The sequence below is a fragment of the Streptomyces sp. NPDC002888 genome, from assembly GCF_042888465.1.
Lineage (GTDB): Bacteria > Actinomycetota > Actinomycetes > Streptomycetales > Streptomycetaceae > Streptomyces.
On record NZ_JBIAPU010000002.1, the window covers coordinates 280766 to 330640 of the forward strand.

The 49875-nt window shown below is 71.3% G+C and carries 45 protein-coding genes (1 of these 45 running past the window's edge); 23 read left to right on the forward strand and 22 right to left on the reverse strand.

Annotation, left to right across the window (positions count from 1 at the left end; translation table 11 throughout):
• Positions 1-335, forward strand: partial view of a molecular chaperone DnaJ gene (gene dnaJ / locus ACFYWX_RS04255; protein WP_389422408.1) — the 3' portion only. It extends 847 nt beyond the left edge of the window; only the last 335 of its 1182 coding nucleotides appear in the window; its start codon lies beyond the left edge, outside the window; it ends in the stop codon at positions 333-335.
• 5 nt (positions 336-340) lie between these two features.
• Positions 341-790: a heat shock protein transcriptional repressor HspR gene (locus tag ACFYWX_RS04260; RefSeq protein ID WP_389422409.1), complete on the forward strand. Its 450-nt coding sequence runs from the start codon at positions 341-343 to the stop codon at positions 788-790.
• Positions 791-1060: 270 nt separating this feature from the next.
• Here ACFYWX_RS04260 and ACFYWX_RS04265 read toward each other — a convergent pair whose 3' ends face one another.
• The 13 genes from ACFYWX_RS04265 to ACFYWX_RS04325 all read right to left on the reverse strand — a co-directional run bounded on the left by ACFYWX_RS04265 (position 1061) and on the right by ACFYWX_RS04325 (position 15732).
• Complete coding sequence (locus ACFYWX_RS04265) at positions 1061-1567, reverse strand: fibronectin type III domain-containing protein (protein WP_389422410.1); 507 nt, start codon at positions 1565-1567, stop codon at positions 1061-1063.
• Positions 1568-2201: 634 nt separating this feature from the next.
• Positions 2202-2468: a hypothetical protein gene (locus ACFYWX_RS04270; RefSeq protein ID WP_389422411.1), complete on the reverse strand. Its 267-nt coding sequence runs from the start codon at positions 2466-2468 to the stop codon at positions 2202-2204.
• Between the two features lie 20 nt (positions 2469-2488).
• Entirely contained in the window at positions 2489-3970 is a 1482-nt protein-coding gene (locus ACFYWX_RS04275; protein ID WP_389422412.1) for a WhiB family transcriptional regulator, read from the reverse strand.
• A 127-nt stretch (positions 3971-4097) separates the two neighbouring features.
• Positions 4098-4745, reverse strand: coding sequence for a hypothetical protein (locus ACFYWX_RS04280; protein ID WP_389422413.1), 648 nt, complete (start codon positions 4743-4745; stop codon positions 4098-4100).
• A gap of 7 nt (positions 4746-4752) precedes the next feature.
• Positions 4753-5946 (reverse strand): hypothetical protein, encoded by a 1194-nt coding sequence (locus ACFYWX_RS04285; protein ID WP_389422414.1) that lies wholly within the window; start codon positions 5944-5946, stop codon positions 4753-4755.
• The gene (locus ACFYWX_RS04290; RefSeq protein ID WP_389422415.1) at positions 5943-6551 is read right to left on the reverse strand and encodes a hypothetical protein; all 609 of its coding nucleotides are present in this window, start codon (positions 6549-6551) and stop codon (positions 5943-5945) included. The genes ACFYWX_RS04285 and ACFYWX_RS04290 overlap by 4 nt, the downstream gene beginning before the upstream one ends.
• A 37-nt stretch (positions 6552-6588) precedes the next feature.
• On the reverse strand, positions 6589-7215 hold the full coding sequence (locus tag ACFYWX_RS04295; RefSeq protein ID WP_389422416.1) for a hypothetical protein: 627 nt from the start codon (positions 7213-7215) through the stop codon (positions 6589-6591).
• 30 nt (positions 7216-7245) lie between these two features.
• Positions 7246-9465 carry a hypothetical protein gene (locus ACFYWX_RS04300; RefSeq protein ID WP_389422417.1) on the reverse strand — a complete coding sequence of 740 codons (2220 nt, stop codon included), beginning with the start codon at positions 9463-9465 and terminating at the stop codon, positions 7246-7248.
• An 18-nt stretch (positions 9466-9483) separates the two neighbouring features.
• Positions 9484-10092 (reverse strand): hypothetical protein, encoded by a 609-nt coding sequence (locus tag ACFYWX_RS04305; RefSeq protein ID WP_389422418.1) that lies wholly within the window; start codon positions 10090-10092, stop codon positions 9484-9486.
• Between the two features lie 35 nt (positions 10093-10127).
• Positions 10128-13124 (reverse strand): ATP-binding protein, encoded by a 2997-nt coding sequence (locus ACFYWX_RS04310; RefSeq protein ID WP_389422419.1) that lies wholly within the window; start codon positions 13122-13124, stop codon positions 10128-10130.
• Between the two features lie 41 nt (positions 13125-13165).
• The gene (locus ACFYWX_RS04315; RefSeq protein ID WP_389422420.1) at positions 13166-13648 is read right to left on the reverse strand and encodes a hypothetical protein; all 483 of its coding nucleotides are present in this window, start codon (positions 13646-13648) and stop codon (positions 13166-13168) included.
• Positions 13649-13699: 51 nt separating this feature from the next.
• A complete protein-coding gene (locus ACFYWX_RS04320) occupies positions 13700-13957 on the reverse strand; it encodes a hypothetical protein (RefSeq protein WP_389422421.1) in 258 nt (85 codons plus the stop codon).
• Positions 13958-14028: 71 nt separating this feature from the next.
• The gene (locus tag ACFYWX_RS04325) at positions 14029-15732 is read right to left on the reverse strand and encodes a conjugal transfer protein (RefSeq protein ID WP_389422422.1); all 1704 of its coding nucleotides are present in this window, start codon (positions 15730-15732) and stop codon (positions 14029-14031) included.
• 312 nt (positions 15733-16044) lie between these two features.
• On the opposite strand from ACFYWX_RS04325, the gene ACFYWX_RS04330 reads away from it, so the two are divergent.
• The 6 genes from ACFYWX_RS04330 to ACFYWX_RS04355 all read left to right on the forward strand — a co-directional run bounded on the left by ACFYWX_RS04330 (position 16045) and on the right by ACFYWX_RS04355 (position 22507).
• Positions 16045-16542, forward strand: coding sequence for a hypothetical protein (locus tag ACFYWX_RS04330; protein ID WP_389422423.1), 498 nt, complete (start codon positions 16045-16047; stop codon positions 16540-16542).
• 135 nt (positions 16543-16677) lie between these two features.
• Positions 16678-17040, forward strand: a complete 363-nt coding sequence (locus ACFYWX_RS04335) for a DUF4913 domain-containing protein (protein WP_389422424.1) — start codon at positions 16678-16680, stop codon at positions 17038-17040.
• 74 nt (positions 17041-17114) lie between these two features.
• On the forward strand, positions 17115-17792 hold the full coding sequence (locus ACFYWX_RS04340; RefSeq protein WP_389422425.1) for a hypothetical protein: 678 nt from the start codon (positions 17115-17117) through the stop codon (positions 17790-17792).
• Positions 17793-17972: 180 nt separating this feature from the next.
• Entirely contained in the window at positions 17973-18641 is a 669-nt protein-coding gene (locus ACFYWX_RS04345) for a hypothetical protein (RefSeq protein ID WP_389422426.1), read from the forward strand.
• Positions 18642-18648: 7 nt separating this feature from the next.
• Complete coding sequence (locus ACFYWX_RS04350) at positions 18649-20748, forward strand: peptidoglycan DD-metalloendopeptidase family protein (RefSeq protein ID WP_389422427.1); 2100 nt, start codon at positions 18649-18651, stop codon at positions 20746-20748.
• 28 nt (positions 20749-20776) lie between these two features.
• The gene (locus ACFYWX_RS04355) at positions 20777-22507 is read left to right on the forward strand and encodes a type IV secretory system conjugative DNA transfer family protein (protein WP_389422428.1); all 1731 of its coding nucleotides are present in this window, start codon (positions 20777-20779) and stop codon (positions 22505-22507) included.
• Between the two features lie 72 nt (positions 22508-22579).
• On the opposite strand, the gene ACFYWX_RS04360 is transcribed toward ACFYWX_RS04355, so the two are convergent.
• Complete coding sequence (locus tag ACFYWX_RS04360; protein ID WP_389422429.1) at positions 22580-24607, reverse strand: PA14 domain-containing protein; 2028 nt, start codon at positions 24605-24607, stop codon at positions 22580-22582.
• Between the two features lie 248 nt (positions 24608-24855).
• On the opposite strand from ACFYWX_RS04360, the gene ACFYWX_RS04365 reads away from it, so the two are divergent.
• Both ACFYWX_RS04365 and ACFYWX_RS04370 read left to right on the forward strand, forming a co-directional pair.
• Positions 24856-25959 carry a sugar ABC transporter substrate-binding protein gene (locus tag ACFYWX_RS04365; protein ID WP_389422430.1) on the forward strand — a complete coding sequence of 368 codons (1104 nt, stop codon included), beginning with the start codon at positions 24856-24858 and terminating at the stop codon, positions 25957-25959.
• A 515-nt stretch (positions 25960-26474) separates the two neighbouring features.
• Positions 26475-27512, forward strand: a complete 1038-nt coding sequence (locus ACFYWX_RS04370) for a LuxR C-terminal-related transcriptional regulator (RefSeq protein WP_389422431.1) — start codon at positions 26475-26477, stop codon at positions 27510-27512.
• A 39-nt stretch (positions 27513-27551) separates the two neighbouring features.
• On the opposite strand, the gene ACFYWX_RS04375 is transcribed toward ACFYWX_RS04370, so the two are convergent.
• Together ACFYWX_RS04375 and ACFYWX_RS04380 are read right to left on the reverse strand one after the other, a co-directional pair.
• Entirely contained in the window at positions 27552-28535 is a 984-nt protein-coding gene (locus ACFYWX_RS04375; protein WP_389422643.1) for a LuxR C-terminal-related transcriptional regulator, read from the reverse strand.
• Positions 28536-28599: 64 nt separating this feature from the next.
• The gene (locus ACFYWX_RS04380) at positions 28600-29544 is read right to left on the reverse strand and encodes a helix-turn-helix transcriptional regulator (protein ID WP_389422644.1); all 945 of its coding nucleotides are present in this window, start codon (positions 29542-29544) and stop codon (positions 28600-28602) included.
• A 193-nt stretch (positions 29545-29737) separates the two neighbouring features.
• On the opposite strand from ACFYWX_RS04380, the gene ACFYWX_RS04385 reads away from it, so the two are divergent.
• Positions 29738-29926: a hypothetical protein gene (locus ACFYWX_RS04385; RefSeq protein WP_389422432.1), complete on the forward strand. Its 189-nt coding sequence runs from the start codon at positions 29738-29740 to the stop codon at positions 29924-29926.
• Positions 29923-30261, forward strand: a complete 339-nt coding sequence (locus ACFYWX_RS04390) for a hypothetical protein (protein ID WP_389422433.1) — start codon at positions 29923-29925, stop codon at positions 30259-30261. The genes ACFYWX_RS04385 and ACFYWX_RS04390 overlap by 4 nt, the downstream gene beginning before the upstream one ends.
• A gap of 143 nt (positions 30262-30404) precedes the next feature.
• Here the strand turns inward: ACFYWX_RS04390 and ACFYWX_RS04395 are convergent, their stop codons facing one another.
• Entirely contained in the window at positions 30405-30818 is a 414-nt protein-coding gene (locus ACFYWX_RS04395) for a pyridoxamine 5'-phosphate oxidase family protein (RefSeq protein WP_389422434.1), read from the reverse strand.
• Positions 30819-30940: 122 nt separating this feature from the next.
• Between ACFYWX_RS04395 and clpB the strand changes: the two genes are divergently transcribed.
• A complete protein-coding gene (gene clpB / locus ACFYWX_RS04400; RefSeq protein ID WP_389422435.1) occupies positions 30941-33538 on the forward strand; it encodes an ATP-dependent chaperone ClpB in 2598 nt (865 codons plus the stop codon).
• Between the two features lie 104 nt (positions 33539-33642).
• Entirely contained in the window at positions 33643-34173 is a 531-nt protein-coding gene (locus tag ACFYWX_RS04405; RefSeq protein WP_389422436.1) for a YbjN domain-containing protein, read from the forward strand.
• 33 nt (positions 34174-34206) lie between these two features.
• Here the strand turns inward: ACFYWX_RS04405 and ACFYWX_RS04410 are convergent, their stop codons facing one another.
• The 3 genes from ACFYWX_RS04410 to ACFYWX_RS04420 form a co-directional block, all read right to left on the reverse strand.
• Positions 34207-35376: a hypothetical protein gene (locus ACFYWX_RS04410; protein WP_389422437.1), complete on the reverse strand. Its 1170-nt coding sequence runs from the start codon at positions 35374-35376 to the stop codon at positions 34207-34209.
• A gap of 149 nt (positions 35377-35525) precedes the next feature.
• Positions 35526-37055 (reverse strand): polyamine aminopropyltransferase, encoded by a 1530-nt coding sequence (locus tag ACFYWX_RS04415; protein ID WP_389422438.1) that lies wholly within the window; start codon positions 37053-37055, stop codon positions 35526-35528.
• Positions 37056-37177: 122 nt separating this feature from the next.
• Positions 37178-37714, reverse strand: coding sequence for a DUF2617 family protein (locus ACFYWX_RS04420; protein WP_389422439.1), 537 nt, complete (start codon positions 37712-37714; stop codon positions 37178-37180).
• 797 nt (positions 37715-38511) lie between these two features.
• On the opposite strand from ACFYWX_RS04420, the gene ACFYWX_RS04425 reads away from it, so the two are divergent.
• From ACFYWX_RS04425 to ACFYWX_RS04450, 6 genes are all read left to right on the forward strand, one after another.
• Positions 38512-39711 (forward strand): pyridoxal phosphate-dependent aminotransferase, encoded by a 1200-nt coding sequence (locus tag ACFYWX_RS04425; RefSeq protein ID WP_389422440.1) that lies wholly within the window; start codon positions 38512-38514, stop codon positions 39709-39711.
• Between the two features lie 88 nt (positions 39712-39799).
• Positions 39800-40960, forward strand: coding sequence for an SRPBCC family protein (locus ACFYWX_RS04430; protein ID WP_389422441.1), 1161 nt, complete (start codon positions 39800-39802; stop codon positions 40958-40960).
• Between the two features lie 33 nt (positions 40961-40993).
• Positions 40994-41782, forward strand: a complete 789-nt coding sequence (locus ACFYWX_RS04435; RefSeq protein WP_389422442.1) for an aldose 1-epimerase — start codon at positions 40994-40996, stop codon at positions 41780-41782.
• 10 nt (positions 41783-41792) lie between these two features.
• Positions 41793-42341 (forward strand): orotate phosphoribosyltransferase, encoded by a 549-nt coding sequence (pyrE, locus tag ACFYWX_RS04440; RefSeq protein WP_389422443.1) that lies wholly within the window; start codon positions 41793-41795, stop codon positions 42339-42341.
• 145 nt (positions 42342-42486) lie between these two features.
• On the forward strand, positions 42487-43518 hold the full coding sequence (gene fbaA, locus ACFYWX_RS04445; protein WP_389422444.1) for a class II fructose-bisphosphate aldolase: 1032 nt from the start codon (positions 42487-42489) through the stop codon (positions 43516-43518).
• A gap of 90 nt (positions 43519-43608) precedes the next feature.
• Positions 43609-45078 (forward strand): MFS transporter, encoded by a 1470-nt coding sequence (locus ACFYWX_RS04450; protein ID WP_389422445.1) that lies wholly within the window; start codon positions 43609-43611, stop codon positions 45076-45078.
• Positions 45079-45123: 45 nt separating this feature from the next.
• Here ACFYWX_RS04450 and ACFYWX_RS04455 read toward each other — a convergent pair whose 3' ends face one another.
• The gene (locus tag ACFYWX_RS04455; protein ID WP_389422446.1) at positions 45124-45543 is read right to left on the reverse strand and encodes a DUF3151 domain-containing protein; all 420 of its coding nucleotides are present in this window, start codon (positions 45541-45543) and stop codon (positions 45124-45126) included.
• Between the two features lie 41 nt (positions 45544-45584).
• Entirely contained in the window at positions 45585-46070 is a 486-nt protein-coding gene (locus tag ACFYWX_RS04460) for an SAM-dependent methyltransferase (RefSeq protein WP_389422447.1), read from the reverse strand.
• A 237-nt stretch (positions 46071-46307) separates the two neighbouring features.
• On the opposite strand from ACFYWX_RS04460, the gene ACFYWX_RS04465 reads away from it, so the two are divergent.
• The 3 genes from ACFYWX_RS04465 (at position 46308) to ACFYWX_RS04475 (ending at position 49667) form a co-directional block, all read left to right on the forward strand.
• Entirely contained in the window at positions 46308-47153 is an 846-nt protein-coding gene (locus ACFYWX_RS04465; RefSeq protein WP_389422448.1) for a tryptophan 2,3-dioxygenase family protein, read from the forward strand.
• The gene (gene kynU, locus ACFYWX_RS04470; RefSeq protein WP_389422449.1) at positions 47146-48342 is read left to right on the forward strand and encodes a kynureninase; all 1197 of its coding nucleotides are present in this window, start codon (positions 47146-47148) and stop codon (positions 48340-48342) included. The genes ACFYWX_RS04465 and kynU overlap by 8 nt, the downstream gene beginning before the upstream one ends.
• Before the next feature lie 410 nt (positions 48343-48752).
• Positions 48753-49667, forward strand: coding sequence for an alpha/beta hydrolase (locus tag ACFYWX_RS04475; protein WP_389422450.1), 915 nt, complete (start codon positions 48753-48755; stop codon positions 49665-49667).
• Positions 49668-49875: the final 208 nt, after the last annotated feature.

Genomic DNA, 49875 nt, shown 5'->3' on the forward strand with positions numbered 1-49875 from the left:
CGGTGTTCGGCCGCAGGGAAGACAACCTGACGGTGACGGTCCCGGTGACGTTCGCGGAGGCCGCCCTCGGCGGCGAGGTCCGCGTCCCGACCCTCGGCGGCCCGCCCGTCACCCTCAAGCTGCCGCCCGGCACACCCAACGGCCGCACCATGCGCGCCCGGGGCAAGGGCGCGGTCCGCAAGGACGGCACCCGCGGCGACCTCCTGGTCACCGTCGAGGTGAGTGTCCCGAAGGACGTGGCGGGGAAGGCTCGTGACGCACTCGAGGCGTATCGCGAGGCGACAGCGGGCGAAGACCCGCGGGCGGAGCTGTTCGAGGCTGCGAAGGGAGCTTGAGCGTGATGGACGGCCGTCGGCGTAACCCGTATGAACTGACCGAGGAGACCCCGGTCTACGTCATCTCGGTGGCGGCCCAGCTCTCCGGCCTGCACCCGCAGACGCTGCGACAGTACGACCGCCTGGGCCTGGTCTCCCCCGACCGCACCGCCGGCCGGGGCCGCCGCTACTCGGCCCGCGACATCGAACTGCTGCGCACCGTCCAGCAGTTGTCGCAGGACGAGGGCATCAACCTGGCCGGCATCAAGCGGATCATCGAACTGGAGAACCAGGTCGCTGCGCTGCAGTCGCGGATGGCGGAGCTGCAAGCCGCCCTGGACGGGGCGGCGGCCGCGATGCAGCAGCGGGAGGCGGCGGTGCATGCCTCCTACCGCCGGGATCTGGTGCCGTACCAGGAGGTGCAGCAGACCAGCGCGCTGGTGGTGTGGCGGCCGAAGCGGCAGCAGGCCGACTGAGGCGTGCGCGTGCACGTGGAGGGGCCCGGAGATTCGTCTCCGGGCCCCTTTCGTGTGCGGTGAGTCCGTCAGCGCCCGACTGTGAACTCCAGCCAGGAACCGCGCTCCCCGGTGCTCCCGTAGTACCCCACCGCGAATACGCTGACCGCGCAGGGGCCGTTGTACTGCGGGGTCCACTCGATGGTGTTCGTGGTCGTGACGCGACCCAGACCGCTGTCGCCGCACGCACCGGAGATGGACCAGCTGTAGCCCTGCAGCAGCCGCCCTTCGTCACCGGCCCCGGGCTGGACGCCGATGACGATGGGAGAGCGCGTGGAGCCCGAGGAGATCAACGTCAGGCGCGGCTGGGCCGGTCCCGTGCCGGTGGCGGGGACACGCCGGTCGGCGACGGCCGCGGCGGAGGGCACCGACTCGGCGCCCGCGCTGTCGACGGCGGTGACGTAGTAGTACGCCTTGCCGAGCGATGCGGACCTGTCCTGCCAAGGCCCGGTGGACGTGTTGCCCAGCCGTGACCGGCGCGGAGACCGGCGAGAGGAGCCCGGCTCCGTCGACGGCCACCACGGTGTACCGGTACGCAGTCCCCGCCTCCGCCCGAACATCCGTGAACGACGTACCCGGCACGATCTCGGGCCCGTCCTGATCCTGCTGCCCCTCCGGCGCGCCCCACACCTCGTAGTGCTCGACGTCCTTCGAGGAGGGCTTCCACGCCAGCGAGTTGCCCGCTGTCGTGCCCGTCGCGGTGAGCCCGGTGACCTGCGCGGGCGCGGTCCGGTCCACGGTGACGGCGGACTTGTCCGCTGTACCGGCCGACTCGTTGCCCGCCTTGTCGTAGGCGCGGATCTCGGAGGGCGTAGAGCAGGTGCTGGATCAGGGCCAACGAGTCCTTCACCGAGTGTGCTTCGCGGGCCAACGACACGTCGATGGGGGCAAGGGCTTTTTCGCGATGCGGGCGAACAGGGCGTCGTATTCCGAGAGCTGGGGAAGAGGGCTTGCGCTCGTCGAGGAGATGGCGGACGGGTGGGGTGTGGCCGATCAGAGGGCGGGGCGGTATGCGAAGGGGGTGTGGTTCGAGTTGGACGGGAGAGACGGATCGCTCCGCCAACGTTCGAACGGGTGAGCTGGGGTCGCTCCCCTGGTCAGCCGCACTACCGTGTATCCGTCCAGCCCCCGCGTTCGGACGATACGCCGGGTGGAATCGGCGGCGACCTACCCGTGGCCGACGCCCCGCCCCCGTGAGCCCAGGAGGGACGATTGGAGGATTGGTGCCACGCCCAGGCCGGTCTATTGGGGATCGCGCACCCTGGTGGTGGCACAAAACCTCCAGGAAGCGGGGGTGTTTCCCCTGTGCAGGCCTACTGAAGACAGCCTGGGCATCGGTGAGGCGATCACCGGGACGAAGCGCGGCTGATGCTCAGCTCAGCTGTTCCGTCGCGCCGTTCGGGTGGATCAGGAGGCGGATGGCGCCGCCGTAGCGGTTGTCCGTGATGGTGGCGGGGGTGGGGGCGCCGAGTTGTTGGGCGCGTTGTTGGAGGATCGAGAGGATGACCTCCTGGATGTCGCCGTAGGGCGGGGCGGTGATCGGGACGCCGTCGATGAGGCCCGCGTTGGGGGAGAAGACGTGCACCTGGGCGTCGGCAGCGGCGTCGGGCGCGGCGGGGGACGGGGTCGCTTCGGTCATCGGGTTCCTTCCGGCTCGGCTCAGGCGCTCTTCGCCTCGTCCTGCTCGGGCAGGCCGTGGTCGGGGACGTCGGGGGTGCGAGCGTATGTGCCGCGGGCCAGGCGTCGCAGGCGGCCCGACTTGACGAGGGCGGACAGGACGTTGCTGATCGTCTTCGACGGGTCGCCGTACACGCCGGGCGGCAGCGCGCGCAGGATGTCGCGGGCGGAGAACGGGCCGGGGAAGGTCGCCAAGGCCGCTTCCACGGCGGCGCGGATGCTGGGCGCGGCGGCGCTGCGGCGGCCGGTGCCGGCCAGGGGCGCGGAGCCGGCGGCGGTGGTCGTCCTGCCGGGGGGCGCCGGGTGCGGCAGGTGGGAGCGGATGCCGAGCAGGGCGGTGCGGATGGCCTCCAGGTGGGCCTCGTCGCCGTCGGCGGAGGTCGCGGCCAGCATGGTCGCCACCTTCTCGATGTTGCCGAGGGAGGCGGCCAGTTCGCGCAGCAGCGGCTCCACGAAGTCGCGGCGCAGCGCGGTCACCGGGTCGGTGGTGGCGAGTTCCAGGGAGACGGATCCGGTGAGGGTGCGCGGGGAGGCGTCGGCCTCCTCCGGGGCCGCCGTGCTCTCCGGGAGCAGTGACTCGACGGCCGTGCGCACGGCGCGGACCTCGCGCACCGTGTCGGAGGTGACCTCGCCGCCGGGCACGCTCATCAGCATCGCGACGAGCTGTTCCAGGCTGGTGAGCGCGGGCAGTGCGGAGCGGATCAGCGGGCCGAGCAGCGTCTGCCGTACGGCCTGGGCGGGATCCTCGTACGAGAACGCGATCCGCTGCCCGGACTCGGCCGCTGCCATGTCCTCGTTCCCGCTTTCCGTCGGCCCGTACGTCGGGGGCTGTCTGTGGGTCGGCTGTGTGCCGGTGTGCTCGTGCAACTGCTCCGGTACGGCGGGGTGGATTTGCTGCAACGCCCTTTGTTGCTGGGCCAGTTGGTTCTGGCGCAGGTCGAACGCGTCCAGGATCCGGTCCAGTTCGGGCAGGCCGTGTTCGCTGGGGTGGCGCGGGGTCGGTTCGCCGGTGCGGTCGCCGGTGCGTGAGCGCAGGCGGGTCAGGCGGCGCGCGGTGGCGCCGAAACCTTCCGCCTGGCGGGTGGGCAGGTCGCCCTCGGCGTCGCCGATGCCGAGGGTGCGGCGCATCCAGCGGCGGTCCTCCTGCGTGGTCGCGGCCGCGTAGCCGGACGGTTCGGCGTGGGCGACGGCGTCCTGGAGGCACTCCGCCCACAGCGGGCAGGAGGCGCACAGGTCGCGGGCGGTGCGTTGCAGGACGAGGTGCTGGCGGCGCTGTTCGCGGTGTTCGGGTGAGGTGTCCGTCGGGCCTGTCGGGTCCGTCGTGGTGTCCGCGCTCTCCAGCAGCGGGTGCTGGAAGACGTCCGGTCGGCGCCGGCAGGGCAGGGCGGCGTCAGGTATGTGCGCCCCCCGTACCGGCCCGCGCGACGAGCGCGCGGACAGCGCCGTATGGCTTGCCATACGCATGTGTGATGTCCCCCGTGGTGATCCTTGATCGCGGGGGACTTTAAAGCAATTCGTCAACCCCGTGCAACGCATCTGCAAAGGGCGTGCCGTTCTGACACAGTGACGCGACCAAACATTCACATCGGCCTCAGCTGTCCACCGGTCCTGCGTTCTTGCGTCGCAGCAGGCGGCTGAACGACGGCGAAATCCGGCCGGCCGTTGCCTTCACGCCTCCGCCGCGCATCGCCAACACCCCGACCACACCCAGGAATCCGACCGGCACGCCCGCCTCCGGGACGAACATTCCGACGGCCGACGCGATGACGAGGATCACATCGGCGAGGACGACGGTGACGCCGCGGCGGCCGGGATGGTCCTTCACCATCCAGGCGCCGAGGAGGGCCATGCCGGCGAGGGCCCAGTAGCCGAAGACCGCCTGCCCGCTGACGGCGAGGCCACTCGACCAGCGGGCCGCGTCACCCGCCGCGGAGAGGTAGCCGGTGAGTGCCGTGGCGAGCGTCGTCGAGGCGAGCGCGAGCAGCAGCTGGACGCGGCGGCGCAGCAGCCGGACGAAGGCGGCGAGGACGAGCAGCACGCAGACGGCTACGAAGGAGGAGCCGCTCTGGGAGGCGAGGGCGAAGAGGGTGTAGACGGCGGCGAGGCCGAAGACGACACGGGGGAGCAGACGGACGGCCCAGGGGTCGTTCTTGTCCTGTCGGAGAAGACGGCGGAAGGGGCTGCCGGCGGGAGGCTGCGGGGCCTGCCCGGGTGAGGTGCTGCGAGGGGTGCGGCTCATGGGCGGATCACACTCCCAGACCCGAGTCGTTCGACGTCTCGGGGGTCGGAGGGGCCTGGGCGGGTGACGCCGGAGTGTTCTGAGGGCTCGGCGTCACGATGTTCTTCGCCTCGACCTTGACGCCGGGCAGGTAGACGCCGTGGGTGCTGACCGCGGCGGCGGGCTCCGCTGAGGGCTGGGGCTGCGGGGACTCCCGTCCGGCGCTGACCGCGACACCTGGGAGGAAGACGCCGTGCGTACTGACGGCGGGAACCGGGACCTCCGCCGCCCGCTGCTCCTCGACCACGGGGGTCTCCAGCGCCTGCTCGGTGCGGAGGGACAGGACCTCCTCCGTGAGCTGCTCGACGTCGGCGGTGCGTCCGTCCAGCTGGGCGACGCGGGCGCACGCTTCGAGGACTGCGGCGCGCTGCGCCTCGGGGGTGGGCAGGGACCTGAGCATCTTGAGGTCCACGTGGCCGGCCTCGGTTGTCCTGGCACGCTCCGGGTTCTCATCCTCGTACCACAGGTGGTGGACCTGCGCGCGGACGCGGTCCTCGGACAGCAGCGCCCGCGTCTGAGGCGGGAGCCCTTCCAGATCCGCCTCCGACGGCGGGTACATGAAGTGGATGTTGTCGAGGCCCGTGCCGGTGCGGAGCTCGGGCAGTTCCGTCTGGTACGCCACCGACCAGGGGGCGAGACCCCTCGCGAAGAGGACGGCTTCGCCCTGCGTGGCCTTCGCGTACTCCTGGGAGAGAGCGGACCAGGCCTGGCCGGCGAGGGCGTTGCCCTCCTTCTCATCCAGCTCCAGTGCGTCGTGCACGGCCTTGTCCCACAGGTGGAGGGCGCTCAGCTCCTTGCCGCCCCGGGTGCCCTCCAGGAAGCGCGTGCTCCCGTCCGCCACCGCGTTCTCCGCATCGGTGTACGCCCCGGCGACGTGCTGGTTGCTGAGTCGCTCGTTCTCTTCGAGGTAGGGGTGGTTCTGGAGGACGTGGGACCAGAAGGCCGACCTGATGTCGGGGTCGGGTGTCGCGACGTGCGGGCCGAGCTCCTCGTGCACGAAGCCGACGAGGTACTCCGTGAGCCCCTTCTCGGCGGCTTTGGCCTGGGCCTTGAGCTGCTGGGCGATCGCCACGCCCTCCGCGGGCGTCAGCCGACGGGCGTCGTCCTTCCGGAGCTTTCGCGCGGCGTCGATGAGCTCGTTCGGCAGTGGCTCCTGGTTCACAAGACCTCCGGCGGGTAGCAGTCGACTTTGATCAGCGCGCCTCGCTTCTCGCCCGGCAGCGGGGCGATGCCGAGGTTGACCCAGAGCACGGTCACGCGCCCCTCTGGACCGGACGCCGGCCAGATGGCCAGGCGGTAGGGGCTCTGGTTCTCCAGCCGCAGGTCACGGGGCATGAGCCAGTGGCCGTCGTGCGGCGGCTCGGGAAAGGCCGGGTCGTCCCAGGCTCCGGAGAACTCGGGCTCACCGAGCACGGAGCGCGCGGCCGCCTCGTACGCCGTCCACGCCTCGGCGGCGCGGTCCAGCACCGTCTGGTTCTCGGCCGGGTCGTCCGCCCTGAGGTGCCAGGTCGTCCAGGAGAGGCTCGCGACCGGGGCCCAGTCCCCGCCGACGACCGGGTACAGCGCCATCTGCTGGCCGGTGGCGGTCTCGACACTGAGCGTCCGCTCGCTCGGTACGGGCCGCCAGCCCAGGAGTGTGCACCAGTCGTCCAGCGCCTGACCGGAGCTGGGCGGGCCGACCCAGACCGCCGGCCAGTCCACGTGCTCCAGTTCCTTCAGCTCCTCGGTGAACTGCTGGGGAGACCGTTCCGTCTTGAGAGTCGTCATCGTGTGTCGCTTTCCTCGTCTGTCTGCTGGTCCCGGGTCATCCGAGCCAGGCCGGGCCACGGTCCTCCGGATCAAAGGGGCCGTGGCAGGCGAGGCCGATCCTCGCATCGGCCGGAGCCGGGCGGGACGGTGAGCCCAGCCCCGAGGTCATCTTCAGTTCGATGAGGGGTGCCTCCGGTGTTCGGAAGCGCCACACCGCGACGCGGTACGGGTCCCGGTGCTCGAGACGCCGTTCCCGGCTGAACCACGCTCGGCCGGGGAGCTCCGGGAAGTCCGGCGCGTCCCACATCCCGTCCCACTGAGGCGCGCCCATGAAACCGCGCAGGGCGTCGAGACAGGCCGTCCAACGGGCCTCCGCCAGGGCCAGGACCCGCTCGTTCTCGCCCGTGCCCCGGGCCTGGGCGGACCACACGGTGTGCTCGGCCCTGGTCACCGGCCGGCCTGGGGCGACCGTGGCGAGGTACAGACGTCCTCCTCCTGCGGTACGGATGTGCAGGCCGCCCTCGAACCACAGCGGGCGCCAGCCGAAGCCCGCGCACCAGTACGTGCGCTTGCCCTCGTCCTCCGGCACCCCCGCCCACACCGTGGGCCAGTCCACGCCGATGAGCCGCTCGAGTTCCGCGACCAGTTGGTCGGGGGTGCGGTCGGCGGTCAGGACAGGCATGGGCTGGCTCCTCGGAAATTGGGGGTGCGGTCAGACGCGGCCGTTGGGGTTGCGCGGGTCCCGTGGGGGCGGCGGTGTCGGGGGCGCGGGCGGGCGGGGGGTGGCAGGGGGCGCCGGGGTCGCCGGGGGCCGGGGTGCGGTGGGCTGCTCCGGGGCCGGGGGCCGGGGGCGGGGTGCCGCCGGCTGGGGTTGGGGCTGCTGTGCCGCCGGTGCCGGGCGCTGCTCGGCCGGGGCCGTGGGCTGGGGGGCCGGCCCGCCGCCGGTGCCGCTGACGCGGCGGCCCTTGCGGGGAGCGGGAGCGGTGAGCCGCTTCTCCTCCGGGGGCTTCTGCTGCTCGGGCACCGGCTGCTGCCCCCCGCGCTGCGACTGCGCCATCTGGTACGCGGCCTGCCGCTGCTCGCGCTTCGACTGCCCGAGGACGCCCGCCTTCTGCAGGGTGGCGCGGCCACGGCCCTTGTTGGCCCACTTGTCCGCGGCCCAGGCCGCGCCCTTGGCCGTACCGCTCGCGACCCGCCCGCTGGCCTTGGCCCCGCCCACGAGGGCGTCGGGCGTCTTGCCTAGCACCTTGTCGCTGCCGGCGGTCGCCGCGTCCCGGATGCCCAGGGCGTCGCCGGCGCCGCCCGCGAACTGCGGGCTGAAGTTCCCGGCGAGGAGCTTCTTCAGCATCATCACGACGGCGATGGTGACCAGCATGAGCAGGAGCAGCTGGGTACCGAGCGCGACCTTGGCCGGCAGGATCATCTGGTACAGCACGAGGAGCACGGTGAGGATCACACCGAAGCCCGCGCGCAGGACGAAGCTGTGGACGAACGTCTCCAGCCAGCCCTTGAGCAGTTTCTGCTGGGAGGGGTGGATGCCGAGGGTGGCCACGAGCGGCAGCAGGATCACCAGGATCAGGGTCACCGCGTGCCAGAGCAGGGTCAGGCCGCTGAGGACGATGACCATCAGGCCGACGATCAGGGCCGCGATGACCGAGTAGAAGGCGAGCCCCACGCGGCTGCCGGCGTTGGCCCCCGCCCAGTCGTTGAAGGCCACGGGGTAGATGTGCTTGTCGTCGACCTTGTCGCCCTGGTCGTAGCCGCCCGCGATCTCCCGGCGGATGGGGATCCAGCGGAGCATCTTCTTGTCGACGGACTCCTTCTTGAACTCGTCGAAGTTGGTCCGGGACTGTGCCACGAGCTGACGCACGCGCAGATCCTCGCAGCGTGCGCCCTTGCCGTACTCACACGCCTTGTTGGCGTCCTCGGGGACGCAGACGCCCCGCTCGATCTCGCCGCCGTCGTTCTTGAAGATGCAGTTCTTGCCGGGATCGCCGAACTGCCCCAGCGCCCACGGCCGGAAGGCGAGCGTGTCGTACATGGCGCAGCTCGACACCCTGAGCCCGCGGTTGTAGGCGTTGTCGGACAGGTCGCACGGAGACTGCATCTCTCCCGAGACACCGCCGAGCACGGTCGAGGTGAGGGCGGAGTTGGCCCGGGCGATGTAGGAGTCGGCGGTGCTGACGAGCTTGTCGTAGTTGCCGCCGGTCAGGAACGCGGTGACGGCGACGATGGTGAGCGCCGACCAGGAGATGCCCGCCCACACCTCCCGCATGTCGCCCTTGCGCCACTTGGTGAACACCCACAGGCCGACCAGCAGGATCATGACGGGTACGGCGGGCCGCAGCACGTTCTCCTTGAGCGTCGTCACGACGCTGTCCCGGCCCTCGTACAGCCCCGCCAGCGGGCTGGGGTTGGAGGCGGACTCCTTGATGGAGATGGCCGCGCGCGTGAAGATCTTCGTGCCGTCGAAGATGGAGTTCGCGATGCCGTTGTTGACGTAGCCCATGACCGAGCAGTCGTCGGCCCCGCTGCCCACCGGCCCGTTCCGCTCGGAGGCGTCGCCGCGGCCCTTGAACGTCTGGGACCAGTTCAGGCCCCGCATGCCGTTCATCTCGTAGATCGTGTACTTGTCGGGGGAGCCCGGCATCTTCACCGCGCCGGTGACCATGCCCTTGCTGTCGGTGAGCGTCGTCGACTGCTCGCTGCTCTTCTCCCACTGGTTGACCGCCGCGAACATGGACTCACCGTTGGAGCCCGGCGCGTCCTGGTGGTAGGTCTCGTCCCCGGTGAAGTCGCAGGAGAAGTCCGCGTGTGCGGCCGTCGGCATGGCCAGGGTGAGGGCCAGCAGGGTCAGCGCCACGAAGAGGACGGCGCGGACGGCTGCACCGGCCTTGCGGGCGGCTCGGTGCAGCGCGGTGCGCGAGGGCATCTGTAATCCTTCGGGAGATCAGCTGGGGAAGTAGTCGCTCAGCACACAGCCGTCCACGAGCGCCGGCTCCTTCGTGTATCCGCTCGGGGCCGAGAAGTCCGGATCGCAGGTCAGGAACCTCAGATCGGACTTGGCAAGCTCCTGAACCGCCTGGTCACCGACCGGTATGACGGCGAAGTCCTGGCCGACCGCGACTTCGGTGCCGTCCTTCTTGACGGCGGTCTGGAACTTCTTCATGTCCGGGGCGGTGAGCAGGGTGATGGGGTGACCCGACGTGTCCGTGCAGACGGCGCGTTCCTTGATGCCCCAGGCCGGGTCCGCGGCCTCTTCCACGCCCCAGGAGTCGTTGCTGCCCTCGTGGTTGGAGTCGTACCGGTCACCCGTCTCCAGGTCCAGGCAGGACGTGTACTTGTTGAGGTAGTACGCGATCGAGGCCATGTCCGCTGCCTGGGGCAGCTCGGACTCGGTGTCGTCGGACTCGGTGTCGTCGGACCGGCTGCTCGCGCCGGCCGTGCTCGCGCCGGTGCCGGCGCCGTCCTTGCCCTTGTCGTCATCACTCCCGCAGGCCGCCACCGACGTCGACATGACGAGGAGGGCGCAGGTGGCGAGTGCTCGCTTGAATCGCATGGTGTCCTTGCCTTGCTGAACGGTTTCCGGTGGGGTCATGCGGCGGCCGTCGCCGGTGCCGCCGTGCGGGCCGGGTCCTCTTCCGCCTCCTGGAGGAAGGTCCAGTCCCACACGCTGACCGGCGGGTTGATGCCCTGGCGGGCCGGGCGGGTGGTGCCGTTGGTGTCGGTGGCGGCGAGGATCTCCTGGAAGACGAGGTCGACGGCGACCGTGCCTACGCGCTTGTCGGCGTCGCGCTGGAGGCAGACACCGGTGCGCAGTTCCTGGAGGGCGGCGATGACCTTCGGGTCGTTCTCGGGGCGGCCCAGCAACGGCGCTACCAGGGACGCCTCCTGTGCGGACTTCTGCTTGAAGGCGAAGACCGTGTGGATCTGGTTGGCGCCACCGCTGCGGGCCTCGGAGTCCTCGATCTGGACCAGGTCGATGGCCTGCTGGGTGATCAGCACGGTGACGGCCAGGTAGGAGCGGCCCTGCTTCAGGGCGCGGCGCATCAGGTCGCGGCCGGACTCGGTCGCGGTGACCACGTACGCCTCGTCGACGAACAGCGCCTTCGGGCGCAGGCCGACCTCGCCCGTCACCGGGTTCTTCTCGTAGCCGACGTCGAGCATCTGGCTGCCCAGCTCCACGACCGCCATCAGGGCCGTCGCCGCCAGGCGTTCCGCCGGGTTCCAGTTGCGCGGGTCGGAGGCCGCGGGGGACTGGAAACCGCGCAGGGTGATGACCGTACGGCGCTTGCGCATGCTGGACAGCGGCTGCGGGTGCTCCGCGAAGGAGAGGCGGGCGTAGGGGAGCGTGCGCAGCTCCGTGAGGAGCATCTGGGCGAGCTTGAGGTCCTTCTGCGCCTCCCGGTCGCCGGACGCGACCGCGTGGTCGTACGCAGCCACGACCTCGTCGACCACCTGCCACAACGTGGGGCGGGGGACGGCCAGTTCGGCGTCGCGGGCGGTGTGGCCCTGCTCGACGGCCTGGCGGATCGCGGAGTTGTAGCGGCCGATGACCGTGGCCATCGCCTCGATGACGGGGAGGCGTACGCGCTGGTAGTCCTCGTCGCCGAGGAAGCCGCGCAGCATCGATTCCGCCAACAGCCGTCCGGCCGGGACGTCCCTCGCGATCACCCACGGGTCCAGGACGCCCGCCTGGCCCTTGAGGAGGTCGACGACCTCCGTCTCCGCCCAGAACTCCGGGTTCACCGGCTGGAAGTGGCTGGCCGGGGTGCCCAGGACGCCCGACTCCGCGTCGGCCGCGAACGCCGGGTCGTTCACCTGGGAGCCGAAGGCCAGGTAGTAGCACAACTGGGCGAAGTCGGTCTTGGGGTCGATGACCAGGCAGCGCACGCCCGACTCCGACTCCTCGTAGAACTTCTGCAGGGCGAGGGAGGACTTGCCACCACCCGAAGCGCCGACGATCGCCAGGCCACCGCCGTCGTTGCGGGCGGGGCCGACGTGCAGCGAGTAGTGGACCGGCATCTTGCCCGCCCAGCCCACCAGGTTGCCGACCCAGCCCAGGCGCTTGCCGGAACGCTGCTCGGGGTTGTCGCCCAACTCCGTGCCCGCGGTGGGCAGACCGGCGCCGAGCTGCTCGACCTCCTGCAGGCGCAGGTAGGGAGCGATGGGCAGCTTCGGGGCGTCGCCCGGGAGCTGGGACTGGAGCAGACGCCACTGCTGACGGGTCGGGCGCAGCAACGTGACCTTCAGGTCCTGCTTGAACTGCATCTCCAGGATGCGGCGGCGGCGCTCCAGCTCCTTCACGTCCGGCGCCGAGATCGTGAAGCGGATCTGCGCCTCCATGCCCGGCATCTTGTGCTCCTCGATGTCGTCGACGAGCTCCTGGGCACGGGTGACCTGGCTGCCCAGCTTGGTGTCGGGGGTGCGGCCCGAGTTGGCCATGTCGTTCATCTCGTCGACGAGGTTGCCGCGGATCTTGTCGGCGCGGTCCTTGAACCTCAGGTACGGGATGAGCGTGAACCGCATGTCGATCTCGACGGGGAAGTCCACGTGCTGGGCGGCATAGCGGGCCCAGGCGGTCGACTGGCGGAAGCGGGTCTCGGCGGGCCAGTTCGCGGCGACCAGGGTGGTCGTGTAGCTGGTCTGCTGCTCGCCCGTCACCTCGTCGTACTGGTGCAGCACGATGTGTGTCTTGCGGTTCTCGCCGGAGAAGTCGACGACCAGGTCGAACTGGTTGGGGCCCCAGGCGCGCGAGCCGAGCACCGGCTCCGGCGGGACCGGGAGGTCCCCGTGGAGCGGCTTGCGGATCAGCCAGACCAGCTCCTCGCGGGTGAGCGGGCTGCCCTTGAGGCCCTCCAGGCTCTCGTGGACCTCGCCGGCGACCTGCGCCCACTCCGCGATGACGTACGGGGAGAGGTGCTCGTCCGCGACGCCGGTCGCGGTGGCGGCGGCCTGGTCGGCGGTGCCGCGCACGCCCTGGAGCAGCCCGGGCTCGTCGAACGGCTCGTCGTCCTGGGAGACGACACCGCTGCCGCCCCCGCTGGTCCGCTTCAGCGAACCCAGCTTCACCAGCAGGATGTTGCGCTCCCGCTTGGCGCCGATGCGCTCCTGGTACTCCGCCTTGCGCAGGTTGTACGCCTTGTAGTTCTCGGTCGGCTCCCAGGCGACCGCGTTCAGCTCCTCCGCCCAGGTCAGGGCGGTGATCGGCTGGTAGACCTTGCGGTAGTGGCACTCGACGTTGCGGTCACCGCGCGCGAGGTTGAGCAGACCGCGGGCCGGGCCCTCGGCCATCGCCTGCAGCTCGCCGGCGTTCAGGTACTCGTCGATGGCGTTGGGCAGCACGATGCCCGTCCACACCGAGTCGCCGTGCACGAAGATCATGTCGTCGGCGTAGCGGTAGGGGAGGCGGAGGTCCTCGCGGCGGGACGCGGACGACGAGCCGGACGACGACGAGCCGGACGGCTTGGAGCGGGACGCGGACGAGCTCTTGCCGCCGCCCTGGCCCTGCTTCTTGCTCGACGAGGCGGCCATGATCATGGCGACCACGAAGAAGGCGGCCGCCCCGCCCAGAAGGATCAGCATGAACATGGAGGAGTCACCCTGAGGTAATCGAGATCGGTGTGCGGGGGTCAGCGGGAGGCGGAGAAGGCGCTGCCGCGCTCGGCGGCCGCCCGGCGCGCGGCCTCGTAACGCGCCTGCCAGCGCGGGGAACCGGGCGTGAAGAGGATGACCTGCCAGTGCAGTTCCTCCGGCTCCTGGTCGGCGGCGAGGCCCTGCAGCCGCTTGGGCTGGAACCACCAGTCGGCCCACACCACCAGCTGCTGGCTCAGCGTGAGCGCGGAGGGCAGCGGCCGGCCCCAGACGAAGTAGACGGCGAACGGCGGCCCGAAGTAGAGGACCGACGTCCACATCGACATGCCGAGGAAGGGGAGGAACGCCGACAGCGTGAACAGCGCGATCAGCCAGAGCAGTCCGAATCCGAAGGCCGCTCCCAGCGCGGGCAGCAGCAGACCCGGCAGCGGGATGTTGCCCCAGTTCCAGATCCGCTTCGGCCGGTTGACCAGGTCGGTGTGGTCGTACGCGACCAGCGGCTCCGGAGCGTCAGAACTCATGTCCGCGAACTCCCCTCGATCTCCTCGTCGTTACGGTCGGCCGGGCGGGCGTCAGCCGTTGCCGCCGCCGATCTGGCCGCCGAGGTCGATGAGCACACCGGCGAGGCCGGTGGCGCCGCCGATGATCAGGGCGGCGAGCGCGATCATGCCGAAGCCCTGGAAGGCCTCGCGCATGCCGTCGCCGCGCTTCATCGACAGCAGCATGCGGATGCCGAGGATGAGGAGGGCGATGACGGCGACCATCGTGCCGGCGTTGCGGAGGATCGTCTCGATCTCTCCGAACATGTCCTCCATGGTGGTGGCTGCCACGTACACGGTGATTCCTCTCGGGTGGTGAGTAAGAAGGGGTGAGGGGGCGCCCGGGGCGGGCGCCGGCCCGGTCAGGACCTGCCGGGCTTCTGGCCCTTGGACGACTGGGTCGTGGTGGAGGCGGAAGCGGAAGCGGAGGGGGAGGGGGAGGCGGGTGCCGAGGCGTTCGGGGCGGCCGGGTCCGTCGGGTCCGTCGACGGTGCGCCGGTGCCCGTGCCGGGCGCGGTGTCGCTGTCGGCGTCGCTGTCGGCCCGGCCGCCCTGCGAGTCGAGCACACCGCCCCGGATGTCCTTGATGAACCAGCCCTGGGCCGTGTTCACCACCGTCATCCGGTACGAGCGGCGCATGGTCTCGCCCTTCGGGTCACCCCAGTCCACGATCACGCGCACCTGGACGGACTGCTCCGCCTTGTAGGCGTACGGGTCGGTGTCCTGAAGGCTCTCCGGGACCAGCGCGACCACGTCGTTGATGGCCGGGTTCCGCAGCCGGCCCGCCAGGCCCGACGTGGCCGCCTGCGACGCGTCGGGCGTGGTGAAGCGGGACATGGCGGTCGCGTCGGAGGCACCCCACGCGGCGAAGTAGCCGGGCAGCACCTTCTCCTGCAACTGCTGCGACAGCGCCTCGTCCACGACCTCGTCGTCCTGGTCGGTCTCCGGCGCGTCCGCGCGGGCCGGCATGGGCATCTGCCCGACGTCACCGGCGACGCGCATGCCCTCGCCGGTCTTGAGGTCCTTCACGTACACGGGGACGGTGAGCGTGGTGAGCGCGCCGTCGGTCGTACGGACCTGCACACCGATGTAACGGCCGTTGGCGCCGTACTCGGGAAGCTGCTCGGCCGTGCCGTCCCAGGAGGCGGAGATGGCGGTGCTCTTGCCCTCGCCGCTCCAGCCGCACTCCGGGTCGACACCGGAGGAGGCGTACCGGGCGAGGTTCTCGCGGCGCGCGGAGGCCTTCTCGGGGGAGTACGTCATGCACAGCAGCGCGTACTGCTCCGCGAACGACGCCGCCTGCTGCGTCGGGAACTCGGTGAGCCGGTACTTGGCCGCGTCGGCCGAGTCGAGGCCGGCGGTGGAGGGGCCGGACGACTTGCCGACCATCAGCCCCATCACACCGCACGAGCCCAGCGCGAAGACGCAGGTGGTGACGAGGAGGGTGGCGCGCAGGGCGACGTGTGTCCGGCGGCCGCCGGTGGCGATGCGGCCACCGGGCTTGGGGACGTCGAAGTCGCGGGAGGGGCGGGCGGTCGGGGTGGCCGTGGTGGCCTTGGGGGCGGAGGCGGGGGAGGTTGCCGCGTGGGCGGCGGGGGAAGGCGCGGCGTGGGCGGTGGGTGCCGTGCTCGCGTGGGCGGCGGGAGTGGCATGCGTCGGGACGGGGGCCGTCGCCGTGCCGCCCTTCTTGCGCTGCGCCTTCGCCGCCATCTTCTGCTCGTACGCGGCCTTGCGGGCCGCCCGCTCCCGCTCGCGCTTCTCCTTCTTCGACTCGCCCTGCGGACGCGTCTCGCGCGGCGGCAGCGTCGGTACGGCGGCCTGCCCGGGCGCGTTGCGCACCCAGGCGGCGGCGACCTGCGCGCGGGCCGCGTCGGAGGGGAGCTGCTGGGGCTGGGGGTAGGACGGCTGCGGGGCGGTGGGCTGCTGCTGCCCCTGGGCCTGCTGTCCCCCCTGCCCCGGTGCCTGCCACGCCTGTTGCTGCGGCTGCTGCGGCTGCTGCGGCTGCTGCGGCTGCTGCGGCTGCTGGGGAGGACCGAAGGACCCGGGCTGCCCGTTGTGGTCTGTCATCGAGTCGGTTACTCCAGCGAGTCGGTTCCCCGTCCGCCTGGGCGGGTCACGGTCCGCACCGCACGACGGGCCCTGGCTCGGCCAGGTGCGCTGGCAGTGTGACAAAGACCCGTCACGGCACCGGTGTCGCTTTTCCCGGCGGGAGTCGGGAATTCCCGGCGGGGCCGTCCAGGGGAAAGCGTCCGGGAAAGTGTCGGGGACATGACGGGAGAGGTGCTCGGTGCGGGGGACTTCCCTCGGCCCACAATGCGCGGGGCACGTCTGCCCGACGTACCCGTACTTGGACCCGACGGACCCTGCGAAGGACGAGAGTTGAGCGACGAGAACGGGCACCCGCAGCAGCCCGACCCGCGCACCTGGGGCGTGCCCCAGCAGGCGCCGCCGGCGGTCCAGCAGGTGCCGCAGGCCCCCCAGGTCTTCCAGGCCGAGCACGCCTGGGTCGACGGGTACGAGCCCGGCAACCCCTGGCAGTCCCGGCTGTGCGTGCAGACGCCGTACGGGACGTACGCCTATCCCCTCACGCCGAACACCATTCCCGAACTCCTCGAGCAGATGGTGCTGGTGGCGCAGGAGCAGCAGGGGCTGCCGGTCGGCCTCGACGCCGAACCCGAGCAGGCCGGGCCCGCCGAGGACGCGCAGGACGAGGACGAGCAGGGACACCTGGCCAACCGCCTCCAGGGCGGTCGCGCGGCCCGGATGACCGGCTGGGCCGTCGTCCACGACCTGTGGGAACGCGAGGATCCGACGGCGCGGATCGTGATGGGCGCGGTGGTGGTCGGGCTGCTGCTGCTCGGTATCTTCCTGACCTGACGGCTCGAACGACCGGCCGATGGCCCGGCCCGCCGCCCCGCGCGGCCCGGCCGGCGGGCACGGTGTCCCCTCAACCCGGCCACGGCCCTCACCCTGCCGCCCCGGCCCCCAGCAGCAGCCCGCAGGAGTGGAGCGATGACCGGTACCGATGCCGCCCCCGAGGAGCCGGAGTTCTACTTCGCCGACGTGTACGTCTTCGTCTCCGACTACCTCGCCCAGATGATCCGCCGCCGCATCAACGGCACGTCGGCCACCTGGTGCCCCAAGTGGTGGGAGCACCCCGAGGCCGGCGCCCGCCTCTCCGCGCTCTGGCTGGCCTGGGAGCACCTGCGGCACGACCCGGCGCTCGGCATGTCGACGTGGTGGCTGCACCACGCCGACCCGCACCTGCGGGTCCTGATGGACGCGGACACGGGCCCGTTCGCGGCCTGCTCCCCGCGCGACGGGCACACGGCGTATCCGTTCGACCCGCTGCCGGTGGACGCCCGGCCCGAGTGAGACACCGCCCCACCACCACAGCGGTCATCGACGCCCGCGACGTCCCTCCACCCGAAGAAAGTCAGAGCACTCACATGCGTGTCAGCAAGCAGCTCAGCACCGCCATGCTTCTCCTCGCCCTCTCCGCGACAGCCGTCTCCTGCGACGACGGCGACGGCGGTGGAACGGAGCAGGGCGGCAGTGCCACGGCGGGCAGCGGCGCGGCCTCGGGGGCCGTCCCGGACGCCGGAGCGGACGGGGACGGAAGGAGCGGCACCGTCTCGGGGCTGGGGAAGGCCTCCGACATGGACGGGCTGGTGCAGCTCGTGAACTCGGCGACGCTCTGCGAGGGTGTCAGCCAGAAGACGGAGGACGTCCTCTTCTATTTCGACGAGGACGACAAGGACGACGAGGGCCGCGACCGGGCCGCGCTGATCGCCGCGAGCAACGAGAAGTTCTCCCTCAAGGCCCGCGCGATCTGCCGCGGCGAGAGCTGGGCCGACAACGTGCACGAGCTGATGCTGATCGACGACATGGCCAAGTTCCAGGCCGCCTACAAGGATTACCAGCGGGCGGACGGCGAAACGGACACGGAGTACTACGTCGGCCAGGACTTCGCGGTGATGCTGAACGCGCGCGACAGCCAGAAGGTGGCACTGGTCCGGGCCGGCACGCTCGGACTCAACTGCTCGCCGAACTTCGTCCCCCCGGCCGGCTACCGCAACGAGCCCGCCCAGGTCGACGGCTGCCTCCTCACCGACTACGTCGACTGAGCCACCGGCCTGGCCGCGCATCCGTCCGCGACTCCCTCCTTCTCCCGCACTTTCCGCTCGCCTTTCCCGGCTCGTTCCCGGCCGGGAAAGCGGCGGCCTCCCCCGGCCCGCCTCCACCTACCGTGTCCCGGTCACCCGTCGACCGCCGTACCGGCTCAGCACAAAGGGAGGCGCGGGAAGGTGGAGTTGCCTGCGGAGAACAAGCGCACGGGACTGCTGGCCCTGGCAGTGCTCGGCGTTCTCCTGGCCGCCGTACTCACCGTGTTCACCGTCTTCGACGGTGACGACGGCAGCGGCGACGGAGGGGAGTCGGCACCCGCCGCCACGGCCGGCGGGCAGAACGGCGCGGGCGCGGACTCCGGGTCGGACACCGACGAGCCGTCCGGCGGCGCCGCGACACCCATCGTCGCGCTCTCCGAAGTGGCCGACGCTCATTCGGTCATGACGAAGTACATGGCCGGCCTCAGCACCTACGACCACACCAGCAGGGCGTCGGCCTGGGGCGCACCGCTGCTCCTGCTCACCACCGAAGACACACAGATGAAGCAGGTGACCGCGCTGCCCAGCGGCAAGGAGTGGGCGACCTGCCGGGCCGGGCAGTGCTCGTCGAAGGCCACGGCCGTGGTCGAGCGTGACGCGGTGATCTCCGACGACCTGGTGCGCGGCAGCGGGCGGACGATCTCGAGCCTGGTGAAGGTGACGGTCACCCGCAGCGTCGGCGGCGAGGAGTCCACCGAGTCGAACCAGTGGCTGGTGACCGCCAAGGACGAAGGCGGCCAGTGGCTCGTCTCCGGGTTCGACGTCTTCGGCCTGGGTGACGTGGGCGCCTCCGACGAGTCGGGGGAGTGAGCGGGGCATGGTCGCACCCGCCGTACTGGCGGCAGCGCAGAAGGCCGCGAAGGTGGCGAAGGCCGCCAAAGCTGCAAAGCAGGCCCGTCAGGCCGGGTCCGGGTCGGGCGGCCAGGGCGGCGGCAACGGCAAGGACAAGGGCAACCTCAAGCTGTGGCTCATCATCGGCGGCAGCGGCGGAGTCCTGACCTTCGGCAGCGTCGCCCTGGTGACCGTCATGCTCATGGGCCTGATCGGCGGCAGCGGCAACGGTGCTGTGGCCGCGGGCTGCGGCGACTACGCCGACAACGCCGACGCCGGCAACACCGGTGACGCCGCGGCGACCAACCCGGTCATGCCGGCCGGCAAGATGTACATGCCGAGCGAGACGGCCCGCAACGAGATACCGCCGAAGATGATCCTCGCGGCGATGCGCGCCGCCGCCCGCTACGACGGCCTCGACTGGACGCTCATCGCCGGGCAGATGTACCAGGAGACCAAGTACGGCCAGGACAAGTCGGCCGCGCCCGGCGGCAAGAACTCCCTCGGCTACATGGGCATCCTGCAGTTCGGCCCCCCGGCCTGGACGGACTACGGCGCCGACGGCAACGACGACGGCAAGAAGGACCTGTACAACATCGACGACGCCGCCTGGGCGGCCGCGAACTTCCTGCACGCCAAGAAGGCCGAGACCAACGCCTGGAAGGCGCTGCTGACCTACTCCGGCTCCAACGCGTCCAACACGATCTACCCGCGTGTCGTCCTCACCCAGGCGGCCCGCTACCGGGGTGTGCTGACGGGGGACCAGGACCTCATCAAGCGGTGGTACGCGCATCTGAAGGAAACCATCGAGAAGAACCCCGGCTTCCCCACCCTCGGGCAGCGCTCGGACATTCCCGAACCGGTCGGCAACAACGCCCAGCCCGGCACGGCGCTCAGCATCGCCGCGACCTCGCCCCGCTCCTGGTCGACCCCGCCGCTGGCCGACGGCGGCGCGTCCAGCACCACCGCCATGGCCCCGGCCGCGTACACCACCACGAACAGCGCGACTCCTGTGTCCTTCCCCCTCGCGCCCAAGGAGCCCGCCACCGGCAAGAACTGGCAGTGGCCCATGAAGGACGGGACCTACACGAAGGGCACCCGCTACCACGAGTCCGGCAACATGTGGAGCCTCGGCTACCACACCGGCCTCGACCTGGTGGCGGCCAGTGGCACCCCGATCTACGCCCCCGCCGACGGCAAGATCGTCCACGCGGGCCCGGGCGGCTCGTACGGCAACATGACCCAGATCCAGCACGCGGACGGCGTCATCACGCTCTACGCCCACCAGACCTCGATCAAGGTGTCCCTCGGCCAGCAGGTCAAGCGCGGTGACCAGATCGGCACGGTCGGCGCGACCGGCAACGTCACCGGCCCGCACCTGCACTGGGAGGTCCGCGTCCCGGGCGTCGACAACCCGTTCGTCGGCGGCCAGGACCAGGGCCCGGGCATGGTCGACCCCGACGACTGGATGAAGGGCCGGATCACCGCCAACCCCGACTACGGCTCGGTTCCGGGCTCGGACGAGCCGGGCAAGGACGCCCAGTACGCCGACTGCGCCGAGGAGAACGGCAGCTCGGCGGTGCCTCCGGACGGCGCCGGCGCCTCCGGCGTGATGCCCGACGCCGACGACCCGGTGATCCGGGCGGTGCTGGGCTGGGCCCAGCGCGGCATCGGCGTCCCGTACGTGTTCGGCGCGCCGCGTCTGCAGGGTGAGAACCCGACCAGCTTCGACTGCTCCAGCTTCACGCAGTGGGCGTACTACATGGCCAGCGGCGGGAAGATCAACATCGGCTCGACGACGTACGCGCAGGAGCCGTACCTCAAGGCGCACGAGGTTCCGTTGTCCCAGGCCCAGCCCGGAGACGTGATCTTCTTCCGGCCGGAGGGCAGCGGCAGGTCCGGGCACGTGGGCCTGGTCTGGGACCCCAAGGGCAAGAAGATCATCCATGCCCCGCGCCCCGGCAGGACGGTCTCCTTCAGCACCTGGGACGTCCAGGACGAGATCACCGGTGTCTACCGCGTCCCGATCCCGCAGGGCACCAACGCCGTCGAGGGCGACGGCACGGGCAAGGCCAAGGGCGCCTGACAGCCATTCCAGAAAGGACGGACCGCGGGTGACCGCAGAACAGAAGAAGAAACCCCGCGCCGAGGACGACTGGACCTTCGAGATCGTCATCGCCGTCGCGGTCGTGCTCCTGGTCGGCGCCGGCGCCTGGTCGGCGGCGAAGATCGGAGCCGGGTACGCCGACGCGCCCGCCCCGCCCTCCAACCCGCTGTCGTTCCTCGTGGCCGTGGTCAAGGGCGACTACAGCTGGCCGGGTTCGGCGGCCAGTGCCGTCGCCGCCGGGGAGGCGGTCGTGCTCGGCGTCCTCGGGCTGGCCGTGTACCGGGTGCGTGAGCGGATCCGGAACAAGCCCAAAGTGGACGGGGCGGCGCAGCACCTCGCGAAGGGCGAGGAGCTCGGCAAGCTCACCATGAAGGGCGCGGCGGCCACCGCCGAGCGGCTCGGGGTGCAGGCGAGCACGCCCGGCGTGTTCATCGGACGGTCCGTCAAGGGCAGGCAGCCGCTGTACGGCTCGTACGAGGACATGCACGTCGACATCTGGGGGCCGCGGACCGGTAAGACCACCCGGCGGGCGATACCGGCGATCCTCGACGGGCCCGGGGCCGTCCTCGTCACCTCCAACAAGCGGGACATCGTCGACGGCACGCGCGGGCCGCGGTCCGCCCGCGGTCCCGTGTGGGTCTTCGACCCGCAGCAGGTCGCCGCCGAGGCGCCCACCTGGTGGTGGAACCCGCTGTCGTACGTCACCGACGTGGCCAAGGCCCGCAAGATGGCCGACCACTTCGCCTCGGGCTCGCGGGACGCGGGCGCCTCCACCGACGCCTTCTTCGACCCGGCCGGACAGGACCTCCTGGCCAACCTGCTGCTCGCCGCGGCCTGCGGGAAGGCGCCGATCACGCAGATCTACACCTGGCTGTCCAACCCCAAGGACGACACCCCGGAGCGGATCCTGCGCGGCGCCGGGCACACCATGGCCGCCGACGGCCTCGCCGGTGTCATCAACGCGCCCGAGAAGCAGCGCAGCGGCATCTACGGCGTGGCCCAGCAGATGGCGTCCTGCCTGATCAACCCGGAGGTCAACCGCTGGGTGACCCCGCCCGCCGACCCGCACGCCCCCGAGTTCGACCCGCACGCCTTCGTCCGCACCGGCGGCACCCTGTACTCCCTGTCGAGAGAGGGACGGGACAGCGCGGGCCCGCTGGTCACCGCCCTTACGGTCGCGGTCGTCGAAGCGGCGGAGGAGTACGCCACCACCCAGCGCGGCGGACGGCTCCCGCTGCCCCTCGTCGGCGTTCTCGACGAGGCCGCCAACGTGTGCCGCTGGCGCTCCCTGCCCGACCTGTACTCCCACTACGGCTCGCGCGGCATCATCCTGATGACGATCCTCCAGTCCTGGGCGCAGGGCATCGAGGTCTGGGGCGAGCGCGGCATGGAGAAGCTGTGGTCGGCCGCGAACGTCCGCGTCTACGGCGGTGGCGTCTCCGACACCCGCTTCCTGGGCGATCTGAGCGAGCTGGCGGGCGAGTTCGAACTGCGCGAGTACCAGACGAGCCGCGAGTCCGAGTTCGGCGGCTGGTCCGGCAACCGCACGGTCAGCGAGTCCACGCGCCGCGAGCGGGTCCTCCAGGTCTCCGACCTCGGCGCGATGCCCCAGGGCCGCGCCCTGGTCCTCGCCTCCGGCACCAAGCCGGTGCTGGTCGAGACGGTCCCCTGGTGGGAGGGGCCGTACGCCGGTGAGGTGCAGGCGTCGCTGAAGAAGTACGACCCCGGGGCGCGCTGAGCGACACCCACGGGACGCGGGCGGGGCCGGGGATCACCCCGGCCCCGCCCGCGTTCACGCCTCGATTGCCTTTCAGGCCGTCAGACCCGAGGCCCGCAGCACGTGGTCGCCGGCCGGCTCCGACTCCGTGCCGTCCGCGTACGCGGTGGTGACCTTGTAGAAGACGGTGGTGTCGGTGGGGGCGGTGAGGTCCGTGTACGAGTCGTCGGTCGGGACCGGAGCGTCCGTGAGCCGTACGTAGGCGCCGGTCGCCCGGTCCCAGCGGTAGACGTGGTAGCCCGTGGCCGTGCCGTGGGGGTCGCGGTAGTCGGAGTAGATGACACGGACCATCGGGCCCTGCGCCGCGTCGTCGGTCTCCACCGACAGGTTGGCCGTGTCGTCCGGGTACGTCTCCGGCGGCACCAGGTCGAGCTCCGCCACCTCGACGGACGTGGAGGTCGCGGGGTCGAGGGCGTTGCCGTCCTTGTCGACGGCGACGACCACGTACCGCAGGCGCTCGCCGTCGGGCAGGTTCGCGTCCCGGTTCTCGGACCACACCGTGCCGTACGGCATGTCGGCGGTGATGTTCGTGTACGTCCAGGCACCGTCGGCGAACACGCCCCGGTGGATCTCGTAGTGGTGGACGTCGTCGGCCGTGCTGTCGTCCCAGTCGAGCCGGACGCCGTTCTCCTGCGCTGTCGCGGTCAGGCCGTTCACCGCGCCGGGGGCCGTGTAGTCACCGACGTGGTGGACGGTGACCGGGGCGGAGGCGGGGCCGAAGTTGCGGTCGTCGTCGATGGCCCGGACGTAGTACGTGTGGTCCGTGGAGCGTTCGAGCTCGCCGTCGAAGAAGTAGCCGGTGGCCAGGTCGACGGGGGCGCCGTCCCGGTACACCTGGAAGGTGGCGAGGTCGGGGTCGGTGTCCCGGTTCCAGGACCAGGTGACGGTGACCCCGCGCTCCCCGTCGACCGCCTTCAGGTCCTGGGCGACGAAGGTGGGCGCCGTGTGATCGGGGGTCGAGCCGTCGACGACGCGGGAGGCCGCCGACTCGTTGCCGTGGGTGTCCACGGCCGTGACGACGTAGTAGAAGTAGTCGCCGGTCGGCGCGAGGGTCTCGGACCAGTCGCGGACCAGCGCACTGCCGCTCACCCGGTTCGCGGCGGTGAGCGCCACGGGATAGGTCGCCGACCGGTAGACCCGGTAGCCGGCCACGTCGGGCTCGGGGTTGTCGTTCCACCACAGGCGCACCTCGGTGACGTCACCGGTCCGCCAGTTGCCCGCGACGCCGGTCGGCGCGGACGGCGCCGTCGTGTCGACGGTGGTGACGGCCTGGTCGGCGGTGCCTGACGACTCGTTGCCCGCCTTGTCGTAGGCGCGGACCTCGTAGTAGTACGTCGCGCCCGTCTTGGGGAGGGTGGTGTCGGTGTACGAGGTGGAGGTGGTCGTCGTGAGCGGCCTGGCCGGGTACGCGGCGCCCTTGAGGCGCCGGTACACGCGGTAGCCCGCGAGGTCCATCTCCTTGTTCTTCGCCCAGGTGACCTTGGCCCGGTTCGTCGCCTTGTCGTGGGTGACCGTCACGCCCGTCGGGGTCAGCGGGCGCACCTTGTCGACGGTGGCGGACGTGCGGGGGGCGTAGGAGAACTTGACGTTCGCGACGCCTGTCCAGTTCACGAAGTCCACGCGCAGGGTGTGCTTTCCGGCGGGGACGGTCAGGTTGACGGTCTTGGAGACGGTCGTCGAGACGTTCTTCCACAGGTCGACCTTGCGGGTCCCGTCCACGTAGACCCGGATGCCGTCGCGGGAGGAGGCGGCGAAGGAGAAGGGGCCGCCGGAGCCGAAGTCCCGCGTCACGGTCCAGCGGACGCCGAAGTTGTTGGCAGGCAGGCCCGAAGCGGGGGCGCCGCTGCCCCAGTTCTCGTCGACGGCGCTGTCGCAGTCCGTCTTCTTCGGGGTGCCCGTGAAGCTGGTGTTCGCGTAGAACTGCCGCTTGTAGACCGGCGAGGTGCAGGTGGGCGCGGCGGAGGCGGGCGCGGCGGCCACGGCGGTGAGCAGGCCGCCGGTCGCGGCGAGTACGACGGCGGTGGCGGCCGCGGGCGTCGCCCGTCGTCTGGCTGGATGCATTCGGTCCTCTGGTCGGGATCAGGACGGGTGTGAAGCCCGTCGTGATCCCGACTCACGAGAATGACGCTTGGTTGTACTGCTTCTCCCCGATGTCTCCTCGACCCTTTCACGCCACAAGCGGAGGGTGATGTTGCCATCTCGTTAAGTGGGACAGCTTGACTCCGACGGTCACCGCCGCGTTGTCTTTCCAGACACTGGGTCACCATGCCGTACCCATGTTTCCGAACGCACCTGAAGTGAGCCCCCGCATGCGTCGTATCGCCATATCCGTGGCAGCGTCCACATTGACCCTCTCGCTGGCCGGCTGCAGCATGCTGAGCGCCACAGAGGACGGTGCGGACGCCAGCCCGACCAAGGGCAACGACATCACGGTGGGCGTGCTGATGCCGGAGGAGACGAACACGCGGTACGAGCAGTTCGACTACCCGATCATCAAGAAGAAGGTCGCCGCCCTCACCGGCAACCAGGGCAAGACGGTCTACGCGAACGCCGCCGCCAAGGCGAAGACGCAGGAGACCCAGATGCAGAAGATGATCGACGACAAGGTCGACGTCATCCTGCTCGACGCCGTCGACGCGCACTCCATCGCGGACATGGTCAAGACGGCCAAGGACGCGGGCATCCCGGTCATCGCCTACGACCGGCTGGCCGAGGGCCCGATCGACGGGTACGTCTCCTTCGACAACGAGCTCGTCGGCGAGGTGCAGGGCCGCTCCCTGATCGAGGCGCTGGGCACCGCCGACACCTCCGACAAGGTCGTCATGGTGAACGGCTCGCCCACCGACCCGAACGCGGGCCAGTTCAAGCAGGGCTCGCTCTCCGAGCTCAACGGCAAGGTGACCATCGCCGAGTCGTTCGACACCACGGACTGGAGCCCGAAGATCGCCGAGTCCAACATGACCAAGGCGATCAACAAGATCGGCAAGGGCAACATCGCCGCCGTCCTTTCCGCCAACGACGCCATGGCCGGCGGCGTCATCAAGGCCTTCGAGGCCGCGGGCGTGAACGAGCTGCCCCCGATCACCGGGCAGGACGCGGAGCTGTCGGCCGTGCAGCGGATCGTCAGCGGCGAGCAGTACATGAGCGTCTACAAGTCCTACCCCCGCGAGGCCGAGGCCGCCGCGGAGATGGCCGTCGCCAAGATCCAGGGCAAGGCCATCCAGTTCGACGCCCTCACCCGCAAGAAGGTCGACAGTCCCACCGACAAGGACGTCCCGGCGCAGCTGGTCCCCGTGGTCGCCCTGACGAAGAGCAACATCAACGCGACGGTGATCGCGGACGGCATCTACAAGGTGTCCGACATCTGCACCTCGAAGTACAAGACGGCCTGCGCGTCGATCGGTCTGAAGTAGGAAAAACCCGAAGCGGGCAAACCTGAAGCAGGGAAAGAGGGGTTCGCCCCCGTCTCACGTGGGACCGGGGCGAACCGTTCCTGTGGACTGAGCAGGAGTGAGTCCGCTCAGCCGCACGCCCCGAACGGTCTTGAACGTACTGGTCCCCGGCATACTCGACCCCGGGGCGGCGACACGCATCCTGCGCGTGGTCCGGTCCCAGGAGGCCAGTTCCCTGCGCGACCTGGCCAGATGGGTACGGCCAGTGGCGACGGGGAGGCCCCGAACCATCACTCCGGTGGAGCGGGGGCCCCGCACGCCGACGCCATACCCGGCGTCCCAGATCAAACGATCACCGTAGCCCGAACGGCCCACAACAGCGCAAGCTCGGAAGTCGACCATCACACGATCGAGTTAAACCGCCCTCGCGCACGCCCCCGGCGAGCAGTCGGCAACCCCTCGCCGTGTTGCGGAGCAGGTCCGGGCCGCGCATAGTTGCGCTGCGGAAGAGGCGGAAACCGGGGGTGGGACGGTCGATGGCCGGGCACGGGACGGAAGGGCACCCCCACGGTGCTGACCGACTGTGCGAGGCCGGGGAGCGCGTGTACTCCCGGGCGGTACGGCGGGGCAGGGTGCCGCGGCACGAGGCCGACGCGGTGCCGTGCCTGCTGGAACTCGCGATGCTCCACCCGGACCCCGACGACATGGACCGGCTGGTGCCGACCTCCCCGCAGGAGGTCATGACGCGGCTGCTGCGCGCGGTCCACGACGAGGTCAGCGCCAGCCAGCGGCGGGTGGGGTCGGCCGTGGAGGCCGTGGAGCGGTATGCCGGTCTGGGCGTCCACCCACCGGCGGCCGGTGCCTGGGAGGGCACGGCGATCCGGGTCCTGGACGGGCTGACCCGTATTCAGGCCGCGATGGACGAGGCGACCCAGGCGTGCACCACGGAGGTGCTGACGGTGCAGCCGGGTGGGATCCGCCGCGAGCACGAGCTCTCCGAGGGGCTGCACCGGGCGCTGGCGCTGCGCGGCCGGGGCGTGCGCATGCGGGACCTGTACAACCACGTGGCGCGGCACGGCCAGGGCCTGCTCAACTACCTGGAGCTGATGGGTGACGCGGTCGAGGCCCGCACCCTCGACGAGGTCATAGACCGGCTCATCCTCTTCGACCGCACGGTCGCCTTCATCCCCGCCAACGCCGAGCACACCCTGGCCCTGGAGCTGCGCCACCCGGCCCTGATCACCTACCTGGTGACGGTCTTCGAACGTCTCTGGCGCCTGGCAGTCCCCCTGACGGCACCCATCCCCTCCCCGGGCATCGAGGGCATCTCCCACCGCGAACACTCCATCGCCGCCCTCCTCGCCGAGGGCCACCAGGACGCCGTCATCGCCGAACGCCTCGGCATCAGCGTCCGCACCTGCCGCGCCCACATCGCCCGCCTCTCCGAAACCCTCGGCGCCGCCAGCCGCACCCAACTGGGCGTCCGCATAGCCCAGGCCGGCCTCGACGGCCCCCCACGGGTGGGAGACACGGTGCGGCTCACGATTCCGGGCGGGGGAACGCCGAGCGGCTGACGGGGCGGCCGGGTCGGGCGAGGGCCGCGACCACACCGCTCACCCCTCCCGCTCCAGAATCCCCGAGCGCCCGATCAGGTACCCGAGTTGCGCCCGGCTCTCGCTGCCCAGCGTCGCCGCCAGTTTGGCGATGTGGACGCGAGCCGTACGCACGTTCATGCCCAGCCGCTCGGCGATGACGGTGTCGGTGTGGCCCTCGACGAGGAGTGCGGCGATGGCCCGCTGACGGGGCGTGACGCCGTTCAGGGTGGGCTGCCGGACGGCCTCGGGGTACATGGGCGTGGCCAGCCGCCACAGCCGCTCGAAGGTGGTGACGAAGTAGTCGACGAGGGCCGGGTGACGGACCTCCAGGGCGAGGGTGCGGTCCTTGTTCGCCGGGATGAACGCCACGGTCCGGTCGATGACCAGCAGCCGCTCGGTCACCTCGTCGAGGCTGCGTGCCTCCACGTCGCCCCGCAGCCACTCGTACCGCGCCAGCACGGTGGGCGCGTACCGCATCGTGTGCTGGTAGAGCGAGCGGATACGGCCGCCGCGGTCGAGCAGGTCCTGGTCGCGGGCCATCGCGTCGGTGAGGATCGCCGCGGGCTTGCCGACGTAGCTGATGTGGGGCTGGATGGCGAGGAGTTCCCGGGAGGCGTCCGCCATCGCCTGGGTGATGGCCAGGTTGATCGGGTCCCGGCCGCTGAGCAGGCTGATCGCGGGCGTGCTCCCGGCCGGGGTACGGCCGCCGCCGAGCCGCAGCAGCGGTTCGAACACGTCGACGAGCTGCGCCTCGCGCCGCCGTTCCCGCGCGATCCGGTCCTCCGAGGTCCGCAGATGGCGGTGGAGGGCGACGGCGGGCGCCAGCGGCTCCAGTCGGCCCGGGGCGTCGACGGCCGGGTGCAGCAGGCCGAACGCGACCAGACAGGGCGCCTCCTGGACGTCCGCGGAGGGGACCCGGCCCTCGCGCAGGGCCCGTTCGTACAAACGGCTCCCTGCGGCGCACAGCTCCTCCACGCCGTGCTCCGGGTGCGGCGCGCCCACCGGCCGGTCCACCGGCCCGCCCTCGCCCGCGCCGGTTTCCCCGTTCCCGTGATCGGCGCTCACCTCAGTGGTCCCGGTCCAGCATCCCCGACTGCGCGATGAGGAAGCCCAGTTGGGCCCGGCTGCCGCTGCCCAGGGCCGACGCCAGCTTCGCTATGTGGGCGCGGCAGGTGCGCACGTTCATGCCGAGCCGCCGCGCGATGGCCTCGTCGACATGGCCCTCGATGAGCAGCTTCGCTATGGACCGCTGCACCCCGGTGATGCCCTCGGGCGTGGACTCGTAGGTGACTTCCTCCAGGAGCGGGGTGGCCCGCTGCCAGAGTTGCTCGAAGACCTTGATGAGGTACTGGACGAGCCCGGGATGACGCAGCTCCAGCGCCACCTGCCGGTCGTCCTGGGCGGGGATGAAGGCGACCGTCGTGTCACAGATGATGAGCCGCTCGATCAGCTCCTCCAGCGTCCGTATCTCGACCTTGGCGCCCGCCATGCCGTCCATGTAGGCGAAGGTGCTCTGGCTGTGCCGGACGGTGTGCTGGTAGAGGGTGCGCACGGAGATGCCGCGCTCGATGAGGGGTTTGCTGCGCGTCAGGGCCTGGCTGAGGATGTGCTCCGGGCGGCTGCCGCCGGGCTGCACGGTCAGGACCTCGCTGCGCGCCTCGGCGATGGCCCCGTCCAGCGCGGCGTGGATACGGTCGATACCCTCCAACACGGTGATCGCGTGCGTGGTGGCCGGTTTCTGGGCACTGATGGCCAGGAAGGGCTCGAACGTGTCCGTGAGATCCACGCTGAGCCGGCGGCGGTCCTGGATCTCCCGTTCCAGGGGCTGCAACTGCTGGGCGAGTGCGACGGACGGCGGAACCGGGCGCAGCCAGTTCGCGTCGTCCGGGTCCGGGTGGAGCAGTGCGAACTCGAGCAGACAGGGAGCGGGTTCGACCTCGTCGCGGGAGATGCGTCCGGAGCCGAGCGCACTGGCGTACAGACGCGTTCCCTCGGCACACAACGCGGTGATGCCATGAGGATGTGTCGTCTTTGTACTCTTTGATGGCAAATCTCCACCCCCCAGGGTCCTGAACGTGCAGGAACATGATGCATCCCTTGTGTGGCATTGACGTGCCTGAATGAGCCATCGTCTTGTTTCGCGGGGGAGAGGAAGCCATCAAGTGAGGACGAAGCCGACCATGAATAAGAGAATGCTTCGCTCGGTGCTTGCCACTGCCGTCGTTGCTCTGGCGCTGGCCTTCGGTGGGGCCGGTTCTCTCGACGTCGGCTGGCTGACCCCTTCCGACGCGGCGAGCACGTCGGCACACACCAACGGCACGCAGGACGACGTCGGCTGGGTGATCAGGGCCCAGGACGTCGGCTGGGTGGCGCCGGCGGGCAAGAGCGCATGACCACCCCACCCGACGACCGCTCGTTCCGTCGCGAGATGGCGACCGCCTATCGCTCCGGCTGGCACTTCATCGACCTGGTCACCGCCATCCCCCACAGCGGTGACTCGTTGATGGTGACGGTGTTCGGAGAACCGGTCGTCGTCACCCGTGACGAGGACGGTGACCTTCGGGCGTACCGCTGCCTGCGACGGCCTCGGGGGGCGCCGCAGCCCGTACGGTGCGCCATCCGGTACGGAATGATCTTCGTGAACCTCGACCAGCGCGACCACCAGCTCGCGGAGTCGGCCCCGCAGGCCGTCCCCCGCACCATCTCAGCCACCCCCCGCAGTGCCTGACGCGATTCCCCCGTCGTAACAGATCGCTCAGGTACTTCCCCCCGCAGCGGCGTCACCGTGACCTGAACACGGTGACGCCGCTGCAGTTTTCGGGACTTTTCAGGCCGCACCGACTGGCCGGAAACCGCCTTGGCCGGAGGGGGTCAGCCTCGCCCCATCGCGCGCGTCAGCTCGATCTCGATCACCACTCGGGACGGGTTCGGCGCGGGCGTGCGCCCGTAGCGCTCCTCGTAGCGACGCTCCGCCTCCCTCACCCGCTCCGGCTCGGTGCGGACGAAGGCCCGGCCCTCCAGCGTGGCCCAGCGGGCCCCGTCCACCTGGCACACGGCGACCCTGGCTCCCTCGGTGCCCGCCGCCCGCACGAATCCCGCCTTCGTGCTCGCCTTGTTCGTGATCACCCGGGCCAGCCGGGCCTCGGGCTCGTAGGTCACCCCCACCGGGACGACGTGCGGACTGCCGTCCGGACGCGGGGTCGTCAGCGTGCAGAGGTGACGTTCGCGCCAGAACGCGAGATACGGCGCGTCGGGTGCGCCGGGATCCTGGGGGTATGCGGCCATGGGCCGGGAATCTAGCCGACTTCCGGACCTCCCGGGGCTCCCGCCGCTAACCTTGAGTGGAATAGACTCAACTTTGCGTATGTTGATTGAGTCACGGCTGACGCAAGGAGGAGACAGGCAACGTGGACGCCGAGCTGACCAACAGGAGCCGGGACGCGATCAATGCGGCCAGCAACCGCGCCGTGTCCGAGGGACACCCCGACCTCACCCCCGCCCACCTGCTGCTCGCGCTGCTGGAGGGGCGGGAGAACGAGAACATCATCGACCTGCTGGCCGCGGTCGACGCCGACCAGGTGGCCGTACGCACGGGCGCCGATCGCGTCCTCGCCGGGCTGCCCAGCGTGACCGGGTCCACCGTCGCGCCCCCGCAGCCCAACCGCGAGCTGCTCACCGTCATCGCCGAGGCGCAGACGAAGGCGAAGGAGCTCGGGGACGAGTACCTCTCCACCGAGCACCTGCTCATCGGGATCGCCGCCAAGGGGGGCGCCGCCGGTGAGGTGCTCGCCCGGCAGGGCGCCGACGCGAAGAAGCTGCTGGAGGCGTTCCAGAAGTCCCGCGGCGGGCGCCGGGTGACCACCGCCGACCCCGAGGGCCAGTACAAGGCCCTGGAGAAGTTCGGCACCGACTTCACCGCCGCCGCACGCGAGGGCAAGCTCGACCCGGTCATCGGCCGGGACCAGGAGATCCGCCGCGTGGTGCAGGTCCTGTCCCGCCGTACGAAGAACAACCCGGTCCTCATCGGCGAGCCCGGCGTCGGCAAGACCGCCGTCGTCGAGGGGCTCGCCCAGCGGATCGTCAAGGGCGACGTGCCCGAGTCCCTGAAGGACAAGCGGCTGGTCGCGCTCGACCTGGGCGCGATGGTCGCCGGGGCGAAGTACCGCGGTGAGTTCGAGGAGCGCCTGAAGACCGTCCTCGCGGAGATCAAGGGCTCCGAGGGCCAGATCATCACCTTCATCGACGAGCTGCACACCGTCGTGGGCGCGGGCGCCGGCGGCGACTCCGCCATGGACGCCGGCAACATGCTGAAGCCCATGCTGGCCCGCGGCGAGCTGCGCATGGTCGGCGCGACCACCCTCGACGAGTACCGCGAGCGGATCGAGAAGGACCCGGCGCTGGAGCGGCGCTTCCAGCAGGTGCTGGTCGCCGAGCCGACCGTCGAGGACACCATCGCCATCCTGCGCGGCCTCAAGGGCCGCTACGAGGCCCACCACAAGGTCCAGATCGCCGACGCCGCGCTGGTCGCCGCGTCCACCCTCTCCGACCGGTACATCACCTCCCGCTTCCTGCCCGACAAGGCCATCGACCTCGTCGACGAGGCGGCCTCCCGCCTCCGCATGGAGATCGACTCCTCCCCTGTCGAGATCGACGAACTCCAGCGCGCCGTCGACCGGTTGAAGATGGAGGAGCTGGCCCTCGACAAGGAGACCGACCCGGCCTCCCGCGACCGCCTGGAGAAGCTGCGCCGCGACCTCGCCGACAAGGAGGAGGAACTGCGGGGCCTGACCGCCCGCTGGGAGAAGGAGAAGCAGTCCCTCAACCGCGTCGGTGAGCTGAAGGAACGCCTCGACGACCTGCGCGGACAGGCCGAACGAGCCCAGCGCGACGGTGACTTCGACACCGCGTCCAAGCTGCTGTACGGCGAGATCCCGGCCCTGGAACGCGACCTGGAGGCCGCGTCCGAGGCAGAAGAGGAGGCCGCCAAGGACACCATGGTCAAGGAGGAGGTCGGCTCCGACGACATCGCCGACGTCGTCGCCTCCTGGACCGGCATCCCCGCGGGCCGCCTCCTGGAGGGCGAGACGCAGAAGCTGCTGCGCATGGAGGACGAGCTCGGCAAGCGGCTCATCGGCCAGACCGAGGCCGTACGGGCCGTGAGCGACGCCGTACGACGCTCCCGCGCCGGGATCGCCGACCCCGACCGTCCGACCGGCTCCTTCCTCTTCCTCGGCCCGACCGGTGTCGGCAAGACCGAACTCGCCAAGGCCCTGGCCGACTTCCTCTTCGACGACGAGCGGGCGATGGTCCGCATCGACATGTCGGAGTACAGCGAGAAGCACAGCGTGGCCCGGCTGGTCGGCGCGCCTCCCGGGTACGTCGGCTACGAGGAGGGCGGCCAGCTGACGGAGGCGGTGCGCAGGCGGCCGTACAGCGTCGTACTCCTCGACGAGGTGGAGAAGGCGCACCCCGAGGTCTTCGACGTCCTGCTCCAGGTGCTCGACGACGGGCGGCTGACGGACGGCCAGGGCCGCACGGTCGACTTCCGCAACACGATCCTGGTCCTCACCTCCAACCTGGGCAGCCAGTTCCTGGTCGACCCGATCACCACTGAGGAGGAGAAGAAGGAGCAGGTCCTGGAGGTCGTACGGACCTCGTTCAAGCCAGAGTTCCTCAACCGGCTCGACGATCTCGTGGTCTTCTCGGCGCTGAACAAGGACGAGCTGAGCCGGATCGCCCGGCTCCAGATCGACCGGCTGGCCAGGCGCCTCGCCGAGCGCCGCCTCACCCTGGAGATCACCGACGCGGCCCTGACCTGGCTCGCCGACGAGGGGATGGACCCGGCCTACGGCGCCCGCCCCCTGCGCCGCCTCGTCCAGACGGCCATCGGGGACCGCCTCGCCAAGGAGATCCTCTCCGGCGAGATCAAGGACGGCGACTCGATCCGCGTCGACACCTTCGGGGACGGGCTGATCGTGGGGCCGGCGACGGGCAAGTCGTTGTAACAGTCAGGATCATGTCAGCCCAGGGCTGACACCGTCCGTCGCACTTGCCACCCCCCTCCCCGGATGGGGGAGGATGGCAGGATCCGTACGAAGGGAAAATCACGGTGACCATCGACCCGTCCTCGATTCCGAATTTCGGGGGCCAGCCCGAGCCGCAGCCCCAAGGACCGGCGGGCCCCGTCGTCCCGGATCAGGACCTCGTGAAGCAGCTCCTCGACCAGATGGAGCTGAAGTACGTCGTGGACGAGGAGGGCGACCTCGCTGCGCCCTGGGAGGAATTCCGTACGTACTTCATGTTCCGTGGCGAGGCGGACCAGGCGGTCTTCTCGGTTCGGACCTTCTACGACCGCCCCCACCAGATCGACGTCAAGCCGCAGCTGCTGGAATCCATCGACGACTGGAACCGGCGCACGCTGTGGCCGAAGGTCTACACGCACACCCACGACGACGGCACCGTCCGCCTCATCGGCGAGGCGCAGATGCTGATCGGCGCGGGGGTCAACATCGAGTTCTTCGTCTCCTCGACGGTCAGCTGGGTACGCGCAGCCATCGAGTTCGACAAGTGGCTCGTCGAGCAGCTCGGCCTCGAGCAGGAGGTCAACGACGCGGAGAAGCCCGAGGACGACGAGGAGTAGACCTCGGGACCCGGACAAACAAGACCCACATGTCTACAACGGCGTGTTCGCCAGTACGACCAGGTACGCGCCGTAAGCGAACGAGAGCCCGGCCAGGGCGGCGACCACCACGGTCGCGTGCCAGGGCCGGGCTCTCGCCGTCCGTACCAGCGCCCGCGCCAGCGGCAGCAGCAGCGGGAACGCGGGCAGCAGGAAGCGCGGCTTGGACTCGAAGAAACCCGAGCCGCCGAGCGTGATCAGCAGCAGGACACCGCTGTAGACGACCAGCGGCAGCGGGGCCCGGTCCACGAGCAGCAGCGCGTACAGCAGGACGGCCGCCGCGACGATCACCATCGTCATCGGGAACACGAGCCGGTCGGCGCGCAGCAGCAGATGCCGGACGAAGTGCAGCGAGCCGTGGCCGAGGTCGAAGCGCGAGCCCCACAGCCGCTGCACCGCGAAGTACCCGCCGAGCAGATCGCCCCTGCGGTGACCGACCCACAGGACGTACGCGGTCCAGCCCAGCGGGGCGAGCGCCGCGCCCGTCCACAGCCTGTGGGAAACCCGGCCGCGCGCCCGCCACACCTCGTGCGCCGCCGCCGCGAGCACCGCCGCCGTCACCGCGACCCCGTTGGGCCGCGCGAGCCCCGCCAGCGCTGCCAGGCCGCCCGCCCACACCCAGTTCCGGTTCAGCACCGCGTACAGCGACCAGGCGGCGAAGGCCGTGAGCACCGGCTCCGTGTACGCCATCGACAGCACCACGGAGTGCGGCAGCAGCCCCCACAGCAGCACGAGCACGGTGGCGACGGCCCGGCCGTGCAGGTGGGCGCCGAGGGCGTGGATCCCACAGGCGGCCACCGCGGCCGCCGTCCACGACACGAGCAGCCCCGCGGTGCCCCAGTTCAGCGGGCCGAGCTCGGCCACGGCGCGGACCAGGGCGGGATAGAGCGGGAAGAACGCCAGGTCGCTGTGGACGATGTCGGGCTGGAAGGTCAGGGTGTGGCCGTAGCCGTGGGCGGCGATCCTCAGGTACCAGAGTGAGTCCCAGGACCGGGCGAGCAGCTCCAGCGGCTGCCGGCCCGTCGCCCACGCGGTCACCGCGAGGACGGCCGCGCCGGTCAGGCGGGCGGCGGCGAACAGGCCCAGTGCGGTGGTCGCTGTCGCGAGGGGGCGGCGGGAGAGGGCGACGGCCGGGCGGGGGGTGAGGGTGCTGGCGTGGCTCACACTCCCGCACACTGCAGGGCGACTGCGTCGGGCGCGAGCCGGGGGGTCCGTTTGTGTGGGCCTCGGCCTTGTGGTGCCCTGCGCTGGTGTCGGCCTCGGGCCGGCATCGTCCGCACCGGCGTTTCCTCAGTACCGCGGATGCGCCGGCGTCAGTACCGCGGATGCACCAGCGTCGACGCCGGCAGACCCTCGATCCTGGTGTCGGCCCGCGCTCGCACGTCCCCCGTGAGCATCGGGCGCCGGTCCGGCGACGCGAGGACGAAGCCCGCGTCCGGGCCCTCGGCGGCGTAGGGGACCGTGTGCAGGCCCGCGGAGCGCATCGTCGTCTCGGTGGTCCAGAAGGCGCGGGGGCGGGCGGTGAGGGGGCCGGCGTGGACGGTGAGGCGGCCGTCGGGGGCCAGGGCACGCCGGGTCAGGCCGTAGAACTCCTGGGAGTAGAGCTTGGCGCTCGCCGTCATGGTGGGGTCGGGCAGGTCGGCGATCACCACGTCGTACGAGGCCGTGGGCACCTCGCGCAGGTGACCGAAGGCGTCCCCGGTCGTGACGTGGACGCGGCAATCGTCGTACGCGTGGGCGTTGAGGGCGGACAGGGCCGGGTCCGTGCGGGCCAGATGGATGACGGCCGGGTCGAGTTCGACGACGTCGACCCGGCGGACCCCGGGATGCCGCAGCACCTCGCGGACGGCGAGCCCGTCACCGCCGCCGAGGACGAGCACGTGGGCATGGGGGCCGTGCATCGCGGGGTGGACGAGCGCCTCGTGGTAGGAGCGCTCGTCGTGGCCGTCGACCCGCAGCCGGCCGTCGAGGTAGAGGTCGAGGGGGCGGCCGTGGGTGCCGCCGGTGACGACGAGCTCCTGGACACCGGTGTGCTGTACGACGCGGACGTCGTCGCCGTACACCTCCTGCCGGGCGGCCCGCTCGAAATCGTCGACGAGGACCGCGGCGGTGGCGAGGACGGCGAGCACGGCGACGTTGGCGACCAGGAGGAGGCGGCGGGACCGGCCGGTCAGGTCCCGGCGGAACAGGCCGAGGACCAGGGCGCCGCCCGCGATCACGTTGACCGCTCCCGTGAACAGCGAACTCGTCAACTGGCCGAGAAAGGGGAGAAGAAGGAACGGGAAGGCGAGGCCGCCGACGAGCGCGCCGACGTAGTCCGCCGCGAACAGGTCGGCCACCGCGCCGCCCGCGTCCTGGCGGCGGATGCGCTGGATCAGCTCCATCAGCAGGGGCACCTCGGCACCGATGAGCAGGCCGATGGCGAGGGAGAAGGCGACCAGGACGCAGCGCGGGCCGTTCAGCCACAGGCCGCCCCAGTCGCCGGTCCAGGCGAACACCGCGTACAGCGCGGGCGCGCTGCAGCCGCCGACGAGCGCGAGCGTCGCCTCGATCGAGCCGAACGCGGCCGCCGCGAGCCGGCGCAGCCGCTTCGCGGCGAGGGAGCCGACGCCCATCGCGAAGACCATGACGGACAGGACGACGGACGTCTGGGTGACCGAGTCGCCGATCAAGTACGAGGCGAGGGCGACGAGTTCGAGTTCGTACACGAGTCCGCAGGCCGCGCATACGAAGACGCCCGCGAGGACCAGGAACCGCCCGGTGTCCGGCCGGACGGGGAGCCGCGCGGGGCCGCGCCAGGGTGGTGGGGTACCCGGCGGGGCCGGCGCGTGCGGTTCGATCACGACTGCGACGTTACGTCACGGGTGTGGCACGCTTCGTCACCCACATGAGTGGAACTCGGGGTCGGTGGGAGCACCATGCGTTTGTGCGGGCGTCTTCGGGGCACCCGCAGCCGCCCTGCGGGTCACGCGCCGGACGGGCTCACCTGCGGCACCGGCACCCGCATCCCCACACGCGTCCAGGTCGCCACCAACTGCCCGTCCTGCGGGTACGCGTGCCAGGTGCGCCAGTGCACATGCCCGTCGTGGCGCTGGGCGAGCATCGCGGTGAAGGCGTGCGGGCTGCCGGGGAACACCCCGGCGAGCCCGTGCGGATGGTCGGCGACGAGGGCGAGCAACTCCTGGGCGCGGCCCGCGAAGGAGTTCGGCGAGAGGATCTCGACCCGGGCCGCGAACTCGTACTCCCAGTCGCCCACCCGCTTGGCGACGCCCAGGGGGAGCGGGGTGCTGCTGCCCGGAATGCATGCCACCGTCTCCGAACAACTGCCCCGCGCCTGCTCGAGAAGCACCTGGTGGGACGCGCCGAGCAGTCTCAACTGAAGCTTCGTGTCGTCCATGTCGAGGTCGAGGGTGGCCAGTGCGGGAAGCGGCTCGCGCCCCAGGGCCCAGGCGAGGTCGGCCGCGCGCGTGTCGGTGTAGGACGTTTTCAGAGTCGTGAGCATGCATCGGCTCCACAAGCGCACAAAGAGGAGAGAGATGAGGACGAGGAGGGGGTGTGGGTCCCGCGCACCCCGGTCGACTCCGGGAGATCGGCCCCGCTCAGCCCGGCCGGAAAGGCGTCCCGCTGTCCCGCTGGACGTCCGAGGGCTGCGTTGGTGATGGAGAGGGAATCATGAACGGTGGCGCCGTCACAGCGCTTTTACCCAACTTAGTGGGATTTCCACCCCTCAGAGGGCTCCCCAGCTCAACTGTTCAACCAAGGCGTACGCCGAGGCGCACCTGGCATACGCGAACGCGGGGCCCGTGGTCGAGACGGGCCCCGCGATGCGGATGCGTTTCCCCCTTGCCGGAGCTCGGCTGCCCCGTGTCAGCTGCCTCCTCCACCACATCCGCCGCCCCCGCCGCACGACGACCCGCCGCCTCCACAGGAGGAGGAGGAGCCGCCGCAGGAGGAGCCACCCGACGAGCCGCACGACGAGGCGGCACCTCCCCCGGCGGCCCACCAGCTGCCGCCGCTGTCACTGCTGCTGCTGGAGCTGCTTCCACTGCTGTGGGACCGCCTGGAGCCGTGGTACCGCGTGGCCTGCCGGCCCCTGCGTGCGGCGGCGATCACCACAGCCAGAGCCAGAGCCAGGAGCATGAACACCGCAAGGATGATGCCGAAAACCATGGCGTCACCCTCCTTTCGTTTCCCCCGAAGCGGCCCCCCGTGGGCGCCTCGCTCGTTGCGTGAACGGGGGATGCCCGGCCGCCTTCGCGGCCAAAGCAGAGTTGAGGAAGTCCAGAGCTTCGGCGCAGGATGACCGACATGACCTCCAGCGCACGCCCGCTCCTCAATCGTCGGCTCGCCGAGTTCGGGACGACGATCTTCGCCGAGATGTCCGCCCTGGCCGTGCGGACCGGGGCCATCAACCTCGGGCAGGGGTTCCCCGACACGGACGGCCCCGAGGAGATCCGCGAGGCCGCCGTGCGCGCCCTGCGCGACGGACGGGGCAACCAGTACCCGCCGGGCCCCGGCGTCCCCGAGCTGCGCACCGCGGTCGCCGAGCACCAGCGCCGCCGCTACGACCTGTCCTACGACCCCGACACGGAGGTCCTGGTCACCGCCGGGGCGACGGAGGCCATCGCCGCCTCGCTGCTGGCCCTCCTGGAGCCCGGTGACGAGGTCGTCGCCCTGGAGCCGTACTACGACTCGTACGCGGCCTGCATCGCGATGGCGGGCGGGAAGCGGGTGCCGGTCACGCTGCGCCCGCGCCTCGACGGGGGCGCCGGCTTCCGCCTGGACCTGGACGAGCTGCGCGACGCGGTGACCGACCGCACCCGGCTGCTGCTGATCAACACCCCGCACAACCCGACCGGCACGGTCCTCACCCGCGCGGAGCTGACCGCGATCGCCGAGCTGGCAGTCGAGCGGGACCTGCTCGTGGTGACGGACGAGGTGTACGAACACCTGGTCTTCGACGACGCCGCCCACGTGCCGCTCGCGACGCTTCCGGGGATGCGCGAGCGGACGATCACCATCGGGTCGAGCGGAAAGACATTTTCGTTCACCGGCTGGAAGGTCGGCTGGGTCACCGCCGCGCCGGGGCTGGTCGCGGCCGTGCGCTCGGCGAAGCAGTTCCTGACGTACGTCTCCGCAGGCCCGTTCCAGTACGCCGTCGCCGAGGCCCTCGCGCTCCCTGACAGCTACTTCTCCGCCTTCCGCGAGGACATGCGGGCCAAGCGCGATCTGCTGGCGGCGGGCCTGGCCGAGGCCGGCTTCGAGGTCTTCCGCCCCGCCGGCACCTACTTCATCACCACCGACATCCGCCCCCTCGGCGAGAGCGACGGCTTCGCCTTCTGCCGGGCCCTGCCGGAGCGGGCCGGCGTGGTGGCCATCCCCAACGCGGTCTTCTACGACCACCGGGAGGAGGGCGCGCCCTTCGTCCGGTTCGCGTTCTGCAAGCAGACGTCCGTGCTGGAGGAGGCGGTACGCCGTCTGAAGGCGCTGGCGGGGTGAGCGCGGGGGTGCGGGGCGGAGTGCGGGGCGGACGAGTTGCGTTCGATGGACGGGTATTCGCGCCGCCCCCTGGGTAGGCTCCGCTGACATGGAGCATGAGGTGTTCGTTCCGGTTCCGGCCGAGCGGTTGCGGGGGGCGCTCGCCGACCCCGCCCAGGTGGCCCGGGCGCTCCCCGGCCTCCAGCAGGACGCCGGGAGCGAGCCCGTCGCCGGGCGACTGAAGCTCCGCGTCGGCGGCCACACCATCACCTACCGCGGCGCGGTGCGCGTTTCCGCGCGCGACGACGGCACGTACGCCGTCGAGGGCGAGGCGACCGAGGTCCGCGGCCACGGCACGGTGAAGCTGGCGGTCACGCTCCGCCTGGCGGACACGGACACCGGCAGCACCGTCACCTTCAGCGGCACGGCCACCGCGGACGGCCGTATCACCGAACAGCCGACGGATGCGGTGAGCATGTCGTTGACCCGGTTGCTGAGCCGCTTCGCGGAGAACCTGGGGGCGGGGGAGCAGCCGACCCGGTCCGAGAGGGCGCAGGGCACGGCGCCCGCGACCGTCGAAGGCGTGGCGGTCGAGGACTTCGAACCCACGGCGACCGGCGACTTCGAGGCCACGCCGGACGCCGACGACGCTCCGGCGCCTGAGGCCAAGCTGGACGCCGACGACGCTCCGGCCCCGGAGGCCAAGCGGGACGCCGACGACGCTTCGGCCCCCGAGGGCCCCCGGACCGCGCGCGACACCGCAGACACACCGCTCCCCGGGCCGACCGGGTCCGAGCCGACCGAGGCCAAGCCGGCCGAGGCCACCAGGCCCGAGCGCCCGGAATCCGGCGCCGACGAGTCGGAGGCTGCCGAGTCCGGCCCCCCTGAGTCCGGCCCCCCTGAGTCCGGCCCCCCTGAGTCCGGCCCCCCTGAGTCCGGCCCCCCTGAGGCCGCTGGGCCTCCCGCGTCGGAATTCCCCGAGCCCGCCGAGCCCGCCGAGCCCTCCGAGGCCGAAGACGCCGAGGCCGAGCCCCCCGGTGGGTTCGAGGAGGTCGGGGGGCCGCCGGCTGAGGCGGCGCATGCGCGGCGGACGATGATCGGGCGGAGTGCGGAGGAAGTGGATCACGCGCCGCCGCGGGGGCGGTACGCGCCGGTGCCCGCGCCGCAGACCGTCACGCCCAACCCCGCCCTGCGCTGGGCCGTGCCCGCCGCCGCGTTCGTGGTGGCGTCGGCGATCGTCGCGGGGCGGGCGCTGCGCAGGCGGCGCTGAGGCCCTCTTGATCGGCCCAGTAGGGTCGCTCTCGTGAGTAACGAAGACATCACGCTGACCGCGGGCGACGCGGAGGTGACCGTGCAGCCGAAGAACGGCGGCCGGGTCGGAGGAGTGCGCGTCGGCGGCATCGAACTGCTGCGGCAGGGCGAGCGGTTCGGGTGCTTCCCGATGGTTCCCTGGTGCGGGCGGATCCGGGACGGGCGGTTCCGGGACGGCGCCGCCGTGCACCAGATGCCCCTCAACTCCCCGCCGCACGCCATCCACGGCACCGCCCGCGACGGCGCCTGGACCGTCGCCCGCGCCACCGCCGACGAGGCGGTCCTCACGTACGACCTGGTCGAGCCCTGGCCCTACGCCGGCCGGATCACCCAGGTCGTCGCGCTGACCGGGGACGCGCTGACGCTCACCATGTCCGTGGAGACGTACGACTCCTCCTTCCCGGCGCAGATCGGCTGGCACCCGTGGTTCCGGCGGAACCTGGGCGGGGAGGACGTCCGGCTCGACTTCGGCCCGGCCTGGCAGGAGGAGCGCGGCGACGACCATCTGCCGACCGGTCACCGCCTCGACCCGAAGCCCGGCCCCTGGGACGACTGCTTCGGCATGCCCGGCGGCGTCGACGTCGCGCTGACCTGGCCCGGTCAGCTGGAGCTGAAGGTGACCAGCCCCGAGAAGTGGGTCGTGGTCTACGACGAGCAGGAGGCCGCGGTGTGCGTGGAGCCGCAGACCGGCCCGCCCAACGGGCTGAACACCCTGCCGCGCCTGGTCACGCCGCTGGAGCCGCTGGAGGCCACGACGACCTGGCGGTGGACCCGCCTCTAAGCTGTTCGGCATGACGGACGTACGCGGCGCGCTGCTGCAGCAGATCAAGGACAAGGCCGTGGTGCACGGCAAGGTGACCCTGTCGTCGGGTCTCGAGGCCGACTACTACGTCGACCTGCGGCGTATCACCCTCGACGGTGAGGCCGCCCCGCTGGTCGGCCAGGTCCTCCTCGACCTGACCGCCGACCTCGAATTCGACGCGGTGGGCGGCCTGACCATGGGCGCCGACCCGGTCGCCGCCGCCCTGCTGCACGCGGCCGCCGCGCGCGGGCGGAAGCTGGACGCCTTCGTGGTGCGCAAGGCGGCCAAGGCGCACGGGCTGCAGCGGCGGGTGGAGGGGCCGGAGATCGCCGGCCGCCGGGTGCTCGTCGTCGAGGACACCTCCACCACCGGCGGCTCCCCGCTCACCGCCGTCGAGGCCGTGCGCGAGGCGGGCGCCGAGGTCGTCGCCGTCGCCACGATCGTCGACCGGGCGACCGGCGCCGCCGAGAAGATCGAGGCGGGCGCGGGGGTGCCGTACCTGTACGCGTTCTCGAAGGACGAGCTGGGACTCGACTGAGTATCGGCCGAAACCACGACTGACTGGCGCATTGAGCATCGGCGCATGTCTGGAAAGATGGGGACGACGATGACGTCGCACCCAAGGTCTAGGTCAGGGCCGTAAGCACGTAGCACGCCAACCCGCACACTCAAGGAGCGGACGTATGCCCATCGCAACCCCCGAGGTCTACAACGAGATGCTCGACCGGGCGAAGGCAGGCAAGTTCGCCTACCCGGCCATCAACGTCACCTCGACCCAGACCCTGCACGCGGCACTGCGCGGCTTCGCGGAGGCCGAGAGCGACGGCATCATCCAGATCTCGACGGGTGGCGCCGAGTTCCTGGGCGGCCAGTACAGCAAGGAGATGGTGACCGGCTCCGTCGCGCTGGCGGAGTTCGCGCACATCGTCGCCGAGAAGTACCCGGTCAGTGTCGCCCTGCACACGGACCACTGCCCCAAGGACAAGCTCGACGGGTACGTACGCCCGCTGCTCGCGGTCTCCGAAGAGCGCGTCAAGGCCGGCCGCAACCCGCTGTTCCAGTCCCACATGTGGGACGGCTCCGCCGAGACCCTCGCCGACAACCTGGCCGTCGCGCAGGAGCTCCTCGAGCGCGCCCGCGCCGCGAAGATCATCCTCGAGGTGGAGATCACCCCGACCGGTGGCGAGGAGGACGGCGTCTCCCACGAGATCAACGACTCCCTCTACACCACGGCCGACGACGCGATCCGCACCGCCGAGGCGCTCGGCCTCGGTGACAAGGGCCGCTACCTGCTGGCCGCGTCCTTCGGCAACGTGCACGGCGTGTACAAGCCGGGCAACGTCGTGCTCCGCCCCGACCTGCTGAAGGAGCTGAACGACGGCGTGGCCGCCAAGTACGGCCTGCAGGCCGGCAGCCAGCCGTTCGACTTCGTCTTCCACGGCGGCTCCGGCTCCACGGAGGAGGAGATCCGCACCGCGCTGGAGAACGGCGTCGTGAAGATGAACATCGACACGGACACGCAGTACGCCTTCACGCGTCCCGTCGCCGACCACATGTTCCGCAACTACGACGGCGTCCTGAAGGTCGACGGCGAGGTCGGCTCCAAGAAGACCTACGACCCGCGCACCTGGGGCAAGCTGGCCGAGGGCTCGATGGCCGCCCGGGTCGTCGAGGCGACGCAGAACCTGCGCTCGGCGGGCACGAAGATCAAGTAACCCTCTGGGGAAGTCGTTCGGACAACTCCTTCGGGGAACTCACGAGCCCGGTGCCTGCCCATGGCGCCGGGCTCGCTGTATACCTGGGGAATGCCCGATGTCAGGCTGGCCTCGCCCCAGGGCAGGTGGATCCTGTTCACCACGATCCTCGGCTCCAGCATGGCCCTGCTGGACGCGACCGTCGTCAACGTCGCCCTGCCCCGGATGGGCCGCGACCTCGACGCCGACCTCGCGTCCCTCCAGTGGACCGTCAACGCCTACATGGTCACGCTGGCCGGGCTGATCCTCCTCGGCGGCTCCCTCGGCGACCGGTACGGCCGGCGCCGGGTCTTCGTCATCGGGGTGGTGTGGTTCGCCGTCGCCTCCCTGCTGTGCGGGCTCGCCCCGAACGTCGGGGTGCTCATCGCGGCCCGCGCCCTCCAGGGGGTCGGGGGCGCGCTCCTCACACCGGGCTCCCTCTCCCTCATCCAGGCCACCTTCCATCCCGACGACCGGGGCCGCGCCGTCGGCCTGTGGTCCGGGTTCGGCGGTGTCGGGGCGGCCGTCGGGCCGTTCCTGGGCGGCTGGCTGGTGGACGGGCCGGGCTGGCGCTGGGTGTTCCTGATCAACGTGCCGCTGGCGCTGGTCTGCGTCCCGGTCGCCGTACGCCATGTGCCCGAGTCCAGGGACGGGCGGGCGCACGGGCACTTCGACGTGCTCGGCGCCGCCCTGGGCGCGCTCGCCCTCGCCCTGCTCACGTACGCCCTGATCGAGGCCCGCGGGGGGACCCTCGTCGTCGCCGTCAGCGCCGTCGCGGGGCTTGCCGCCGCGGTCGGCTTCGTGGCGGTCGAGCGGCGCAGCCCCGACCCGATGATGCCGCTCGGCATCTTCGCGTCCAGGCAGTTCAGCGCGGTCAACCTCGTCACCCTGTGCGTGTACGCGGCCTTCGGCGGCTTCTTCTTCCTCGCGGCGCTCCAACTCCAGGTCGTGGCCGGTTACTCGGCGCTCGGCGCCGGTACGGCGCTGCTGCCGATCACCGTCCTGATGCTGTTGCTCTCCGCCCGCTCCGGGGAGCTCGGCGAGCGGATCGGGCCGCGGGTGCCGCTCACCGTGGGGCCGCTGGTGTGCGCGGTGGGGCTGCTGCTGATGCTGCGGGTGGGCCCCGGCGCCTCGTACGTCGCCGATGTCCTGCCGGCGCTGCTGGTCCTCGGCCTCGGCATGGTCACGTTGGTCGCGCCGCTGACCGCGACCGTGCTGGCCTCCGTGGACACCGCTCGGGCGGGGCTGGCCAGCGGGATCAACAACGCGGCGGCGCGGGCGGCCGGGCTGGTCGCCGTGGCCGCGTTGCCGTTGCTGGCGGGGATGGGGGAGGAGGCGTACCGGTCGCCGGGGGCGTTCGACGACGCGTTCGGGCGGGCGATGCTGTGGTGCGCCGGGGCGCTGGTCGTGGGCGCCGTGGTGGCCTTCACGACGGTACGGCGGCCACCGCCGGACTGCCGGCGTCCCGAGTGCCGGACGCACGGCTCCGTGACGGCGCCGCCGCTGGAGGGGCGGGTCACCCCGGCGCGACGCCTGGAGTGACCACCGCTGTTGAAATTGCTACTGCAACTGCTATTGGTTCTTCTGCTACTGCCTGAGCTCGGCGTACGCCTCGGCGCTGCTGTCCTGGAGGAACTGCCAGCAGCGTTCGGCCTCGGCCTTCTCGTTGATGGTGCCGGCGGCACGGGCGAGGGCGGCGAGGCAGCGCAGGAAACCGCGGTTGGGCCGGTGGTCCCAGGGGATGGGGCCGTGCCCCTTCCAGCCGGCCCGGCGGAGCTGGTCGAGGCCGCGGTGGTAGCCGGTACGGGCGTAGGCGTACGACTCGACCACGCGCCCCGCCTCGAAGGCGTCGTCGGCGAGCATCGCCCAGGCGAGCGAGAACTCGGGGTGGTCCGCCGCGACCTGGGACGGGGCCAGGGACTCCTCGCCCAGCTGCCGATAGGCCTCCTCGTTCTCCGGCAGGTGCGTCGGGTCGGGGCCACCGAACAGGTTCTTGTGAGTCGTCATGACTGCAGTCTGCCACTCTCCTTCACCCGGTCACGGTCTCCTCAGTAGTAGCGGCGCATGATCTCGGTGGCCCAGGCGGGCTGGGTGGTGTTGCCGCCCTGGGGGCCGAACTCGCTCATGTACGGCTTGATGTCGAGGACGGGGGTGCCGCCGACGGCGTCGAGGCCCTGGACGTGGAGGTCGAGTCCGTCGGTGCGCAGCAGACGGCAGCGGGAGACGCCGATGCGGTTGGGGCGGTTCTTGCCGCGCTGGGCGAAGATGCCGACCAGCGGCCAGTCGGTGTTGCCGCGCGGGTGACGGGCACCGGTCTCGATCTTCTCCACGGGAACGCGGTCGAAGTGGTAGACGATCTCCAGGTGGGAGAAGGAGTCCAGGCCGGCCAGCGCGTCCGCGTCGAACCGGTCGGCGTCCAGGCGGATCACGGCCTCGACGTTCCCCCAGTCGTCGTCCTCGACCTCCTCCCGACCGCCGACCACCCGGCCCACCGGAATCGAGACCACTCCGGCCGAGGCGCTGTTATCGGACATCTGCCGTGCCTTTCATCTGCCGTGCCTTTCGTCAAATGATCAATGGTCACGCGGCGCACGAGCGTACTGCAGGGACGGTACTGACCGAGGGTGCTTTCACCGGGCGCGTCCGCCGACCGGAGCAGGCAGGCCTTGCGCGATCCGGGCGTGATGCGGAAGATGCGGGTGGGGACCGGGGCCCCCTGTCGACAATGGCAGGGGCGGACCGCTACCCGGAGTACACAACAGGAGACAGCGATGTCCCATGAGGCTCACGAGCCCGAGACCCCGCATCTCGCCCCAAAAATTGACTGGAGCCAGGGCACGACGCCGTACGAGGACTACGTCAAGGCGGACGTGCTCACCCACCTCCAGCACCCCCTCTCCGACGACCCCGGAGAGATGGTCTTCCTGGTCACGACCCAGGTGATGGAGCTGTGGTTCACGGTCATCGTCCACGAGTGGGAGACCGCGGCGCACGCCCTGCGCTCCGACGACGTGCCGGTCGCGATCGACGCGCTGAAGCGTTCCGTACGGCAGCTGGAGGCGCTGAACGCCTCCTGGAGGCCGCTCGGCCAGCTCACGCCGGCCCAGTTCAACTCCTACCGGAACGCGCTGGGCGAGGGCTCCGGCTTCCAGTCGGCGATGTACCGCCGCATGGAGTTCCTGCTCGGTGAGAAGTCCGCGTCCATGCTCGTCCCGCACCGGGGCGCACCCCGCGTCCACGCGGAGCTGGAGAAGGCGCTGCACGAGCCGAGCCTGTACGACGAGGTGCTGGGGCTGCTCGCCCGCCGCGGCCACGCGATCCCGCCCGCTCTCCTGGAGCGCGACGTCTCGCAGCGCTACGAGCCCTCGGCGGAGGTCGAGGCGGTGTGGACCGAGATCTACTCGGGGGATGCCGACGACGTGGTCGCCCGCCTGGGCGAGGCGTTGACCGACGTCGCCGAGCTGGTGTGGCGCTGGCGCAACGACCACCTCGTCGCCACCCGCCGCGCGATGGGCGCGAAGCCCGGCACGGGCGGTTCGGCCGGCGTGGCCTGGCTGGAGCGGCGCGCCCAGAAGAACGTCTTCCCCGAGCTGTGGACGGCGCGGTCGTATGTCTGAGCTGGCGCGTGTGGCGGAGAAGTTGGACGCGGACGACGAACTCGCCGCCAAGCGTTCGGAGTTCGTCCTCGACGACGTGGTCTACCTAGACGGCAACTCGCTGGGCGCGCTGCCCGCGAGCGTGCCGGGGCGGGTGGCGGACGTCGTCCACCGCCAGTGGGGCGAGCTGCGCATCCGCTCCTGGGACGAGAGCGGCTGGTGGACCGCGCCCGAGCGGATCGGCGACCGCATCGCCCCGCTGGTCGGCGCGGCGGCCGGGCAGATCGTCGTGGGCGACTCGACAAGTGTCAACGTGTTCAAGGCACTTGTGGCAGCCGTGCGGCTGGCCGGGGAGGGCCGGGACGAGATCCTCGTCGACGCGACGACCTTCCCCACGGACGGCTACATCGCCGAGTCGGCGGCCCGGATGACGGGCCGCACCTTGCGGCCGGTGACGCCGGGTGAGGTGCCGCGGGCCCTCTCGTCGCGCACGGCCGCCGTCCTCCTCAACCACGTCGACTACCGCACGGGCCGCCTCCACGACCTGCCGTCGCTGACGGCGGTGGTGCACGAGGCGGGCGCCGTCGCGGTCTGGGACCTGTGCCACAGCGCGGGCGCGCTGCCGGTCGGCCTCGACGAGCACGGCGTGGATCTGGCGGTCGGCTGCACCTACAAGTACCTCAACGGCGGCCCGGGTTCACCGGCGTACCTGTACGTCCGCCAGGACCTCCAGGACCGCTTCGACTCGCCCCTGCCGGGCTGGACCTCCCACGCCGATCCCTTCGGCATGCGCACGTCCTACGAACCGGCATCCGGAGCCCTCCGCGGCCGCGTCGGCACCCCCGACATCCTCTCCATGCTCGCCCTGGAGGCGGCCCTGGAGGTGTGGGACGGCATCACGATCCAGTCGGTCCGCGCCAAGTCCCTCGCCCTGACGGACTTCTTCCTGCGCGCCGTCGCGGAGTACGCCCCGGCGGGGCGCGTCGAGTCCCTGACACCCGTACGCCACGAGGCCCGCGGCAGCCAGGTCGCGCTGCGCTGCGACGACGCGGGGGATGTCATGAAGCGGCTCATCGAGCGGGGAGTGGTCGGAGACTTCCGCCACCCGGACGTACTGCGCTTCGGCTTCACCCCGCTGTACGTGGGCTTCGGGGATGTGGAGCGGTCGGCGAGGGTGCTGGGGGAGGTACTGGCTCAGGCGGTCGCCTAGCCTGCGGGTGTGCCGCCCAGCCCTAGCCTGCGGGCATGCGTGCCGCCTGGGGCGATGGGGGTCCCCCCGCTCGAGCGAAGCCGAGAGTGGGGGAGGGTGGGCGCAGGCGGCACCCCGCAAGCGCGGGCAAGCGGACCCACCCCCCACGGCAACTCCGGCGCACGGTCACGAGGAACGGACGTACACCCCCGCCACGGCAGCGGCGTCGGCAGCACGAGCAGCCTGCTCCGCGGCGGGGGCCCGGGCGCCACCCGCCGAGCCACATCCCCGAGCCCGAGCCTCACCCAGCGTGACATCCCAGTGTCCGCGCACGTCACCGGCCTGGTACCGTCCCCGCCAACGGCCAAATTCTCTCCTGGTCCGCCACACCCCATCCGTCCAAATCCGTTTCGTAGCTGAGAGGTTGGAGCATGCCGGACGACTTCGCAGCTGCCCGGGCCGCCGCCGAAGAGGAGTCGGCCTTCTCGCACCCGGCGGTCGACCCCGACTCCACCGCCGCCTACGGCGACCACCCCGACCAGGTGATCGACTTCTACGCCCCCCGCACCGAGGCCGGCCCGGGCGGCCCCGCCCCACTGGTCGTCCTCCTGCACGGCGGCGCCTGGCGGGCCCCGTACGACCGTCGGCACGTCACCCCCTTCGCCGCCTTCCTGGCCCGCCACGGCTTCGCCGTGGCGAACGTGGAGTACCGGCGGGGGCGGGAGAGCGCGGGGGCGTCAGGGCCCGGCGCCAACGGAAGCGCCGCCGAGTCCGCCCCGATCGCCGGTCGCTGGCCGGACACCTTCGACGACGTCGCGGCCGCACTGGACGCGCTTCCGGCCCTGGCCCGGGAGGCCCTCCCTCAGGCCGACTCGCGCCGCACCGTCCTCACCGGCCACTCGGCGGGCGGCCACCTCGCCCTGTGGGCAGCGGCCCGCCACGTCCTGCCCGTCGACGCCCCCTGGCGCACCGGCGGTTCGGCCCTGCTGCGGGGCGTGGTCGCGCTCGCCCCGATCGCGGACTTCGCGGTCGCCGACAAGCTGGACGTCTGCGGCGGAGCCGCCCGCCAGCTGCTGGGCGGCGACGAGACCGCCTTCGCCGAGCGCCGCCCGTACACCGACCCGGCGCTGCTGCTGCCGACCGGCATCGCGACGACCCTGGTCCAGGGCCGGGCGGACATGGTCGTGCCGTTCGCCGTCGCCGAGGCGTACGCGGAGGCCGCGGCGAAGGCCGGTGAGGTGGTGGGCCTGACGCTGCTGGAGGACGTCGGCCACTTCCCGCTGATCGACCCGGTGGCTGACGCGTGCGCGGTGGTGGTCGAGGAGATCGCGCAGTTGGCCTGGTGACCGTCGCCCCCGGTTGTACCCGTAGTACCTGAGAGCTACCCCGCAGGTGAGTTCCCTGGCATGACGCGGGCTACAACCTCGCCTCCGTAACTTCCCATCCTGACGAGCCCGATGGACGGGCGAGCGGACGGGGAGGGCGGGGCCGTGGGGGTTGAGAAGGGGGCACAAGGGGCGACCGACAGCCACCCCACGGGTGGGCGCGGCAGCA

Excerpts from the sequence above, each read along its gene's own strand:
- kynU (WP_389422449.1), top strand. The coding sequence starts at position 47,146 with ATGTCTGAGCTGGCGCGTGTGGCGGAGAAGTTGGACGCGGACGACGAA.
- ACFYWX_RS04350 (WP_389422427.1), top strand. The coding sequence starts at position 18,649 with ATGGTCGCACCCGCCGTACTGGCGGCAGCGCAGAAGGCCGCGAAGGTG.
- ACFYWX_RS04370 (WP_389422431.1), top strand. The coding sequence starts at position 26,475 with ATGGCCGGGCACGGGACGGAAGGGCACCCCCACGGTGCTGACCGACTG.
- ACFYWX_RS04310 (WP_389422419.1), bottom strand. The coding sequence starts at position 13,124 with ATGTTCATGCTGATCCTTCTGGGCGGGGCGGCCGCCTTCTTCGTGGTC.
- ACFYWX_RS04455 (WP_389422446.1), bottom strand. The coding sequence starts at position 45,543 with ATGACGACTCACAAGAACCTGTTCGGTGGCCCCGACCCGACGCACCTG.
- ACFYWX_RS04280 (WP_389422413.1), bottom strand. The coding sequence starts at position 4,745 with ATGAGCCGCACCCCTCGCAGCACCTCACCCGGGCAGGCCCCGCAGCCT.
- ACFYWX_RS04300 (WP_389422417.1), bottom strand. The coding sequence starts at position 9,465 with ATGCCCTCGCGCACCGCGCTGCACCGAGCCGCCCGCAAGGCCGGTGCA.
- ACFYWX_RS04270 (WP_389422411.1), bottom strand. The coding sequence starts at position 2,468 with ATGACCGAAGCGACCCCGTCCCCCGCCGCGCCCGACGCCGCTGCCGAC.
- fbaA (WP_389422444.1), top strand. The coding sequence starts at position 42,487 with ATGCCCATCGCAACCCCCGAGGTCTACAACGAGATGCTCGACCGGGCG.
- ACFYWX_RS04420 (WP_389422439.1), bottom strand. The coding sequence starts at position 37,714 with ATGCTCACGACTCTGAAAACGTCCTACACCGACACGCGCGCGGCCGAC.
- ACFYWX_RS04365 (WP_389422430.1), top strand. The coding sequence starts at position 24,856 with ATGCGTCGTATCGCCATATCCGTGGCAGCGTCCACATTGACCCTCTCG.
- ACFYWX_RS04295 (WP_389422416.1), bottom strand. The coding sequence starts at position 7,215 with ATGCCTGTCCTGACCGCCGACCGCACCCCCGACCAACTGGTCGCGGAA.
- ACFYWX_RS04460 (WP_389422447.1), bottom strand. The coding sequence starts at position 46,070 with ATGTCCGATAACAGCGCCTCGGCCGGAGTGGTCTCGATTCCGGTGGGC.
- ACFYWX_RS04430 (WP_389422441.1), top strand. The coding sequence starts at position 39,800 with ATGGAGCATGAGGTGTTCGTTCCGGTTCCGGCCGAGCGGTTGCGGGGG.
- ACFYWX_RS04465 (WP_389422448.1), top strand. The coding sequence starts at position 46,308 with ATGTCCCATGAGGCTCACGAGCCCGAGACCCCGCATCTCGCCCCAAAA.
- ACFYWX_RS04340 (WP_389422425.1), top strand. The coding sequence starts at position 17,115 with ATGCGTGTCAGCAAGCAGCTCAGCACCGCCATGCTTCTCCTCGCCCTC.
- ACFYWX_RS04390 (WP_389422433.1), top strand. The coding sequence starts at position 29,923 with ATGACCACCCCACCCGACGACCGCTCGTTCCGTCGCGAGATGGCGACC.
- ACFYWX_RS04360 (WP_389422429.1), bottom strand. The coding sequence starts at position 24,607 with ATGCATCCAGCCAGACGACGGGCGACGCCCGCGGCCGCCACCGCCGTC.
- ACFYWX_RS04275 (WP_389422412.1), bottom strand. The coding sequence starts at position 3,970 with ATGCGTATGGCAAGCCATACGGCGCTGTCCGCGCGCTCGTCGCGCGGG.
- ACFYWX_RS04260 (WP_389422409.1), top strand. The coding sequence starts at position 341 with ATGGACGGCCGTCGGCGTAACCCGTATGAACTGACCGAGGAGACCCCG.
- ACFYWX_RS04425 (WP_389422440.1), top strand. The coding sequence starts at position 38,512 with ATGACCGACATGACCTCCAGCGCACGCCCGCTCCTCAATCGTCGGCTC.
- ACFYWX_RS04450 (WP_389422445.1), top strand. The coding sequence starts at position 43,609 with ATGCCCGATGTCAGGCTGGCCTCGCCCCAGGGCAGGTGGATCCTGTTC.
- ACFYWX_RS04325 (WP_389422422.1), bottom strand. The coding sequence starts at position 15,732 with ATGACAGACCACAACGGGCAGCCCGGGTCCTTCGGTCCTCCCCAGCAG.
- pyrE (WP_389422443.1), top strand. The coding sequence starts at position 41,793 with ATGACGGACGTACGCGGCGCGCTGCTGCAGCAGATCAAGGACAAGGCC.
- ACFYWX_RS04395 (WP_389422434.1), bottom strand. The coding sequence starts at position 30,818 with ATGGCCGCATACCCCCAGGATCCCGGCGCACCCGACGCGCCGTATCTC.
- ACFYWX_RS04305 (WP_389422418.1), bottom strand. The coding sequence starts at position 10,092 with ATGCGATTCAAGCGAGCACTCGCCACCTGCGCCCTCCTCGTCATGTCG.
- ACFYWX_RS04475 (WP_389422450.1), top strand. The coding sequence starts at position 48,753 with ATGCCGGACGACTTCGCAGCTGCCCGGGCCGCCGCCGAAGAGGAGTCG.
- ACFYWX_RS04290 (WP_389422415.1), bottom strand. The coding sequence starts at position 6,551 with ATGACGACTCTCAAGACGGAACGGTCTCCCCAGCAGTTCACCGAGGAG.
- ACFYWX_RS04335 (WP_389422424.1), top strand. The coding sequence starts at position 16,678 with ATGACCGGTACCGATGCCGCCCCCGAGGAGCCGGAGTTCTACTTCGCC.
- ACFYWX_RS04315 (WP_389422420.1), bottom strand. The coding sequence starts at position 13,648 with ATGAGTTCTGACGCTCCGGAGCCGCTGGTCGCGTACGACCACACCGAC.